The sequence below is a fragment of the Terriglobales bacterium genome, assembly GCA_035624455.1.
Taxonomy (GTDB): Bacteria; Acidobacteriota; Terriglobia; order Terriglobales; family Acidobacteriaceae; genus DASPRM01.
Genome location: DASPRM010000155.1, coordinates 1 through 42,761 on the forward strand (window position 1 = coordinate 1; position 42,761 = coordinate 42,761).

General features: G+C 58.1%; 37 protein-coding genes and 1 riboswitch. Of the genes, 26 read left to right on the forward strand and 11 right to left on the reverse strand.

Translation table 11 applies throughout. The features are described 5' to 3' along the window. Both VEG30_17555 and VEG30_17560 read left to right on the forward strand, forming a co-directional pair. A partial coding sequence (locus VEG30_17555) for an RHS repeat-associated core domain-containing protein (GenBank protein ID HXZ81738.1) occupies nucleotides 1-4,207 on the forward strand: 4,207 nt, incomplete at its 5' end. Between the two features lie 191 nt (nucleotides 4,208-4,398). Further along, nucleotides 4,399-4,602, forward strand: a complete 204-nt coding sequence (locus VEG30_17560) for a hypothetical protein (protein ID HXZ81739.1) — start codon at nucleotides 4,399-4,401, stop codon at nucleotides 4,600-4,602. Between the two features lie 715 nt (nucleotides 4,603-5,317). Here VEG30_17560 and VEG30_17565 read toward each other — a convergent pair. Then, a complete protein-coding gene (locus VEG30_17565) occupies nucleotides 5,318-7,048 on the reverse strand; it encodes a M28 family peptidase (GenBank protein HXZ81740.1) in 1,731 nt (576 codons plus the stop codon). A 115-nt stretch (nucleotides 7,049-7,163) separates the two neighbouring features. On the opposite strand from VEG30_17565, the gene VEG30_17570 reads away from it, so the two are divergent. The 3 genes from VEG30_17570 (at nucleotide 7,164) to VEG30_17580 (ending at nucleotide 12,928) form a co-directional block, all read left to right on the forward strand. Next, nucleotides 7,164-8,114 (forward strand): YihY/virulence factor BrkB family protein, encoded by a 951-nt coding sequence (locus tag VEG30_17570; protein HXZ81741.1) that lies wholly within the window; start codon nucleotides 7,164-7,166, stop codon nucleotides 8,112-8,114. A gap of 104 nt (nucleotides 8,115-8,218) precedes the next feature. Continuing rightward, nucleotides 8,219-9,271, forward strand: a complete 1,053-nt coding sequence (locus VEG30_17575; GenBank protein HXZ81742.1) for a hypothetical protein — start codon at nucleotides 8,219-8,221, stop codon at nucleotides 9,269-9,271. Nucleotides 9,272-9,853: 582 nt separating this feature from the next. After that, on the forward strand, nucleotides 9,854-12,928 hold the full coding sequence (locus VEG30_17580; GenBank protein ID HXZ81743.1) for an IPT/TIG domain-containing protein: 3,075 nt from the start codon (nucleotides 9,854-9,856) through the stop codon (nucleotides 12,926-12,928). On the opposite strand, the gene VEG30_17585 is transcribed toward VEG30_17580, so the two are convergent. Then, a complete protein-coding gene (locus VEG30_17585) occupies nucleotides 12,886-13,722 on the reverse strand; it encodes a hypothetical protein (GenBank protein HXZ81744.1) in 837 nt (278 codons plus the stop codon). The genes VEG30_17580 and VEG30_17585 overlap by 43 nt on opposite strands. 547 nt (nucleotides 13,723-14,269) lie before the next feature. On the opposite strand from VEG30_17585, the gene VEG30_17590 reads away from it, so the two are divergent. Continuing rightward, nucleotides 14,270-14,878 (forward strand): superoxide dismutase, encoded by a 609-nt coding sequence (locus tag VEG30_17590; protein ID HXZ81745.1) that lies wholly within the window; start codon nucleotides 14,270-14,272, stop codon nucleotides 14,876-14,878. A 60-nt stretch (nucleotides 14,879-14,938) separates the two neighbouring features. On the opposite strand, the gene moaA is transcribed toward VEG30_17590, so the two are convergent. Then, the gene (moaA, locus tag VEG30_17595; protein ID HXZ81746.1) at nucleotides 14,939-15,931 is read right to left on the reverse strand and encodes a GTP 3',8-cyclase MoaA; all 993 of its coding nucleotides are present in this window, start codon (nucleotides 15,929-15,931) and stop codon (nucleotides 14,939-14,941) included. 56 nt (nucleotides 15,932-15,987) lie between these two features. Continuing rightward, nucleotides 15,988-16,143, reverse strand: a riboswitch (molybdenum cofactor riboswitch). A 385-nt stretch (nucleotides 16,144-16,528) separates the two neighbouring features. Between moaA and VEG30_17600 the strand changes: the two genes are divergently transcribed. Beyond that, nucleotides 16,529-17,569 (forward strand): transglutaminase domain-containing protein, encoded by a 1,041-nt coding sequence (locus VEG30_17600; GenBank protein ID HXZ81747.1) that lies wholly within the window; start codon nucleotides 16,529-16,531, stop codon nucleotides 17,567-17,569. 95 nt (nucleotides 17,570-17,664) lie between these two features. Here VEG30_17600 and cysK read toward each other — a convergent pair whose 3' ends face one another. Then, nucleotides 17,665-18,636 (reverse strand): cysteine synthase A, encoded by a 972-nt coding sequence (gene cysK / locus VEG30_17605; GenBank protein HXZ81748.1) that lies wholly within the window; start codon nucleotides 18,634-18,636, stop codon nucleotides 17,665-17,667. A 132-nt stretch (nucleotides 18,637-18,768) separates the two neighbouring features. On the opposite strand from cysK, the gene VEG30_17610 reads away from it, so the two are divergent. From VEG30_17610 to VEG30_17640, 7 genes are all read left to right on the forward strand, one after another. Further along, nucleotides 18,769-19,242 carry a DinB family protein gene (locus tag VEG30_17610; GenBank protein ID HXZ81749.1) on the forward strand — a complete coding sequence of 158 codons (474 nt, stop codon included), beginning with the start codon at nucleotides 18,769-18,771 and terminating at the stop codon, nucleotides 19,240-19,242. 139 nt (nucleotides 19,243-19,381) lie between these two features. Further along, nucleotides 19,382-20,863 carry a GH1 family beta-glucosidase gene (locus VEG30_17615; GenBank protein HXZ81750.1) on the forward strand — a complete coding sequence of 494 codons (1,482 nt, stop codon included), beginning with the start codon at nucleotides 19,382-19,384 and terminating at the stop codon, nucleotides 20,861-20,863. 361 nt (nucleotides 20,864-21,224) lie between these two features. Next, a complete protein-coding gene (locus tag VEG30_17620; protein ID HXZ81751.1) occupies nucleotides 21,225-21,443 on the forward strand; it encodes a hypothetical protein in 219 nt (72 codons plus the stop codon). 59 nt (nucleotides 21,444-21,502) lie between these two features. After that, nucleotides 21,503-23,545 (forward strand): TonB family protein, encoded by a 2,043-nt coding sequence (locus VEG30_17625; protein HXZ81752.1) that lies wholly within the window; start codon nucleotides 21,503-21,505, stop codon nucleotides 23,543-23,545. Nucleotides 23,546-23,777: 232 nt separating this feature from the next. Then, nucleotides 23,778-24,893 carry a quinolinate synthase NadA gene (gene nadA / locus VEG30_17630; protein ID HXZ81753.1) on the forward strand — a complete coding sequence of 372 codons (1,116 nt, stop codon included), beginning with the start codon at nucleotides 23,778-23,780 and terminating at the stop codon, nucleotides 24,891-24,893. Between the two features lie 4 nt (nucleotides 24,894-24,897). Next, nucleotides 24,898-25,383 carry a DUF2203 domain-containing protein gene (locus tag VEG30_17635; GenBank protein ID HXZ81754.1) on the forward strand — a complete coding sequence of 162 codons (486 nt, stop codon included), beginning with the start codon at nucleotides 24,898-24,900 and terminating at the stop codon, nucleotides 25,381-25,383. Nucleotides 25,384-25,589: 206 nt separating this feature from the next. Next, on the forward strand, nucleotides 25,590-26,633 hold the full coding sequence (locus VEG30_17640; protein HXZ81755.1) for an SH3 domain-containing protein: 1,044 nt from the start codon (nucleotides 25,590-25,592) through the stop codon (nucleotides 26,631-26,633). 64 nt (nucleotides 26,634-26,697) lie between these two features. Here the strand turns inward: VEG30_17640 and VEG30_17645 are convergent, their stop codons facing one another. Both VEG30_17645 and VEG30_17650 read right to left on the reverse strand, forming a co-directional pair. Continuing rightward, the gene (locus tag VEG30_17645; GenBank protein HXZ81756.1) at nucleotides 26,698-27,072 is read right to left on the reverse strand and encodes a DUF309 domain-containing protein; all 375 of its coding nucleotides are present in this window, start codon (nucleotides 27,070-27,072) and stop codon (nucleotides 26,698-26,700) included. Between the two features lie 35 nt (nucleotides 27,073-27,107). Next, nucleotides 27,108-27,881, reverse strand: a complete 774-nt coding sequence (locus VEG30_17650; protein ID HXZ81757.1) for a urate hydroxylase PuuD — start codon at nucleotides 27,879-27,881, stop codon at nucleotides 27,108-27,110. Nucleotides 27,882-28,137: 256 nt separating this feature from the next. Here VEG30_17650 and hfq point away from each other — a divergent pair, with 256 nt between their 5' ends. From hfq to VEG30_17695, 9 genes are all read left to right on the forward strand, one after another. Next, nucleotides 28,138-28,473, forward strand: coding sequence for an RNA chaperone Hfq (hfq, locus tag VEG30_17655; GenBank protein HXZ81758.1), 336 nt, complete (start codon nucleotides 28,138-28,140; stop codon nucleotides 28,471-28,473). 60 nt (nucleotides 28,474-28,533) lie between these two features. Further along, the gene (hflX, locus tag VEG30_17660; protein ID HXZ81759.1) at nucleotides 28,534-29,940 is read left to right on the forward strand and encodes a GTPase HflX; all 1,407 of its coding nucleotides are present in this window, start codon (nucleotides 28,534-28,536) and stop codon (nucleotides 29,938-29,940) included. 416 nt (nucleotides 29,941-30,356) lie between these two features. Then, nucleotides 30,357-30,830, forward strand: a complete 474-nt coding sequence (locus VEG30_17665) for an ATP synthase F0 subunit B (GenBank protein HXZ81760.1) — start codon at nucleotides 30,357-30,359, stop codon at nucleotides 30,828-30,830. Beyond that, entirely contained in the window at nucleotides 30,827-31,630 is an 804-nt protein-coding gene (locus VEG30_17670; protein HXZ81761.1) for an ATP synthase F0 subunit B, read from the forward strand. The genes VEG30_17665 and VEG30_17670 overlap by 4 nt, the downstream gene beginning before the upstream one ends. After that, on the forward strand, nucleotides 31,630-32,169 hold the full coding sequence (atpH, locus tag VEG30_17675; GenBank protein HXZ81762.1) for an ATP synthase F1 subunit delta: 540 nt from the start codon (nucleotides 31,630-31,632) through the stop codon (nucleotides 32,167-32,169). Before VEG30_17670 ends, atpH begins: the two co-directional genes overlap by 1 nt. A gap of 104 nt (nucleotides 32,170-32,273) precedes the next feature. After that, a complete protein-coding gene (gene atpA / locus VEG30_17680) occupies nucleotides 32,274-33,833 on the forward strand; it encodes a F0F1 ATP synthase subunit alpha (protein HXZ81763.1) in 1,560 nt (519 codons plus the stop codon). 18 nt (nucleotides 33,834-33,851) lie between these two features. After that, complete coding sequence (atpG, locus tag VEG30_17685) at nucleotides 33,852-34,889, forward strand: ATP synthase F1 subunit gamma (GenBank protein ID HXZ81764.1); 1,038 nt, start codon at nucleotides 33,852-33,854, stop codon at nucleotides 34,887-34,889. Nucleotides 34,890-35,153: 264 nt separating this feature from the next. After that, nucleotides 35,154-36,602, forward strand: a complete 1,449-nt coding sequence (atpD, locus tag VEG30_17690; GenBank protein ID HXZ81765.1) for a F0F1 ATP synthase subunit beta — start codon at nucleotides 35,154-35,156, stop codon at nucleotides 36,600-36,602. Continuing rightward, a complete protein-coding gene (locus tag VEG30_17695) occupies nucleotides 36,602-37,009 on the forward strand; it encodes a F0F1 ATP synthase subunit epsilon (protein ID HXZ81766.1) in 408 nt (135 codons plus the stop codon). The genes atpD and VEG30_17695 overlap by 1 nt, the downstream gene beginning before the upstream one ends. 152 nt (nucleotides 37,010-37,161) lie before the next feature. Here the strand turns inward: VEG30_17695 and VEG30_17700 are convergent, their stop codons facing one another. The 3 genes from VEG30_17700 to VEG30_17710 are packed head-to-tail and all read right to left on the reverse strand — an operon-like array spanning nucleotide 37,162 to nucleotide 39,104. After that, nucleotides 37,162-37,701, reverse strand: coding sequence for a cytochrome c (locus tag VEG30_17700; GenBank protein ID HXZ81767.1), 540 nt, complete (start codon nucleotides 37,699-37,701; stop codon nucleotides 37,162-37,164). Between the two features lie 3 nt (nucleotides 37,702-37,704). Continuing rightward, on the reverse strand, nucleotides 37,705-38,100 hold the full coding sequence (locus VEG30_17705) for a cupredoxin domain-containing protein (protein HXZ81768.1): 396 nt from the start codon (nucleotides 38,098-38,100) through the stop codon (nucleotides 37,705-37,707). Between the two features lie 14 nt (nucleotides 38,101-38,114). Beyond that, nucleotides 38,115-39,104 (reverse strand): metallophosphoesterase, encoded by a 990-nt coding sequence (locus tag VEG30_17710; GenBank protein HXZ81769.1) that lies wholly within the window; start codon nucleotides 39,102-39,104, stop codon nucleotides 38,115-38,117. Between the two features lie 179 nt (nucleotides 39,105-39,283). Between VEG30_17710 and VEG30_17715 the strand changes: the two genes are divergently transcribed. Both VEG30_17715 and VEG30_17720 read left to right on the forward strand, forming a co-directional pair. After that, complete coding sequence (locus tag VEG30_17715) at nucleotides 39,284-39,805, forward strand: sigma-70 family RNA polymerase sigma factor (GenBank protein HXZ81770.1); 522 nt, start codon at nucleotides 39,284-39,286, stop codon at nucleotides 39,803-39,805. 7 nt (nucleotides 39,806-39,812) lie between these two features. After that, entirely contained in the window at nucleotides 39,813-40,571 is a 759-nt protein-coding gene (locus VEG30_17720) for a zf-HC2 domain-containing protein (GenBank protein ID HXZ81771.1), read from the forward strand. A 147-nt stretch (nucleotides 40,572-40,718) separates the two neighbouring features. On the opposite strand, the gene VEG30_17725 is transcribed toward VEG30_17720, so the two are convergent. After that, nucleotides 40,719-41,948: a beta-ketoacyl-[acyl-carrier-protein] synthase family protein gene (locus tag VEG30_17725; GenBank protein HXZ81772.1), complete on the reverse strand. Its 1,230-nt coding sequence runs from the start codon at nucleotides 41,946-41,948 to the stop codon at nucleotides 40,719-40,721. Between the two features lie 3 nt (nucleotides 41,949-41,951). Continuing rightward, nucleotides 41,952-42,254 carry a phosphopantetheine-binding protein gene (locus VEG30_17730; protein HXZ81773.1) on the reverse strand — a complete coding sequence of 101 codons (303 nt, stop codon included), beginning with the start codon at nucleotides 42,252-42,254 and terminating at the stop codon, nucleotides 41,952-41,954. Between the two features lie 218 nt (nucleotides 42,255-42,472). Between VEG30_17730 and VEG30_17735 the strand changes: the two genes are divergently transcribed. Beyond that, nucleotides 42,473-42,761: hypothetical protein (locus tag VEG30_17735; GenBank protein ID HXZ81774.1), on the forward strand; the 289-nt coding region annotated here is incomplete at its 3' end.

Consider the following 42,761-nt stretch of genomic DNA (forward strand, 5'->3'; position numbering starts at 1 on the left):
CCAAGCCACCGGCAATGCAACCATTAATGATTCAAACGGCAATGTAATCACGGTCACAACCAACAGCGGCACCACGACTTTCACGGACACGCTGGGCACTACCGCGCTGACAGCTTCAGGTACGCCGCCTGGCAATGTTACCTACTGCTATCCCTCTCCGACCAATCCCAGCCAGCAGACTTGCTTTACTGTGACCTATTCGCAGTACACAGTGCAGACACACTTTCTCTGCTCGGGTATAAATGAGTACTCAAGTCCTTCGCCAGTGTCGTTCATCACTGGGATCACTCTTCCCGGCGGAGGGTCCTACTCCATTGGCTACGAGCAGACACCTGGATTTGGCTCGGGCTATGTAACGGGCCGAATTAACTCGATTTCCATACCTACAGGTGCCGCGATTACCTACACATACACTGGCGGGAATAACGGTGTCGAATGCGCAGACGGCAGCACTGCTGGCATAACTCGCCAAATCAATAACAATGGGTCAGTCGCAACATGGACATATACACGTTCGGGATCGACTCCCAATTGGACGACGACGGTCACCGATCCTCAGACCAACCAAACCCAAATCAATTTCAAAACTGACACGAATAATCTCAACTATTACGAAACCAGCCGCACGGTTACCGACCATACTCTTGGCCTGCTCAAAACCATCGTCACGTGCTACAACTCTTGCAACAACAATGCCCTTACCTTGCCGGTTACGGACCTCTATACATACACCGAATTCCCGAATACCAGCGGACGAACAAGTCTGGTCCACACGGCACTTGACCCGACGTACGGTCGAGTGACCGAAACCGACGAGTATGATTTCGGATCGAAAGGGAGTGGCACGCAAGGTGCTCTCCTGCGCAAAACCACCATGCAGTACGCTTCCTTAGGAGCTATTGCTGATCATCCCTCCCAAGTCACCGTCTACGACGGTAATGCGCACGTCAAAGCTCAAACGACATATAGCTATGATCAGTGGGGACCCGCCACCACAACTGGAACACCACAGCACATTTCCGTGAGCGGTCCCCGCGGAATGCTCACAACTCTTCAACGATGGACTCAAGGAAGCAACTGGATTACAGATCAGTTCTATTATTTCGACACAGGCATGCTTGACTGGCGTTGGGACCCGAATGGATCTCAAGAATACTATACGTATGGAGACTGCGGTAATTCCTTCCTGACAAATGACAGCCGCTACGGAGGCTTGCACACCTCCGCACATTGGGATTGCAATGGGGGTCTACTGCTTTGGACAAAGGATGAGAACAGTCGCCAGACCACATACACATATGGTGATGCAAACTATTGGCGTGCAACGGAAATAGATTATCCCGACGGCGGCCAGACCACTTTTACATACTACACGGCAGCCCCAGTGCCTTGGGCTGTGGTCACAACACAAAAGATCGATAGCGGGGGTCGAACACTCTCAACCACGACTCAATACGACGGCCTCGGAAGATCGATGCTGCAGTTCAGTACTGATCCTGACGCAAGTGGCGGCAACGATTACGTCGGCATAGGCTATGACAGCTTAGGGCGAGTCTCAGCGGTTTCTAACCCTTATGCCACGACAAGCGATCCGACTTATGGCACGACAGTGTATTCCTACGATTCCTTGGATCGCATCACCAAAATTACTCGACCCGACAACAACACTGTACTCTACAGCTATAGTGGCGCTGCTGTCTCCACACAGGACGAGGGCAACGGCAACATTCGTGTGCAGAGAATCTCTCAAGTCGACGGACTGGGCCGAATCACATCGGTATGCGAACTGAGCTCAAACACCTTAGTTGGAAGTAATGGCTCTCCCGGAGCGTGCGGTCAGGATATTGCGGCGACTGGATTTCTTACTTTGTATACCTACGATAGTCCCGTCAACACGATGCAGATCGCACAGCCGGGTTTAAACAATCGGTCTATCACTTATGACGGCTTGTCGCGTGTGGTTAGCGAAACAAATCCCGAGTCCGGTACAACAACGTACTTCTACGACACGGGCAGCCCGGGCGACCTTTATCAACGAGTCCGCCCGAGCCCCAATCAGAACGCGGGCTATACGCTCACGACCACGTATAGTTACGATCAATTGCATCGCCTTACGCAAATTCAATACAGCGATAACAATCCCTCTCCTCCGTACACCACTCCAGGAACAACATTTCAGTACGATCAGACCAGCATTTGGGGCGTCACTCCTCAAAACCCGCTGGGCAGACTGACCCATACCTATCGTGGATCAGGCAACAGCTGTGCTGGCAATGTCCTGAGCTATGATGCGATGGGACGCGTGGTGAATGAGTGGCAACAAACACCAACACAGTGCGGCGGTAACACCACGTGGCCGGTTTCCTACTCCTACGACTACCTTGGCAACTTACTCTCCTGGTCGAACGGTATGGGGCCAACCCTCAACAACACCTACAATACCGCCGGACGGCTGCTCACAGTCTCAAGCTCGCTCAGCGATAGCTCCCATCCCAATCCACTGCTTACAGGGGCATCAGACCATCCTTCAGGGGTGAAGTACAATCCTCTCGCTCAAGTGGTGTCGGCAAAATTCGGTGATGGGATGTCGGATACTCTCAGCTATGATTCGCGTGGGCGGCTAAGTTCAGTTCTCAATGGCAATTTGGTCTACAGTCTTGGGCTAACCTACAATCCTAACAGTACCGTAAAGGTAAGCAATGAGTCCTACAACAAGAAATGGACTTACTCCTACGACGAATTCAACCGGCTGCAGACCGCTTCCAAAACTGGACAGGGCTTTTCCTATGACTATGACCGGTATGGAAACCGCTGGCACCAGAACGTAACGGCTGGCAGCGGGTACAATATCCTATACAGCTTCGATGCCAACAACCATATCACTCCTGACAACTACGTAACCTACGACGCTGCAGGCAACGTAATCAGCGATGGCTCTAACAACTACACTTACGATGCTGAGGGTATGGTGATATCGGCGAACAACGGCAATGGCAGGTACTTCTACGATGCCTTCAATCGGCGAGTTCAAAGGATTTACGGCTCAACCTATGACTACGCCTACGATCAGCAGGGCAGAGTGATCGGAGTATCGTCCGGCGGATCGATGTACCGGGGCGAGCTTTATGCAGGCGCCTGGCACATAGGGACGTATTTCGGTACCGGCACCTACTTCAACCAGTTAGACTGGCTTGGGACCGAGCGGGTACGCGCAGATTGGACAGGAGCAGTGTATGAGTCCTGCCAGAATACGCCGTTCGGGGACGGCCAGACCTGTACGGGCGGCGAGTCGAGTCTCATCCACTTTGCCGGAATGGAAAGCGATCCCGAAACGAACGATGGCGACAGCAGCGTCAGCCATACCTGGAATCGGCAATACTCGCCGACCGAAGGCCGCTGGCTGACCGCTGATCCGGCTGCTCAGGCAGTCGCCAATCCCGGTAATCCCCAGAGCTGGAACCAATATTCGTACGTGATGAATAATCCAACCACCTTTATCGATCCGCTGGGACTTGATGGTTCCCAACCGAGCATATGGATTAACGCGTTCTGCCAGGCCGATCCGATATTCTGCGCAGCAACGCCAGCCGAGGCGTATCAACTTTGCGTGTTCATCGGTCTATGCGGCGACAACTCAAGCGGCAACACGGGAAGTGGAGGAAATGGAACTGGCAGTGCGGGGCCGACGCCATCTGCAGCTAGCAACAGTAAGCCGCCGTTGAGTGGTGAGACCAATGGGATACCGAATGGATTTCGCATTCCACGCCAGAACATCTGGAACGTGCTCTTGCCGGGGAGTATGCAATGCGACTTCGGCGTGTGCGTGCCGATTGGAAACGGCGTGCTGGGCGGGACACTATCCTCGACGTTTTCTCTTGATCCTGGGTTTCTCATGAGCTTGAGGTTGCTGTCTAACTTGATTGCCCCCTTTAAGCAGGTTACGACACAGCAGTGTAGTTGTGCCGATATGCGAAGTAGTTTGACGCATTGTGGCTACACGTGTACATGCGCTGGAGGCGAGGAATGGCCGTCAGCTGTTTGGGATAAGCTTTTTATCAGAATTGGTTGCGGAAAGTGGGCGTGCCCGATTGGTCTCGATTCCACGCTGAGCACAACCCATTGGGTACTGCCGGGTGTAGTTGATATGAGAATTAGGTCAATGCAGATCAACAGAGGTACTTGTGTTTATCCGGGGGATGTCCATTAACTGTGAGAATAGCAAGTCCTCACCCTGAGCCATAATGAGCCGAGGGGTTTATGCCCTGAGCAACCGTGCGTAGAATCGTACGGATCGTACGGAGCAACGCTGGTTGTTCTCGGATCACTCCGTCCGCATGATGGCTAACATAGCGTTGCCTTTCTGCGGTTCGGCCAAAATTTGAAGAGGGGATTATTGTCATGAGGACATCAGGATATGTGCTAGGGATGATCGGAGTCGCGATCGCACTGGCAGCGTACATCTTTCGTTTTCCGTTGCAGATCGGAATGAACGGACATTACTTTGAACCGTGGTTGTTGCTGAAGATTCTCGGGATAGTTCTGTTGCTCCTTGGGATCGTACTGGTAGTCCGTGCCTCGGGCCAGCCAACGGTTTCCCAGTGAGAACCACCACGGGATAAAGGACCAAGGGTTGATCCGAGGCTCCGATGGGAGGAAGGATTTTCAGGACCCCGTAGAGCCCCAATCGCCTCCCGCTGTCGCTCGCGATATTTCTATCTCACCTCCCACTTCCCGTGTCCGATTCCGTAACCCTTACCGTTTCACCGTTTCCACTCTTCGCTCCCATTACCGTTCCCCACGGCCATATCCGCGCCTCGCTCAGAGCCGCATTTGACGCGGCTTCGACGCATGTCATGGCGCTCGGAGCCGCATGAATACTGGCTAAGATAGAGATACGAAAACGGAGGTGTGTACATATACGCAGCACATACATACTCTCCCCCCATTCGTTTGACCGCGCTCGCAACTGGTCCGTAAACTGGTCGGCCTGGGCGGAGATTGCTGGCACTGCGGAACATGATCGCCAGCCACCGTTCGCTGCGCTCAGCATGGGGCGCCCACAGTTTGGCGACTCGATCATTCCAAAATCCGGAAACAACTCCCTCGCCGCTAAGCTGCTCGGGATTTCGCTAGTGGGCTCCCGGCCGCGGCGGACTCACGCCCGCAAGACAGCTCAACTTCGAGTCGGGCGCGGATCAGTAACCCGCGCCCTCCCTCAGGATGACAGGGTGGGAGTGTGCTAGTGGAGGCAAACCCTCAGGTACAGGCACTCTCAGAGGAGAACCGGCGCGGACAGGAGTGTCCGCGCCACACGAACTTACTTGGTCGCTCCTGCGTTGGTGCGGTCCGGTTCCTCGGCGATCGCCTTCAGGCTGGCTTTGCGTGCTGTGTCAAACTCGTCGCCGGGTACCCAGGCAGTCAGTTCAGGAGCGGAAGCCGCCTTCCATCCCAGTTCAAAGCCGAAGCGCGTGATTTCAGCCAGGCCGGTGAAGTCCCAGTCGGCGTGGTATTCGTCGCTGGGCTGATGATAGTCGCGATCGGTGTAATCCTTCTCCAACTGGAAGCCATAGTCGATGGGATGGCCTTTGAACTTCATGCCTTCATTAATCGAGAAGGAGGGGACACCCACGCGGGCGAAGCTGAAATGATCGGAGCGATAGTAGTGGCCTGCGCCGGGATTGGAGTCGGGCTTGATTTCCAGGCCGAACTCTTTTGCCGTGGCTTTCACTACCGGATAAAAAGTGGTGCGCTCGGCGCCGCTGACATCCACGTCCTCGGGAATGCCGCGTGGCGCAACCCCATCGAAGTTCAGACCCAGCGCAATGTCACCTGCCGGAACAGGAGGCTTGCGTCCCAGAAATTCAGAGCCGCGCAAACCCTGCTCTTCGGCGGTGACAGCAGCAAAAAGGATGGAGCGTTTTGGAGGCTGGGAAGCGCTGGCGAAGGCGTGAGCCAGTTCCAGGAGAATTCCGCAGCCGGTACCGTTATCGATGGCGCCATTGTAGATGTTGTCTCCGGGCTGGCCGGGATGGATTCCCAGATGATCGTAATGGGCACTGTAGATCACGGCCTGCTGCTTGAACTTCGGATCGGAGCCGGGGAGCATCGCGACCACGTTGCTGGATTCAAATGGGCGAATCTTGCTGGTGATGTTGGACTCCACACGAACCGGCAGGGGGACGGGGCGGAAATCGCGCGAGCGGGCTTGCTCGATCAACGTGTCCAGGTCCTTTCCGACTGAGGACAGAAGATTCCTGGTGACATCCAGTTGCATCCAGGCCGCAAGCTTCAGCTTGGGATCGCTGTCGGAGCGCAGATAGGAGCGCTCACCTCCCCAGGAGTTTCTTACTACGTCCCAGCCATAGCTGGCCATGTCGGTTTTGTGGATGATGATCGCGCCCACCGCGCCTTTGCGCGCAGCTTCCTCGTACTTGTAGGTCCAGCGGCCGTAGTAGGTGAGTGCCTTGCCTTTGAAGAAGTTGGGATCGTCGGAAGGAGGCTCATTGACCAGCACGAGCAGCACTTTGCCGGCTACGCTCACGTCCTTGAAGTCGTTCCAGTTGTACTCCGGCGCCTCGATGCCATAGCCAACGAACACTAGGTCGGAATCAATTTTGGAAGCGGTGTTCTGGGTTTCATCCATGGCGACGATGTCATCGCCCTGGCGGAGGGCTACGGGCTTGCCGCCGCCGGGAGTCAGGGTCACGGTGCTGGTCGGTTCAGTGGCGATGCCGACCATGGGTACTTTCTGGAAGTAGGTTCCGTTATCTCCCGCTGGTTTCAGACCGAACAGGGCAAATTCCGTCGCGATGTAGTCGGCGGCGATGTCTCCGCCGCGCTGGCCGGTACCGCGTCCCTCGAGCAAATCGCTGGAAAGAAACTTCACGTGAGCACGGATGCGCTCCGGATTGATCAGCTTCATCGCTGCTTGCGCCGAGGCAGGGAGCGATTGCGCAGAATCGACTGGCTTTTTGACGCTGGGCCGGGATGCTCCAAGCGCGAGAATAGAAAGAAGCAGAGAAGCAGATATGAAGGCGGATCTACGCATCTAAGTTCTCCAGCTGCAGGAATGAAAGCCATTATTGTACGCTGTACCGAGGGGTCCCGCTTGCCCTGACCGAAGGTCATCGGACACGCCTGCCGGGCTCTGCTAGAGTTTCATCATGGCTTCAGTAGTCGAAGGTTCGGGCACCGCCAAACCTTCTCCACCAGGAAGAGGCGTTGCCCCAGTGCGCGGTGCAGTGAGCCCGGTTACGGGCAAGCCGGTGGTGATCCATCGCTCCTGGATGCATGCCGTGCTGTACGGCTTGCGGCGGCAAGCCTGGCCGCTGCTAACCTATCTTGCCCAAACCGATGTGCACACGTTCGCATTTTCCGTCGCCTGCAACGCCATACTTTCCTTTTTCCCGTTTGTCGTACTGATGCTGACCGTCAGCCGCAGGGTGTTTCACTCGCAGGCGATGGTGGACGTGATCATTAACCTGCTGCGAGATTACGTGCCTACCGGCCAGGATTTTGTGATCCGCAACGTAAAGGCACTGGCGAATGCGCGAAGCAACGTGCAGGTGTTTTCGCTGTTCATCCTGCTGTTCACCTCCACTGGAGTTTTTCTGCCATTGGAAGTGGCGCTGAACCGGGTATGGGATTTTCGCAAGAACCGATCCTACCTGGGAAATCAGGTAATGGCGCTCGGGCTCGCCTTTTGTTCCGGCTGCCTGGCGCTGCTCTCCATCGCCGCCACCGCTACCAACCAGGTCTGGCTGCGCTATCTGTTTCTTGGTGACGTCAATCTGTTCTCGCGCACCGTGGGCTACGTAGTCATGAAAGTGTGCGCGGTGATCGCCAGCATTGCGATTTTCTTCCTTATCTATTGGCTGCTGCCTAACGGAAAAGTCCCGGCTCGCGCGGTTATGCCCGCGGCCGTAATTGCCGGTTTGCTGCTGGAACTGGCGAAATACGCTTACGTCCTCTCGCTGCCCCGGCTCAACTTCCAGGAGATCTATGGCCCCTTCTCGATTTCCGTGACGCTGATTTTCTGGGCTTTTCTGGCGGGGTTGATTCTGCTGACCGGAGCCCGGCTGTCAGCAGTGGGCAGGATCGCGGAAAACCAGTAGCACGCCTTAGCAGACTCCGGATTTCGTAACAAAACTCAGATTCTCTTGCACATCGCAAATGCTTGGTGTTCCATTGTCGCACCGGGAAACAGAAGGGCACCGCCATGAAGATCTGGGAGTTGTTTCTCATTGGGTTTTGCGCTCTTCCATTCATTGGCCAGGCACAAAACGACAAGTCCAGCATGGGGCCGACTTCGCCCTCCGCAGACGGTAGCCGCGATTTCCGAATTACATCCAGCGTCAGGGTTCCCCTTAGGGGCGCGCTGTTCGGCAGGGCCAAGTGCGACGGCGAAGAAGATATTTATCTTCGTCTGATCGATGCGGAAGCTTCAGAAAAACACCAGGACTATTTAACTCTGCCAATTCGAAAACTCAGGCCAGATGGAACGATAGCAGGTTCGTTCAGTGTTACAGGTGTTTCTCCACGCCTGGGACTCATGGACTTTTTTGTTACGCACAATGGAGGAATTTTCGGTGTGGGCCACGGCGACCCGCCCGTTTACGTCGTTTCATTTTCCGAGGGTTCATCTCCACCAAAGGTGGTGAGACTTGAAACCGATCACTTCGTCCCCTACCAGATTGCAGTTTTCAAAACGGGTGAGTTTCTGGTCAGCGGCATACATGGGCCGCACAATCGGACTCCTTACACCGCTGTTTTTGACGCGAGTGGAAAGCCCATTAAGACCATCTACGAGCCCGAGGACGAGGACGCCAGGAAGAGGGCGGAAGCGGGCGAACCTGGCTTCAGGCCTGACTACATGGTCTTCGGCAACCTCTTCGTGGTTCGTGGTGATGTGGTTCTGGGTTCCGATGGGAACGCATACCTCTTGAGGGCGGGTTCTACAGCATTGATTTATGTGATTTCTTCTACAGGCCAAGTTCTGCGAAAGCTGAGTGTCGAGGCACCCAGCTCCGGGCTCACGGCGGAAAGGTTGCAATCCCTATCGGGAAGGTTGGCCATCGCTTTTCTTCAGAAGGGTATGAACCAAGGCGTGATCCAAGTCGTTGACTACCAGGGACGGTCAATTGCCACCATCCCCAATGAGGACCCGCGGACGTATCCTGGACATATGGCATGCTTCGGGTCACAAGGCTTCGCCTTCCTGCAGACGGACGACGACAAAGGCCTCCACATCAATAGAACGTTACCCCAGTAAGCGCTCGACCTGTGCACTGTCGGCTGAAGTGATTCTGCTGACCGGCGCCCCGTTTCTCAATCTTCGGCAGGATCGCGGAAAACCAGTAGCACGCTGGTGATCGGATTGCAGAACAGTTCAGTGCGGGAACACTGCTGATCGAAATTCCCTCCATTTGTGCGTTCGTTCACTGAGCCTCTTCCAACGCGTCCCTAAAATCGCGACTCATCTGCGTTGCGTGGTTTTCGGAAAAATGGCTGTATTTCGATACTGGCGCAAACTGATTCCTCCTGTGCTGTGGACCGTGCCAGATGTACCCGGCCCTTGTAGTAAATCCGGGACCGCCCTGGACAGCAAAGCAGAAGTGGGGCTGGCTGGGCGGTTCCGGTCCATGGAAATCCGGACCTGGGCGGCGGTCGAAAATGTGCAGGCGGAAACATGCTGGATGGGAAAAGGAGAGAGGTTCAATAGATCGGATTCGGCGAGTGGTTTCGATGCGGTGACGAGGTCGCTAGCGCCGGGCGACGGCCCGGCAGGCGCCAGCGGTGCGGGCTCCATAGATGCGCGCCAACTCCTGCGGAAAGCCCCAGCGGCGGCTGAAAAATGAAGCCATGTGGTGGGTGGGGGATTTCATCCGCGAGTGAGGGCTGCGCTCTAGGGAGCCGCTGGCGCCTGGGCGCAGGGTTTCTGTTACTGCTTCTCTTCTTCTTGTTCTTCCCCGACTTTCTTGAAGCCGGCGGGCCCGCAAATGTAGCGGGCGTGAGCTGGTTCCAGCCGGGCGTGGCAGGGACTCCGATCCTCTGGACAGGAGAAACCGTTACTTACTACACCGATCGCGGCGATTTGAGCGCATATCTCAAGGAGGCTGATGCCGACGCGCTGGTCGCCTATGCGTTTTCCAAGTGGACAGCGATTCCAACGGTGGCTTTAACAGCGACTCGTGGCGGCCAGTTGGATGAGGACGTTAACGGCTCGAATGTGATCAACAACAGCGGTCAGATCATCGTGCCGGCCGACGTTCAGTCGAATTCGAACAAACCGTTGGCCATCATCTATGACCGCGATGGAAGTGTCACCAATGCGCTGCTGGGCGCAGGTGCCGGCGCGCCAGAAATGTGCACGTCGAATTCGGTTTATGGCGGTGTGGATCGTTTCACCACTGACGCACATGTCGGCCATGCCCTGGTGGTGATCAACGGAAACTGCGCTGGAGGCTCATCTGCAATCGCGCCGCTGCACTACAAACTGGTGCGCGTGCTGGGGCAGATCCTGGGGCTGGGCTGGTCGCAGCTAAACGACAATGTGGGGGCAGGAAGCCCTCCACCGCGAGCCGACGACTATGCCGGCTTTCCCCTGATGCACCCCATGGGCTGGTTCTGGATTTGCGATCAGGGGTTCAGCTGCAATGCCAACGCCGATGAGCCCCACCAGGATGATCTCGCAGCGCTATCGCGTCTCTATCCCGTAACCACGGCCAACATCGCGAGCCTCCCAGCGGGAAAAACACTGTTTCATGAGAACACCGCTCGCATTCATGGCGTGGTTCGCTTTCCGCCGTGGAACGGCGCTCCCGGCCAAGGGATGGAAGGCGTGAATGTGGTGGCGCGCAGGGTCGATCCCGCGACCGGACTGCCTTCGCGTAAATATGCGGCTTCGTCGGTCTCCGGATTTCTTTATCGCGGTAACGTGGGAAATCCGGTGACCGGATTTCTGACTGCCAACGGCGACCGACTGGACCGCTTCGGTTCGAACGACCTCGCGCTCGAGGGATTTTACGATCTCTCCGGCCTGGAATTGCCCGATGGCGCGAGCACCGCGAATTTTCAGCTCACGGTGGAAGCGATCAATCCTCTATACACGGACAGTGTGGCGGTGGGGCCTTACACCACCGTTGGCGTCTCCCCATCGGGTTCCACGATTCCCATCAGCGTAACCGTCAACCGCGGCGGCGATGTGCAGCAAGACATCATCATGCAGGGCTCGGCAAACCAGCCTCAGGATGATCATCAACCGCATACCTTCGCGCAGCCATATCCAGCGCCCGCCAGTGGAGACTGGACCGGGATCATCTCTCCTTATGGAGACGTGCACTATTACTCGATCCTCGGACATCCCAATTACTCCTTCACGCTGCTGATCACGGCTCTCGATGAGCAAGGAGCGCCAACGACCGCGAAATTGCTTCCCGTGCTGGGAGTGTGGCCGCCGGGCAGCGACGAGGGTTCGGCACCCGCAGCCTGGGAGAACTACTTCAACACGACGAAGACCGGCACCTCGAAAATCGAGGCTGAATTCCTGGGTGAGGGTAACTACAAAATCGGGATTGCCGACTATCGCGGGGATGGCCGTCCGGACTTTCACTACCAGGCCCGGCTGCTATATGGCGAGAGCGTGACGCCGGCGCGGGCCAGTACTGCCGGCGGGACAGTGGTGTCGATTCACGGCATTGGATTCGCTGCCAATACAGTCCTGAAAATCGCGGGCGTGAACGCGAAAATCGTGAGCGTGGCCGCGGACCAAATCGTCGCCGAAGCGCCCTCTGCCTCTGATGGCGCGCAGACGATCGAGTTGCAGGATCCGGCTACGGGCGCGATCGCGGATATGAATGGTGCGCTGCTTTATGGTGCGGCAGGTGGCAAGCTCATCCTCGTATCGGGATCGAATCCCCAGGTTCCGGTGGGAACGCAGGCGCCGAATCCCATTCGGGTGCGCGTGACCGAGCAGGATGGGGTAACGCCGATTTCTGGGGCGCAAGTCCTGTTTGTGGGAGCGGCCGGGGCCTTGAGTTTCGTCGAGTGCGGCCTGGCTTCGTGCCTGATGACGACCGACGCGAATGGCGAAACCGCGGTGCACGTGATCGTCAAGGCGGTAGGAGCTTCGATCATTACGGCATCACTGACCGGGGGAAACTCGGTCTCCACGACGGTAAATGGCATCGCGTCGAGCCTGGATATTTCCCTTCCCGCGCCGACGGCCTGGGTAGCAAAGGATGCGGGCGCCACGCTCACCCTGTCGGCGGTCGTGGTTTCCAATGGCAACCCGGCAAGCGGAAAGACAGTGGACTTTGCCGTGATGGTGGGATCGGCCTCGCTTGCCGCCGCCAGTGCGGTGACTGGAGCTGATGGAACTGCAAGCACGCAGGTCACCGTCAGTCAATTGGCCAGTGATGTGATCATCAGTGCCTGTGTTGGACCCAACGACGCTCCCTGTCGCAATTTCACAGTTCATCCCGTTGCCGTCTCGGCGCTGCAACTCCAGAAAGTGAGTGGCGACGGGCAGACCATCCTGCTGGGAGACAACTTTCTGCCAGTCGCCGTACAGGTCACCGACACATCGTCTCCCCCCAATCCAGTCGCAGGAACGGTGGTGAAGTTCCGCGTCGATGTGCAACGAATGGATGACGGGCGCGAACCTCGTACCCTCGGCGAACTGATCGTGCGGCGTCACCCCAAGATCTCAATTTTGGCCAGCACGGACGCGGTTGCAAGCGCCGATGCCAACGGCATCGCAACCTACACGGCATCTTATCCGCAGCAGCATGGAAGGGTGAAGGCGCTGGTGCGTGCCACAGTAGGCAGCGGAGTTCAGGACTTCACGCTGTACGCGATCTGGGCGGGTGTATCGGGGGGCAGTGCTCAAGCCGTAGTGCGCGCGGATAGAAGAGCGGATCGGGAGTAGCCGAACTCCCAAGGCTGGTGCTGATCGCGGTCGGAGCGTAGCCGCTGTATTAGCTTGTTGCATTCGTCTGCGATCTCATTGAGACCGCTAGGATCGTTCAATTGGGGAAGAGATCGCCAAAAATCACGGAGCTCTGTTGCCGTTTCCAGCGCTGGCGGGTAGCGAGTCTCCTGGAGGCCCAAAATGAGCTGATACGTTTGTGAGTAGCGCTCACGCAGTGGTGCGTGAATTCTCGCATCTTCATTCCACCAACCTTGCGAGAGGGAAGGGCCTGTAGATTTCCAGAATGCCAAGTCCTGTCGAAGACGACGGTTTAATTCCTCGCCAACCGTGCGACCTCCTGCCAGGACAAGCGCTTTGACTAACTCAGAGGCTTCGTCGGCGTAAGCAGGATCGTCTAACATCTCGCGAATTGCACTTACTGCAGCAGGCCCGGATTGGCCCAGTTGCTCGAGCGCGAACTGCTGCACAGGCAATATTTGTGAATTCACATAGGGTTTCAGCCTGCCCGCGCGCTCACTGCCATCTTTAAAGGAGAGGGCTGCCTTCATGTCTTCCTGAATAGCTGCGATTTCTTCGACTCGCTTCCGTATTGTTGCCTCGGAGCCCGGCAACTCGGAAAGAACGCTGGGCCCAGGGTTTATTGGTTGAGTGAATCTATAAAGATGGTCGCCATCAATCCATACAACTGAGGCTTTGATATCGCCTATGATGTCGGGGGATTTCCACTCCGCCCTAGCCGTTCCGTCGGCATTAGCCTGTTCACCTGCGGCGGTCTTCAGAAAAAGAATCATGCGTGAGCCTGGGGGCTGCCTCGGGATCATCTCGGAGACGCCAACACCACCGGGCCACGATTTTGGATATCGGGAAATCGGAAGAGCATTACGTGCCGGCTGCAGTTCCGGAACAAGCAGCTGTTCTCCAACCCTCAAATCGCCTTTCCACGACTCAATGACCTCAAAAACATTATCAGCGGGTGTGGTAGTGACCAGAACAATGTGGGTCGCGTGCCAGGATGAGTAGTCGAGAATGAACTTCGGGCGAATTGCTGAAAAGCCAGGACGTGCTAAGGCACACACCAAAGCTAGAGACCAGCATGCTGCTCGCATGAATCGATAATGCTATCACTGCATGACTCGGGTCATTCTTTGCCTTCTGAAGGCTTGCGCATTTACACTCGTGCACCTTGGACTGCGGAGTGCACCTACACAGATGTGCCGGCGGTCTTTTTTGCATCGCGTTCCCCCGGTTTGCATCTCACAACCGTTGCATCGGCAAACGACTAATCCGTATCGGGTCATTATCAAAAACACTGGTTGACTTCACATCCTGGAGGAAGAGATGGCACTGGAAGTTCCCCCCCTGCCTTATGCCTACAACGCGCTCGAACCCTACATAGACGAACAAACCATGCACCTGCACCACGACAAGCACCACCAGGCTTACGTCGACAACGCCAACGCGGCGATCGCCAAGCATGCTGACCTCGGGAAGAAGTCGGCGGAGGACATCCTGAAGAACATCAACAGCATTCCCGAGGATGTGCGTACGGCTCTGCGTAACAATGCCGGTGGTCACCTGAACCACAGCATGTTCTGGAAGATCATGAAGCCGCAGGGCGGCGACAATCCCACCGGCAAAATCGCTGACGTGATCAAAGATCTCGGCGGCTTCGACGCTTTCAAGGAGAAGTTCAACGATGCCGGCGTAAAGCGCTTTGGCAGCGGCTGGGCGTGGCTGGTGGTGAAGGGCGGCAAGTACGACATTATCAGCACCGCGAACCAGGACAGCCCGCTGATGGATGGCGCCTATCCCATCATGGGCAATGATGTCTGGGAACACGCCTACTATCTGAAATACCAGAACCGCCGCGCAGAGTATCTGAAGGCGTGGTGGAACGTGGTGAACTGGGACGAGATCAACAAGCGACTGGAAGCAGCGCCGCGTTAGCACGAGCCTACGCAACTACCCCACCCTAGCCAAAGAACGGCTAGAGTGGGGCACCCTCAGTTACCCGCCGATGTGCACCATGGTCCGTGAGGCAGGAACGAAGTCTGGCTCGCCGATGTGATGACGCTCCTCTTTCTTCATCACCACTCTTTGCAGAAATGCTCTCAGGTCACCGTCGCTTGCTCCCCGACGAATCAACTGCACGACATCATGCTCAAAAACTGAGAACAAACAGGTGCGAATCTTGCCGTCGGAAGTCAGGCGGATGCGGCTGCAATGGCCGCAGAAGGGATGGGTCACAGGAGCGATGATTCCAATCTCGCCGGCGCCGTCGTCGAATACATAGCGCCGGGCAGTTTCGCTTCTGCCGTGCGGAATTTCGCGGATAGGACGAAAGCTCGCGAGCGTCGCCACGATCTCGTCCAGCCCAACCACGACCTCGGGAGACCAAACCCGGTCTTCCTCCAGGGGCATGAACTCAATGAAGCGCAGGATCACGCCTTCGTCGCGCGCGAACTTGGCGAAGGGAACGATCTGGTCTTCGTTGAAGCCGCGCAGGAGCACGCAATTCACCTTCACCGGATCCAGCCCCGCGCGCTGCGCTGCGCGGACTCCCGCAAGCACCGCATGGTAGCTGTGGGGCACGCGGGTGATGCGGGCGAACTTCTCGGGATCGACGGCGTCCATGCTGACGGTGACGCGGCCGAGGCCTGCATCTTTCAGCGGTGCAGCCATTTCTGCCAAAAGGTGCCCGTTGGTGGTGATGGCCAGGTCGAGCCGGTTTCCGTCCAGCGATCGCAGCTGGGACAGATCACGGATGAAGTCCACTACGCCTTTCCGCAGCAGCGGCTCGCCACCGGTAATACGGACCTTCTCGATCCCCAGGCTGACCAGGACATGAGCGATGCGGAAATAATCGGAGAACGGGAGCTCGGAAAATTGCGCGCCATTATTGCCGGTACGGCAATAAACACACTTGTAATTACAGCGATCGGTGATGGCGATTCGCAGATCGGTAATCTGGCGCCCGAATTTGTCGTAGAGGCGTTCCACGGGTCTCTCGAGCTCGGAGTTCGTTTGGAAAGGAGTGCGCCAAGGCGCGCTACGGAAGCACCGGAAGGCGGTTTCCTTTCCAAACGGGAGGCGCCGGCGTTTCCACCTGCACCCTCGGCCCAGGTCGCGAGTTTATCGCTCTAATGTCCGGGCACCGCCGCCTGAGCCATGGGTATGCCGGAAGGCCCCGGCGGTCGGAAACACAATCACCATTATAGATTCGGAGGGGGGCGGAAGGAGTCAGTTAGTTTTGGTGAAAGGCCACGACTCCCAGCCTCCGCCAAAAGACGCCGGAGGGGCGGGGCAACCGCTTTTCTTCTTTTCATTGCTTGACTGGGCCGTGTGCGTCACAACGGGCAGCTGGCTCACCCTTCCGCCCGCTTTTGGCGAAGGCTAGGATATGGGAAATTCCTCAGAATTCTTGTATTCCATTAGCCATTGGTGCATCCTTATCCCCGTGCGTTTCTCCGATCGCACTCGCGCCCGCTACTCGATGAAGCGTGGCTTCACCTGAAGCTAGCTTTTCCCAACGCCGGTCGGCCGTCCCGTTCCCTCAATCTCTAATGCAGGCTTCCTTAGGCAATTCAGGAGAAGATTATGTTCCGTCGAGCACTGTGGTTGGCCAGTCTGCTTGCCTGTGCGACCCTGGCGCAGGCACAAAATTCGCGTCACTTCACATTTCGCTACGAGTTCTCCGTAAAGTCGCCCGATCCCGGCAAGCCGCTCAGGATCTGGTTCCCTATGGCCCACTCCGATGAGTGGCAGGATGTGCGGGTGGTTTCTGCAACCGGTGATCTTCCGTTGACCAAGGCTCGTGAGCAGAAGTATGGCAACTGGGTGTACTTTGCTTCCACCAACAAAGCGGACAAGCCGGAATACAGATTCTCCGTCGTATACGACGTCGTGCGGCGCGAGCGCATAGGCCTGACGGATGCGGAGCGGGCCGCTTCGGAGGAGAAGTCAAGCCCAGGATCAACTTCCGGTGCAATGCTGCGGGAAGCATCGTTGCGCGACCCCAAGCTGGCGCCCTATTTGAATGCTGACAAGCTGGTGCCTACCACCGGGCTTCCCGCAGAGATTGCGGCTAAGCAGGTCGAAGGACGTAGCGGCGACCTTCAGAAGACGCGAGCGCTATACGACTACGTCCTGGCGACCATGCGCTACGACAAGACCGGCACCGGGTGGGGCCGCGGCGACACGCTGTGGGCTTGCGATTCCAAGCGTGGCAACTGCACCGACTTCCATTCTCTGTTCATGTCCATGGCGCGCTCGCAGGGGATTCCCGCGCGCTTCGAGATGGGCTTTAGTATCCCGGTTGGAAAAACCGAAGGCGAAATCACCGGCTATCACTGCTGGTCGGACTTCTATCTCGCGGGCAAAGGCTGGATTCCGGTCGATATATCCGAAGCTTGGAAGAACAAGGACAAAGCAGAATATTTTTTTGGCGCTCACGACGATAATCGGGTGGCGTTCAGCATGGGCCGCGACCTGGTGCTGAATCCGCCGCAGGCAGGCGATCCGCGAAATTACTTTGTTTATCCCTACGTCGAGGACGATGCCAAGCAATATGAGAACGTCTCGACCCACTTCTCGTTTGTTGAGGTAGGCCAAAGCGGAGCGAAGGCGAGCGGCAGGTGAGCCGAACGCCGTAGCTACAAGCCAAATGAGCCCGAAAGGACCTGCACGTGCAGTCGTGCCGGTCTGAACTGCGACCGGGCCCGTTTAAGAGCCAGTCAGACAGCCACCGCTGCCGTCTCCAATTGTTGCGCTTCGACGCGCAGGGCATCGAATAGGATGCTGGTCAGGTAGCGCTCGCCGAAATCCGGCAGCACCACCACGATGAGCTTGCCCGCGTTCTCCTCGCGGCGGGCGACCTCCACTGCGGCTACGGTGGCAGCGCCGCAAGAGATGCCCACCAGCAAGCCTTCTTCCTTTGGCAGCCGCCGCGCCATCTCCAGCGCATCCTCACTAGAGACGGTAATGACTTCGTCAATGAAGTCTGTGCGCAGGATTTCAGGAATGAACCCGGCGCCGATTCCTTGAATCTTGTGCGGGCTGGGCTGGCCACCAGATAACACTGGGCTATCCTTCGGCTCCACGGCCACGACTTTGAAGCTGGGCTTCTTCGGACGAATGTATTCGGTCACGCCGGTTAGCGTACCTCCGGTTCCCACACCCGAGATGAGGATGTCGACTTTGCCGTCCGTATCCCGCCAGATTTCCGGGCCAGTGGTCTCGAAATGAATCTTCGGATTCGCGGGATTGGCGAATTGCTGCGGCATAAAGCCATTTGGTGTCTGAGCCAGGATCTCCTGCGCCTTGGCGATGGCGCCCTTCATGCCTTTGGGTCCGGGTGTGAGCACGAGTTCCGCCCCAAACGCCATCAGGAGCACCCGACGCTCTTGGCTCATGCTGTCGGGCATCGTCAGGATTAGCCGATAGCCGCGCACTGCCGCCACGAAGGCCAGGCCGATTCCGGTATTGCCGCTGGTGGGCTCGATGATTACGGTCTTGCCCGGCTTGATTACACCGGCGCGTTCGGCCTCGTCGATCATGCTTACGCCGATGCGGTCTTTCACGCTGGCGCAAGGGTTGAAGCCTTCGAGCTTGGCAGCAACGGTGGCACGGCAACCGGCCGTGACCTTATTGAGATAGACCAGCGGGGTACGGCCGATCAACTCGGTGACGTCTTTGGCTATATTCATCGAGAGCTCCTGTTTTCCAGCGCACGGCTTGCGGGTGCTTTATTGTAAGTGGTGCGCGCGACCCGTTTGGCATGATACAGATCAGCAACAAGTGCCTGCGCATTATTCTTCATTCGTTCGAGAGGTAATTAGATGGACTTGCTCGCGTACATGCTTCGGCTTTTCTCCTACGATCGCTGGGCGAACCACGAAGTCTTCACCTCGCTGCGCCCGCCGGCGCAACCTACCGCCCGTTCTCTCCGCTGGATGGCGCACATTGTAGCGGTGGAGCAACTGTGGCTGTGGCGGATTCTGGATCAGGGAAAAGTCGCGGTCTGGCCGGAGATGTCTCTGGAGGAGTGCCGCAGGTATTTTGATGTCGTCGCCCGCCAATGGCAGGAATATTTGGCTGGACTCTCCGCTTCGGACCTGGAACGCAAGGTGGCCTATGTCAATTCCAAGGGCGAGGCATATAAAAGCCTGGTCGAAGACATCATGATGCACACCATCATGCACAGCGCCTATCACCGCGGGCAGATTGCGGCCGATCTCCGGGCCTCGGGAAACGAACCCGCTTATACGGATTTCATTCAAGGCATCAGAACCGGATGCGCGGAGAAGGGATAGGCGGCCGCGGCATAAGACTCTAGGGTCAGGCCTTCATCGTAGAAGGGCGCCTATCCTTTTCGCGACAACCCCGGCCCGTTTGTGCTAAATAGTCACCCCGCCGCAAGCCGTTTCCGGAACCATCACAAAGGAGCCCGCCATGCCATCCGGAATGAACCGCCGGAGTTTCCTTCAGACCACTCTCGGAGTCGCCGCATCCACACTGCTTCCCCGCTCGCTTCTAACAGCTCAGTCTCGCTCGTCATCGCCGCTGGCTTACGATGCGACTCCCGGCGCTCCACCCGAGCCGTTTCAGTTTCCAAGAGACTTTTATTGGGGCGTGGCGACTGCGTCCTACCAGATTGAAGGCGCCTGGAAGGAGGATGGCAAAGGGGAATCGATCTGGGATCGCTTCTCGCACACCGTGGGCAAGATCAAAGGTGCTGCCACAGGCGATGTCGCGTGCGATTCGTACCATCGCTATAAAGAAGACATCGCATTGATGAGGGCGCTGAACCTCAACAGCTATCGTTTCTCGATCGCCTGGCCACGCATTCAGCCTACGGGTACCGGCCCTGTGAATCAGAAAGGACTCGACTATTACAGCCGCCTGGTAGATTCGGCGCTCGAAGCCAAGCTGCGCCCGCTGCCGACGCTCTATCACTGGGATTTGCCGCAGGCGCTGGAAGACAAAGGCGGATGGCCGAACCGCGACCTGGTGGGATACTTCGCCGATTATTGCTCGATTACTGCGAAGGCGTTTGGCGACCGCATCAAGACGTGGGCGATCTTCAACGAGCCCTGGATCTTCACATTGTTGGGTTATCACGCCGGCACGCACGCGCCGGGACGAGCCAACCCGGCTGACTTTCTGCACGCTACCCACACCGTGAATCTGGCGCAAGGACAGGCGTTTCGTGCCGTTAAGGCGGCGCATTCCGATGCCAAAGTAGGAGCGGCATGCAACACCAGTCACGGCGAGCCGAAAACTTCGTCAGCAGCAGACAAAGCAGCGGCCGAGCGCTATAACGCTTTCCGCAACCAGTGGTTCGTCGATCCTCCTATGAAGGGTGAATATCCCAGGCTTTTGGTGGATCGGATTCCGCCAGAAGCACTCGGGATTAAGCCGGGAGACATGGAAATTGCCAAGGTGCCGCTGGACTTTCTGGGAATCAACTACTACGACCGGCAGCTGGTTGCTGACGCCGAGGGATGGGAGACCCTGCACATCAAGGGTGAAAATGGGGAACAAGGCCCCCACTCCGAATTCGGCTGGGAAGTCTGGCCAGACAGCTTCTACAAACTGCTGATGCGGATGTCGAACGATTACGGCAAGCCGGTAATTGAGATCACGGAGAACGGTTGCTCCTACGGCGACACACCCGATGAACACGGGCGCGTGCCGGATCAGCGGCGAACCAACTTCTACCGCGGGTATGTGGGCGCTGTGGCGCGAGCCATCAAAGACGGCGCCAACATCCGCGGATACCACGCCTGGAGTCTGTTGGACAATTTCGAGTGGGCAGAAGGATATTCGCAGCGCTTTGGCCTGACCTATGTCGATTTCCGCACACAGAAGCGCACCATCAAGGATTCCGGACGCTGGTACGGACAACTTGCCGCGACTGGCAAACTGAGTTGAGCTGGTGACAACTCGCACGCAAAAAACAACAATTTATCCTGTCACCACGAGGAAAACGTTTTCTCCTGTCATCAGGAGGAGGACGCAGTCCGCCTAGGGATGTGCAGTTCTGACCTTCCTTTCTAACCAGCGGGTCCGCATCGTCCCCACCTGCACCTCTGGTGTGCAAGCTATTACTTCCGTAAGTCTTTCGCTGATTACTGCAGTGGTCATTTTCCTGCTTCCCCCGCCCGGTTGTTTTGGTTAGAGTTGTTCCCAACCGGAGTCATACCTGGATTGCCAGCAGCGCTGGATGTGCAAGTCTTCCGAGCGCACAACCGCGAGTGTATGGCCTGGAGCGCGCCCATTGAACGAGCAGCCGATGAGTGTAGTGCAAGACGTCTACAACGTTCTTAAGCAGAAAGAGCTCCAGATGGAGCAACTGCAAAGGGAGATCGACGCATTGAGGCTGGCGGCACTTCTGTTGGAAGACTCCAACGATGGCGCTGTGGAGATTTCGGCTGGCAGTTCTGAAGACGGCAAGTCCGCGGGGGAACGGCAACCTCCTGCAGCAAAGACCGCCCCCAAACAGTTTCCTTGAATGCCCGAAGCAACGATGTTCCCTTCCCCCAAGCTGTTTCACAGGCCCGGACCGGTGGAATGATGGCTGACTTCGCCGCAGTGTCGTTACAAGAAAGCGCTCCGCTGCGCGACCGCCGCCTCACGCGGCGAAAATCCGCCATTGAGCGAAACCTGGTCGGAATCGATATGGGCGCGGCCGGATCGGGAATGATCCTGGACGCCAGCCCAGCCGGCTTGGGAATTCAGACACGCCATCAATTTCAATCTGGCGCCATCGTCGACCTGAACGTCCTCCTGCCCGAGGACGTCAGAGTAAGTGCTGCCGGCGTGGTGGCCTGGTCCGATCATGAGGGCAGGGTCGGAATCCGGCTGGCTAGGGTCAAGAATAGCAATGCTGATAGATTCAAACGCTGGCTGAACTCACTCCCCGACCTGATGGATACACCACGCGCCGCCACCGGCTCTCCCGTGGTGTACTCGGAAGCTACACGCAACGCCGTACATCAGATCGAACAGCGCATACGAACAGAACACTTAGCCCTCGACGCCAGCCTGAAGCTTATCGTTCAGCGTCTGGCAGCTCTGCCCGGCGCAAGCGGCAGCGCCATTGCTCTGGGCTCCCCCGATGAGATGGTCTGTTGCCAGAGCACCGGACTGGCGCCGGACCTCGGGGTGCGAATCAATCCCAATGCCGGACTCACCGGAGAGTGCATCCGCACGCACAAGATCGTGCAGTGCGAAGACACCGAGAGCGATCCGCGGGTCAACCGCGCCGTCTGCCGCGTAATTAACATGCGCTCGTGCGCGATTGTTCCGGTACGCACCAAGGGACAAGTACTAGGAGTGCTGGAAGTGCTCGCGCAGCGCCCAAGGGCGTTTTCTGCAGCGGATGTCGAATTGCTGACTGCTCTGGCAGACCTGGTGGAGAAGCTTGCCTTTGGCGAATACCGTGAACTCCATGAGCGCAACAAGTCCGCGGCACAAGCTGTGCCGCAGCAAACCTACGGCAAGATGGCCGCGCTGGACGGGATTCTGGATGGAATCGATAATCCCGAGCCGGTTCCTGACGCCGCGGAATTTGAGACCCACGAGACTCCGCCGGGCGGGAGCGAGTTCGATGGTCTGTTTTTATCAATGTTCGGCTCCAGCCATGAGCAACCGCCACTGGACTTCAACAATGCGGCGCTGGGACTCGATCATAGTGATGAACCGATCGGCCTGATGCCTGCTCCCTCGCCTGCCACTGAGCTACTAACGATACCGGTCGAGACGGAAGCTGCCGCTACTGACCAGCCGGTCGTTCCGAGCGCTTCCTCTGCGCAAGTTTCGCCTGCCATCCGGTTGGCAGAACCCCCGGTTCTGCCCGCGACCGTGTTGCAGCAGGAGCAGGGCGAAGATGAACCATACATTTCGCGCGCATTGCTCTTGGCGTTAGCCGCAATTCTGCTGGCGTTGCTGGCAGGAATTCTTTGGGGGCTCTTTCAGGGCGGCGGCACGCCGACGTCGTCCATTATCGATACGCCCGCTCCCGCAGTTTCACACACGCCGCAAACGCCGCGTGCGATCGCGGAAACGAGCGGGCCTGTGGCTGCTGTGCATTCGAATCCGCCAAAGAGTGGAGCGGCGGATCTGGGTCGCAAAAACAGCGCCCCCGCCGAGACGATCGAAGCCGCGCCAGAAGCAGTCCCCACGATCAGCCAGGTCGTTCAACTTCCAGAGGTGTCTCCAGGCGCGAGCACACCGAGATTTTCCGCCGAGGCGGGACCGGCGCAGACTTCCGCCATGACCTCCATCAGCCTGGATCCCGGCGGAATCAAGCCCGTGCTCACTGGCGGACAACTCGTCAAGCGTGTAAATCCCAAATATCCCGCCGAAGCCAGCGGCATGAGCTGGCAGGGCGAAGTGGTTCTATCGGCGAGGATTACCAAGTCCGGGAAAGTGGAGGGAATTGCCCGCTTGAATGGCAATCCCATCCTGGCAGAAGCTGCTATTCAGGCGCTTAAGCAGTGGCGGTACGAGCCTTACCGCTTGGATGGGCAACCGATCGAGGTCGGCACCACGATAACCGTCGCCTTCACCGCGCCGACTTCGGTTTCCCCTACACAGAAGGCAGGCCATTGACCGCAATCGCCTTCGAGAGCGACAATTCACATTACGGTCGAGGTGGAAGGATGGCGCAAAACTGCGTCTTTCTGCGCGACCGAGCATCGAAGTAACTGAAGTGACGAAACGCTAGCGGCTTCAACAACCCCGTGGGTTGACACCGCATGGTGGGCGAATCCACTGGAGCCAATAGATGCTTTCAACATCCCCGTTCAGCTGAAATTCAGGCTGAACTGAAAGCGGTGGAAAAGTGGGTACGACTTTAATCGAACCAGCAGCATGTTCCCTGGATAACTACCTGGTCTTGCCGGACCGCTCTATGGATGAGCGGATAGCGGCCGCTAAGGATGCCCTGGGCCGCGAGGCCGTGATTCTGGGACATCACTACCAGCGGGACGAGGTGATCCGCTTCGCCGACTTTACCGGCGACTCCTACAAGCTCTCCCAGGAAGCCGCGCGCGCCGAAGGTAAGTACATCGTTTTTTGCGGCGTGCATTTCATGGCGGAGAGTGCCGATGTGCTCAGCCGCCCGGGACAGGTAACGATCCTGCCCGATCTCAACGCGGGCTGTTCCATGGCAGACATGGCGGACATTACGCAAGTGGAGGACTGCTGGGAACAGCTTGTACAGATGGGATTGACCTCTGACTCCGGCGACGGCATCACCCCGATCACCTACATGAATTCCACTGCCGCAATCAAAGCTTTCTGCGGCGAACGCGGCGGTCTGGTCTGCACTTCCAGCAATGCTCCCGGAGCTTTCAAGTGGGCCTTCGCCAAGAATAAGAAACTCTTTTTCCTCCCCGATCAGCACCTGGGGCGCAACACCGGATACCGCATGGGCATTCCACTCGATGAGATGGTGGTTTGGGACCCCTACATGATCATGGGGGGAGTCACTCCTGAGCGCCTGCGCAACGCTAAAGTGATCCTGTGGAAGGGACACTGTTCAGTCCATCAGCGTTTCCTGCCGGAGCACGTGGACAAGGTTCGGGCGCGATATGAAGGAATCCGCGTCATCGTTCATCCGGAGTGCCGGCTGGAAGTCTGCCAGAAGGCCGACGATATCGGCTCGACCGAACGCCTTATCAAGCTGGTCAAAGAAGCCCCGGCTGGGGCAAAGTTCGCCATTGGGACGGAGATTCACCTGGTCAACCGGCTGGCGAAGCAGAATCCGGCCAAACTGGTGGTCACCCTGGATGACTCCGGCTGCCTGTGCACGACGATGTTTCGCATCTCACCGCAACACCTGTGCTGGGCACTGGAAAATCTGCTAGAAGGAAACGTGGTCAACCGAATTCGAGTGAAAGAAAACGTGAAGCATTGGGCGCGAGTGGCGCTCGATCGCATGTTGGAGATATCCTAGAAAAATGGAACCTGGAGATTCCCTGAAAGCTAGAAATAAGAAGGATGCGCCCAACCGCACTTTTACCCTCACCCAGGCACAACAGATGATCCCGGTGCTGTCGGGATTGCTGCGCGGCGCACTGCGCAACAAGGCCCGGGTCCAGAAGATCAATGAGGAGTTCAAGGACCTCAGCACCCGCATCATGGTGAACGGCGGCATCCAGATGGACATCGGGCAATACTCGCGGCTGAAAGCAGAGCGCGAGAAATTGTTGCAGCAGGTGAAGGATGCTCTGGCGGAGATCACTGCCACCGGCGTGCAGGTCAAGGATCTCGATATCGGCCTGCTGGATTTTCCCTGCGAGGTCAACAACGAGATCATCCTTCTGTGCTGGAAACTCGGCGAGCGGCAGATCTCCCACTGGCATGGTCTGGAGGAAGGCTACGCCGGCCGCAAGCGCATCGACGACCGCATGCTCAAGGCAGATGCGCGCCGGGCGAAGCACTAACGCTGTTGGGTGTTTCACCTGACACGGATATCACTAGCATGGTCTGAATCGAGAGACCTGCATCACAACCCAAGACAATTCTTCTTGCTATATTGATCCCTGCGCTTGTGAACTGGTGGCAGACCCCCGCATTTTCCCGCCCTGAGCGTAGCCGAGGCTCAGCCAGGCATTTCGTTGCAAAATCCTCGTTTCCGATGTGCGTTCAATTGCGCACCTCCCTTCGCGCCATCGGCATCGCATTCTGCATCTCTGCTTTTTTGTTGCTGTCCGGATGCAAGCGTGCCATCGGGCCCAAGCCGGAGGCTGCCTACGTCAACGCACCCCAGGTCAACCTTCGCGATCGTTTAGCGACGATCTACGAAAAGAAAGGCATCGTGCGCGATGGCGACAAGGTGTACGTGCTGGAGAAACGCAAACGGTTCTGGCGGGTTCGCACCGAGCGCGGCGAGGAAGGCTGGCTGGAGGAGAAATACCTGGTCGATGAGCCTACCTATGATCAGTTCAAGAAGCTCTCTGCCGAGAACCTCGACAGCCCGGCGCAAGCCCGCGGAGTGGCGCGATCGACGTTGAACCTGCATATCGCTCCGGGGCGGGAGACCGAGCACCTTTACCAGCTTAAAGAAGGAGAGCAGCTCGATGTTCTGAAGCGCGCGACTGCAGAAAAGCCGCTTCCGCCCGGGGTGCGTCCGGCGAGCACAGGAAACGCAGCGCCCACCCCGGCGCTGGAAGACTGGTCGCTGGTGCGCGACACTCAGAAGCGTACCGGCTGGGTGCTCGCGCGGATGATCGATCTCGACGTGCCACTGGAGATCGCGCAATATGCCGAGGGCCAGCGCATTGTATCGTTTTTCGTCTTGAATGAAGTGCAGGACGGCGATAAGAAGGTTGCGCAATATCTGCTGCTGATGACCGATAACCGCGACGGCCTTCCTTACGATTACAACCAAGTACGGATCTTTACCTGGAACCTGCGGCGCCATCGCTATGAAACCGCTTATCGCGAACACAACATTGTCGGGTTTTTTCCGGTGACGACTGGTACCGAGGATTTTGGAAAGGATGGAGTCCTGCCGGTGTTCACGTTGCAGGTCCGCGACGAGCAGGGAAATACAGTTGCCCGCAAATATCGCATGTTGGGACCGATTGTGCGGCGAGTGCTGTCTCCCGAGGAACAACAGCTGCAAGCTGAGAAGAAGACTACGCGTCTGGCCTCAGCGCACCCGGCTGCGCGCCATAAGCGCAAGCACTAGAGACAAGACTTAAGCGCGCCCCATCCGAGCTGTCTTTTGGCAAGGGTGCGGTAGTTTTCGAAGATCACGTCCGCCGGATCACCGGCGCCGCCGGCAATCGGCCTCCTTCCGCCAGTGCCAGTTCCCACCGCCTCACCGCAGTCAACATTCCGCCCAGTTCAATTCCTCCATACTGCTCCGGGTAGTGTTCCAAGTTTCTTCGCCCACGCGAAAGCAGCGAGCGTGCTCCCACCACATTTCCGGTGGAATAATGGTGCAGCGCCACTGCCACCTGAATCAGCCCCTGCAGAAACTTCTTTTCCACGCCGCGGCTCGCCCGCCAGACGTCCTCCAGGACTTCGTGCGCGTCGAAGTAATGCCCGGAATTGAACAGGGCGAGACCCTGCCAGTACTTCTGATCATCGGTCCAGTTTCGTTTTTCCTCTTGCCGCCGAATCACTTCTTACTTCACCCGATCCGACTTCGTACTTGTCGTCATTTTCCGAACAGCGGATAGTGGCTGGCCGCGCCCATGAAGAACAGCATGGGGAACGACAGGATGAAATTGATACGCGATGCCAGAAAACTCACACGCGCCAGCATGGCAGACTCTGGCGGAATGGGAGTGCCGTCCTTCGCGTTTTGCGCCGTCCAACGGATGATTTTCTTCTGCACCCGCCAGACAATGCCCCAGACATTGAGCATCATGAACCAGCCGATTCCGCCGCCAATCCCAATCGACAGCATGCGGCTGCTCTCCCAGCCGTGAAAGTTCATTGCCAGAAACACATAGGCGGCGACGATTACGGCCAGGGCCACCACGGTCCCCAGCACTGGCCCGGTTTTCAGACCTTCAGCCGGGCTCATAACGATTGCCATTTCGACCATGAAGGCCAGGGTCCAGATCACAAAGAAGCTCCCGACCGCCCTTCCTCCGCTGGTGCCGGCATTCCGCGCATCCGCCCCCACAATCATGCTCCAGTAGATAAAGCCGGCCAAAACCGTGATCACCGAGGCCCAGCGGAACCACCACATCGCCCGGGGCATGAGGGTGGGAACCACTTTGAGCCGGGTGGCCGGGCCGATCTCCTTCATAAACGGCATGTTAACCAGGTTAAAGAAGTAGAGCAGACCAATCCACGTGATCCCGGCCATAAAGTGGATCCAGCGTAAGATGATCTGAATATTGACGGTCGCGCCTGCTGGCAGGCTGATCTGCGGTTGGTCGAAGAGGACGAATACGAGTACCCATAAAGCCACAACCTGCATGCCTTCCTCCAAATTAGCCGGGTATAAAGCTACCAGTACGTCCCAGCCAGGGCCCAATGTGGGAGCAGCGGATTGTAGCAGTCAGGAAAAATTCGGCGCGAGGTTGAAATCTTGCGGCCAGTGGTTCTATCGTTAAACCACTCGTGAAGGGCCCATGGGGTCCGGAAACGGGCGCCGGGATCAGCAGACCGCATCGTGGCGGGTAGACCGATCCTGGGTGCGGTGATCCGCTGTTCTGAACCAAGGAGATCGGCAGATGGACAACAAGCCGGCGCAGAACATCCAAGATTCCTTTCTAAATACCGCCCGCAAAGAAAAGACGAACATCACGATTTATCTGATGAGCGGCGTAAAGTTGACTGGGCGTATCCGCTCCTTTGACAAATATTCCGTGGTGTTGGAAACCAACAATCAGGAGCAGCTCATCTTTAAACACGCGATTTCGACGGTAGTCATGCCCAAGGCATTCCATTCCGGCGAATCGCGAATGCCGATTGAGGCCAAGCCGGTGGCAAGCGAGAAGCCTGGCGAATCGCGCACGGCGGGCACGTCGGCCAATCACACTGTCAGTCCTTCCGGTACCGAGGGGTAGGCCCGCGGGTTGCGTAGTAAGCATCTACATCGCAGGAGCAACACTCTGAGCGCTGCCCGGGTGTCCCGGGACACGCTGCGAGCGGCGCCAGAACGCGTGTTCCTTGTGGGGGTGGACTACCGCACCCGAGCCTCGGGCGAACGCCAACCTCCGCACCCGCAAAAGAAAAAGACTGGCGGCAACGCGCCACCGTCGATCAGCCTGCCTGCCGAGGCACGCGCAGCCCGGGAGGCGGTCCAACCTCGCTCCAGCAATGGCGACCGGGCGAGAGGGTTCACGGCAGAAGATTCGCTGGCCGAGTTGCAGGAACTGACACTCTCTGCCGGTGCCGAGGTTGTCGGTCAATTTCTGCAGCGCCGCGAGAAGCCAGATCCTGCCACCCTGATCGGGCGCGGCAAACTGGAGGAAGTGGCCGCCGCCGCCGCTTCCGCGCACGCCGACCTGATCATCTTCGATCACGAACTCTCGCCCTCGCAGCAACGCAATATCGAGCATGCAGCGCACCGCCGCATACTCGACCGCACACAACTGATCCTGGACATCTTTGCCCGCCACGCGCGCACCCGCGAGGGCCAGATGCAGGTGGAATTGGCTCAGCTGCAATATCTGCTGCCCCGGCTTACAGGACGCGGCATCGAAATGTCGCAACTCGGTGGCGGCATCGGTACCCGCGGTCCGGGTGAAACCCAGTTGGAAACTGACCGTCGCCGAATCAACCGGCGTATCCAGCACATCAAGGGACAATTAGAGAACGTGCGGCGCATTCGCGGTCAGCAGCGGCAGCGCCGGGAATCGGTGCCGGTGGCGACGGTGGCTCTGGTCGGCTACACCAACGCCGGAAAATCCACCCTGTTCAATGCGCTGACGCGCGCTAACGTCCTGGCGTCATCCCGCATGTTCGCTACCCTCGATCCAACTCTGCGTTCCGTAACCTTGCCTTCCCGTCGCAAGATCTTGCTGTCAGATACGGTAGGTTTCATCCGAAATTTGCCGCACACGCTGGTGTCCGCGTTTCGCGCCACCCTGGAAGAGGTGCAGCGAGCGGCGCTGATTCTTCACGTTTCCGATGCCACCAGTCCCAATCGCGAAGTGCAGGATGCCCAAGTAGAGGCAGTGTTGCGGGAATTGAGCGTTTACGAGAAGCCCCGCCTGATGGTGTTAAACAAAATCGATTTGCTCGGCGCCGCCCAGCGGCAGTCGCTGCTCGACACTGAGCGCGAAGTTCATGTTTCTGCCAAACAGGGGATCGGACTCAGCACTCTGCTGGATCGCATCGACGAGATGCTTCGGGAGGACGCGGTGAGCCGGGTGCGGCTGCGGGTGCCTCAGCAGGAAGGCAAAGTGCTTTCCTTGCTCGAGGCCCGAGCGCGAATTTTCTCCCGCAGCTATCACGATGGGCTGGTGGAAATGGAGGCGCAGGCCCCGGAGTCGCTGCTCAGGAAACTGCGGCCGTTTGTAATGGAGTAAACACGCCGGATCCAGAGTGATCGCGGGATCCTGGATTTGCCTCGAAGAACTGCTCCAAAAATTCAACGAGCCGGCGGCCAAGAAGCGGGTTTTCCTTGACCACCGGCCCATACGATCCTGAATCGGATCGGAGGTGATACTTTTATATTATCGCTGTTATTTGATAAGTCAAGACCACGTCCCATCTTCTTGCACCCTGGTCCCAAAGTAGGCCGGTCGGGCATTGGCCCCAAGCCAGTAACCCTGGCCTGGAGCCCAGCAATGAGTAAGCGATGAACGTGCTCCATCGCCCTCCCGCAAAATTAAGCAAAGTCAATCAGAATCAAGGGGAAATGCGAATTGACACCCTTCAAAATGGGGTGCTAAAGTCAGGGGTTTCATAGCCCACATTCCCGGCTCCCTTAGTTACCAGCCGCATGGAACAAACGCTCCGGCAATTAGGTGAACTCGTGCTGCGCTCGGTGCCCACCATCGTGCTTCTGCTCACGGTGTACTTCGCCTATTCCTGGATAGTTGAACGCCCTTTGCGAGGGGTGCTGGCGGAGCGGCGCGCGCGGACGGAAGGCGCGACCGAGAAGGCTCGCGCCGATATCGCCGCCGCGGAGGCCAAGACCACCGAATATGAGCAGCGTCTGCGGGAGGCTCGGGGGGCCGTCTTCAATGCGCAAGAGGCGCGCCGGCACAAAGCTCAGGAGGCACGGGCCGCGGCCCTCAATCAGGCCCGCGCGGAAGCGAACTCCCGTATAGCTCGGGCCAGGACGGAGCTCGAGCAGGATGCGGAACAAGCCAAAAAGAGCCTGCAGGCGGAAAGCCAGCGGCTCGCTGGCGAGATTATCCGCACCGTTCTCAAGCAGGTGCCCGTGACGCAATCCGCGGGAGGTGCAGAGTGAAGGCGAGCATCGTGCTACGCGGTTGCGCTCTGTTCCTTGTGCTCGCGGTTGTAATGGCCGGCCTCGGGCATGCCAGGCAGAGTCCAGACGCGGCTACTCGCAAAGCAGATCAGGGCAAGAAAGCCCAATCGCAATCATCGGCCCAATCATCGCCGGCCGGAGGCCATTCCAATCAGCAGGAGGGCGGGCTGGAGAGTGGTTCCCACACTATCCAGGGAGAGCTGAGCGAGGCATCGCGGGAAGCTGCCGGGGAAGAGGAAGGTAACGCCCAATTCAAGCACTCGGCTACCGTCCGGCTCGTCGGCAAACTTCTCGGACTCAGCCCAGAGGGAGCCTATTGGGTCGCTGTTCTGAGCAATTTTGCTGTCATCATCGCAGTCGTCGTTTACTTCTGGCGAAAAAAGCTGGCGGCCGCGTTCCGGGCCCGCAACGAAGCCATACGCAAAGGGATCGAAGAGGCTCGACGCGCCAGCGAAGATGCGAATCGGCGGTTAAGTGAGGTTGAAAGCCGCTTGGCAAGCCTCGGCGGCGAGATTGACCAGATGAAGGCTGCTGCCGAAAAGGACGCAGCCGCCGAAGAAGAGCGTCTGCGTGAGGCGGCACAAGAAGACAAGCGCAAAATTGTAACGGCCGCGGAGCAGGAAATTGAAGCTGCATCCAAGGCAGCTCGCCGGCAGCTCAAGGCCTATGCCGCAGAATTGGCAGTAGCCCTGGCGGAGAAAAAGATCCAGGTGGATCCTGCCACCGACCGGACTCTGGTCAGCAACTTTGTGCGCGAACTGGGAGGCAATAACCGCTGATGTCTGCCATTACCAGCCGCTACGCCCGGGCCTTCGCCGACGTCGTCTTTGAAAAGCATCTCGACGTCGAGAAGATGCGCCGTGAGCTGCATTCCATGATGGACGTGGCCCAGGGCAGCGCCGAGTTGCGGCGCATCTGGGAGAATCCCGCGATCCCGAGCGACCAGAAGCAAAGACTGCTGGGGGCTTTGGCGGCTCGATTGGAGATTTCCCGGCCGGTGCGGAATTTCATTGCTGTACTGATCGACCATCGGCGCATCGGGCAGCTGCGGGAGATTACGTCCGAGTTCGAGCACGAGATTAACCAGCGCCTGGGATTTGCCGAAGCGCAGATCGTAAGCGCCCGCCAAATCAGCGACAGCGAAAAGGGAGAAGTGGAAGCGCAGATCGAGCGCCTCACCGGGAAGAAGGTGCGCGCGCAATATGTTACCGACCCAAGCCTGCTCGGAGGCGCCATCGTCAAAGTGGGAAGCACCATTTACGACGGCTCGGTTCGCGGCCAATTGCAGAAGATCAAGGAAGAGCTGGCGTCGGCGTAGTTGAAAGCGGAAGCTTTGCTGGGAATTTACGGCTTCGCTTTTGGGCGTAACCTAGCTCAACCAGATCGGAATCCTGACCACAAACAACGCTCTACTGGATTTTTATGGCTCAAATCAAAGCAGACGAGATCACCAAAGTTATCCGCGAGCAGATCGAAAACTATGAGACTCACATCGCGGTGGATGAAGTTGGAACCGTTATTTCCATAGGCGACGGCATCGCCCGTCTTTATGGCTTGGAAAAAGTCATGGCGGGAGAGCTGCTCGAGTTCCCGCACGGCGTTTCAGGAATCGCCATGAACCTGGAAGAGGACCAGGTCGGTGCCGTTCTGCTCGGCGACTATACGGAAATCGAAGAAGGCGACACCGTCAAGCGTACCGGGCGCATTATCAGTGTGCCGGTGGGTGACGCGATGATCGGCCGGGTCGTGAACGCGTTGGGTCAGCCCATCGACGATCGCGGGCCGGTCGCCACAGATCAATTTCTCCCGCTCGAACGCCTTGCTCCCGGCGTGGTGGCGCGTCAACCGGTGCGCGAACCCATGGCCACTGGTCTGAAGGCCATCGACAGCATGATCCCTATCGGACGCGGCCAGCGCGAGTTGATCATCGGCGACCGCCAGACAGGCAAAACTGCTATCGCGCTGGATACCATCATCAACAACAAGGGGGGCGACCTGATCTGCATCTATTGCGCCATCGGACAGAAGCGTTCCTCGGTGGCCCAGGTGGTAAAGATCCTGGAGGACTACGGCGCCATGGACTACACCGTGGTGGTGGTGGCGTCGGCTTCCGATCCCGCACCCATGCAATACATCGCGCCGTATGCGGCCTGCGCTATGGGCGAGTACTTCCGCGATTCGAAGCGCCACGCGCTCTGCATCTACGACGATCTGTCCAAGCACGCCGTGGCCTACCGCGAAATTTCGCTGCTGTTGCGCCGTCCCCCGGGACGCGAGGCCTATCCCGGAGACGTCTTTTATCTCCACTCTCGCCTCCTGGAGCGTGCCGCCAAGTTGAACAACGAGAACGGTGGCGGCTCCCTCACGGCGCTCCCCATTATCGAAACTCAGGCCAATGACGTTTCCGCCTACATTCCAACCAATGTCATCTCCATCACGGATGGCCAGATTTTCCTCGAGACCGATCTCTTCAACTCCGGCGTGCGTCCGGCAGTGAACGTAGGTATCTCCGTGAGTCGCGTGGGCGGCAGCGCGCAGATCAAGGCCATGCGCCAGGTAGCCGGCAGCCTCAAGCTGGAGCTGGCTCAATTCCGTGAATTGCAGGCTTTCTCGATGTTCGCCAGCGATCTCGACAAAGCCACGCAGGCCCAGTTGGCACGCGGCCAACGGCTGGTGGAGGTGCTGAAGCAGAACCAGTTCTCGCCTCTCCCCTTTTCCAAGCAGATTCTCATTATCTACGCCGGTACCAAGGGTTATCTTGATGACCTGGCGGTAGAAGATATCCGCCCATTTGAAAAGCAGCTCTATGAATACGTGGAGACCATGAATCCCGGGTTGCTGAAGACCATCATGGACAAGAAGGTTCTGGATGACACCCTCAAGGCGGAGATGGACAAGCTGATCAAGGAGGCCAAGGAACGCTTTACCAGCGACAGGCAGCCCGCCAAGGCAAGGCAGCCCGTCGCTGCGGCCGCCAGATAGCAAGCACGAAACTCAGTTATGGCAACCATTCTCGATATCCGGCGGCGTATTCGCAGCGTAATCAGCACGCGCCAGATCACCCGCGCCATGAAGATGATCTCCGCTGCACGCCTGCGCAAGGCACAGGACCGGGCGCTCTCGGCGCGCCCCTATGCCCAGATGCTGACCAACGTGCTGCTCTCGCTGGTGGAGCGGGCGGAAATCTACGATCCGGATACCGGAGAGCCACGCCACCTGCTTCTCGCGCAGCGTCCGGAGAAAAACATTCAGCTGGTTATTGTTACCGGAGACAAGGGTCTGGCGGGCGCATTCAACGCCAATATATTGCGCGCGGCCACACAATTCATCCAAGAAAGAGCCCGCAAGAATATCGATCTGGAGACCATTGGTCGCAAGGGACGGGATTTCTTCCGCCGCCGCTATCCTTCGGCCAAAGCTGACGCCCAGGAGCGCGCTGCGCCCACGCAGATCGTGACCGAACTGGTCGGGACGCTTAACAAATTTGAATTTGCGCAGGCGGCTGAACTGGCGCAGGACCTCATCCGCCGCTACTCCAACTGCGAGATCGATTCCGTTTACCTGATTTATAACGAATTCAAATCGGTGATCGCGCAGCGCCTGCTTATCGAGAAGGTGCTTCCCATCCGGCGGGTAGGCTTGCAGGAAATTGAAGCGGCGGAGGAAGTGAGCGAGGAGGAACGCGAGCGCCGCTTGGAAGCTGCCAGATCTGCAGGTGTGCGGGCTGGTCCCGCCGATACTGCGGAGATCGACCGGGAGGCGGCGGAATTTGTACAGACCAAAGTGGATTACATCTACGAGCAGCCGCCGCAGGAGCTGTTTAATGCATTGTTGCCAAGGTATGTCGCCATTCAGATGTTTCGGGCGATGCTGGAGTCGTCGGCAGCCGAGCATGCTGCGCGTATGACAGCCATGGACGCGGCCACCAACAATGCCAGTAAGATGATCGATGCGCTGACACTGCAGATGAACCGCGTGCGCCAGGCGAAAATTACCAAAGAGATCATCGAGATCGTCAGCGGCGCGGCCGCCCTGTAGCGGCGACTGCACTAAAACGGGTGGAGCAGGCCTTTAGGCCTGCATAGAAAAACCGCAGAAGTTTCTAGCTTTTACCGCAGCGGCTATAGCCGGCATTCTTGGCCGCTGTAAAGGCAGGGGCTGAAGCCCTGCTCCACCAAAACGATGTCTGCTAACTTATCGGCAGGCGTTAGGGCGGCACAGCATAACCCGGCACGTAAGTGCCGTGTCACACGACGAATCAATCACGAGTCTCCCCAGGGGCGACACATTTAAAGGTTTCTTATGTCAGAAAATATCGGAAGAGTAATTCAAATTGCCGGACCGGCGGTGGACGTTCAGTTCTCCGAGTCGGCAATGCCGCCCATCTATAACGCCATCCGCGTGGTCAGCGACGGCTTCGAAGTTCCCGTACCCATCAATGTCATCCTGGAAGTGCAGCAGCACCTCGGCGAAGGACGCTTGCGCAGCGTCGCCATGGAGCCCACCGACGGCATGGTGCGCGGCATGAAGGCGATCGACCTGAAGGGCCCGATTTCCGTCCCCGTGGGCAAAGGCACGCTGGGGCGCGTGATGAACGTGATTGGCGATCCCGTGGACGGCCTCGGCCCGATAAAGGCAACCGAGAGACTGCCTATTCATCGCCCGGCGCCGAGCTTCGAGGAGCAATCGACTACCGCGGAGATGTTCGAAACCGGCGTGAAGGTCGTTGATCTCATCCAGCCCTTCCTCAAAGGCGGCAAGATCGGTTTGTTCGGTGGCGCCGGCGTGGGCAAGACCGTTGTCATCATGGAGCTGATCAACAACGTTGCCAAACAACATGGCGGCTACTCGGTTTTTGCCGGCGTGGGCGAGCGAACCCGCGAAGGCAACGATCTCTGGCTGGAGATGACCGAGTCAGGCGTAATCAAGCCGGGAGAACCCGAGCACTCCAAGGCTTCTCTGATCTACGGCCAGATGACCGAGCCGCCGGGAGCGCGCCTGCGGGTGGCCCTTACCGGTCTGACCGTCGCCGAATATTTCCGCGATGCCGAGGGCGCAGATACCCTGCTCTTTATCGACAATATCTTTCGTTTCACGCAGGCGGGATCAGAAGTTTCCGCGCTGCTGGGACGCATGCCATCCGCCGTCGGCTACCAGCCCAACCTAGCCACGGAAATGGGGGAATTGCAGGAGCGCATTACTTCCACCAAGAAGGGGTCGGTCACATCGGTACAGGCCATCTATGTGCCGGCTGACGATCTTACCGATCCAGCGCCGGCAACCACCTTTGCTCACCTCGACGCCACCACCGTGCTCTCCCGCGGTTTGACCGAGATTGGCATCTATCCCGCGGTTGATCCGCTGGCTTCTACTTCTCGCATTCTGGATCCGCGCATCGTGGGGCAGGAGCACTATGACGTGGCGCAAGGGGTGAAGCGAATCCTGCAGCGCTATAAAGACCTGCAGGACATCATCGCCATCCTGGGCATTGACGAATTGAGCGAAGAGGACAAGCTGCTGGTGGCGCGGGCGCGCAAGATCCAGAAGTTCCTGTCGCAGCCTTTCCATGTTGCCGAACAGTTCACAGGATTCAAAGGAAAGTACGTGAAGGTCGGTGAAACCGTTCGCAGCTTCAAGGAGATCATCGACGGCAAGCATGACGAGGTCCCTGAGCAGGCCTTCTACATGGTGGGCACGATCGACGAGGTGCTGGAGAAGGCCGAGAAGCTGAAGGAGACCACAGCTGCATAATGGCTGACACTTTCCAACTCGAAATCGTCACGCCCGATCGCATGGTAGTGCGCGACGTCGCCGAAGAGGCACAGATCCCTGGGAAGAATGGCTATTTGGGAATTCTGCCGGGACACGCGCCGCTGATCACAGAATTGGCTGTAGGGCAGATCTCCTACAAGTCCAGCGGCCAGACCCATTACCTTGCGGTCGCGTGGGGCTTTGCCGAGGTTCTGCCCAATAAAGTCACGATTCTCGCCGAAACTGCGGAGCGAGCCCGGGAGATCGATGTCAAGCGCGCGGAGGAAGCCAAACAGCGCGCTGAACAGCATCTCTGCAGCGCCGATCCGGAGACCGACTACGAGCGCGCCATGAATGCCCTCCGCCGCGCCGAGGCGCGCCTGGATGCAGCGCAAAAGAGCTCCTGAGCTCATTGAACAAAGATTTTCCTGACTGTCTCAACCCTTGTTTTCTCATCACCAGCCGCCGCAGGCGCGCGAGCGATCAGCATTCTCCTCCCACAGCAACTGAGAACTCTTCCGATCCGCTCAAGCAAAACGCAAGGTCGTGCAATCCCATGTCACCGCTGACCCGTCTCTCTCCCTGGCGCCTCCACATCTTCCGTGTACACTCGCGGCTCTCCCAGGCTGCCCTTGGGCGGCAGATGGCGGATGTACGCCACCAGCGACCAGATCTCGTCGTCGTTCAGAATGCCATTTGAGGCCGGCATCCCCGAGGGCGAAATCCCATTCTTGATGATCCAATGCAGCTGGCCGTCAGTGTACTTCTGCACGCTGGGCGAGTTCAGCGGCGGCACCGGAGGCGACATATTCTCAGCAAACGGAACACCCGTGTTCTGTCCATCGAGCCCATGGCATGCCAGGCAATAGTGGGAGAAGTTCTTGCGTCCCGTCTCGATCGTCTCCGCCGATGCCGGCAGCGGATTGTGATCCGATTTCCCGCCGACAGTTACGCGCCGCTTGAGCTGGGTCATGAGCGAGGTCTCCAGCGAGCCCAGTGGGGCGGCCTTGCAACCGGCCGCTGACATCAGGAGAGTGAATGCCAGCGGCAGACCCAGCAGTTGCATGGCCGCCCCGCGTTGGTAAAGATTGCGAGCCACCGGCTACTCCACCACGATCGTCATGTTCATGTTGCCGTGACCCGACCCGCAGAAGTGGTCGCAAATGGTGGTGAATGAGCCCGCGACCTGCGGCGTCAATGTGATCTCCGTCGTCTGTCCCGCCGGGATGAGCTCGTCAATCTTCAGCGGCTTGGAAAAGAAGCCGTGGGTCACGTCTTCACTCCTGAGCCGCAACTTGACCGTTTCGCCCTTCTTCAAGGTGATCTGGTTAGGAGTGAAAGAAAAGCGCTTGGCAGTGATGTCGATTACGCGCGGCGAATCCTCCGCCCGCACTGCCGGCACCACGGTCAGCATCAATACCGCGCCGGCGAGAAGCAGATGAACTGCAACAATCACCAGCATCGTTCTTTTTTGGTTTCGAACTTTAATCGTGTACATAATTTCGTTCCTTCCTACAGAGAGGGATTTTTCAGAATTTGTGAGACCCCATTAAGCCCGGAGTATTCGCGGATAGTGAGCTCCACGTCTTTCACCACCAGCTCCGCGCTTGGGGGACGAGCCTCCACCTGGCGAATGCCCAGATTCTTGAAGGGATGGTCCTTGTCGAACGGGATGGGTTTCTTCTGCGCCACTTTCTCCGGATCGGGAAACGCAAAGATCAGAGATCGGGCTGCGTAGTGCGTGGCGTGGGCTTCGTGATGCTCGTGATCGCGATGGATGTGACCATAGAGCACGGTAACGTTTTCATAAGGCGCGAGCACGTTCATGACGTCATCGCCATCGCTGGTGAACCACTCCCACTCGGGTTTCAGATCGAATAGAGGACGATGGGTAAAAACCACGATTGGGGCGGTCTTCGGGAAGCGAGCCAGGTCCTGCTTCAACCACGCCAGTTGCTCGGGCCCGACCTCAGGCTTGGCGCGCGAAACGTTGTCCAGAGCGATGAAGTGCATGCCGCGGTGATCAAACGAGTAGTGGGTTTCGCCAAAGACGCTGCGAAACAATTGGGCGCCATCTAAGCCGGCATCGTGCTCCCCCGGAACGCATTTGAGTTTTCCGGTCTTGACTGTGGAGGCAATCTGCTGGAATTTTTGCATGCGTTTGGCGTGCTCGCCGGGATCTTCTGAGTCATGGGTAAGATCGCCCGTAAACAACACCAGGTCTGGAGGTGTGGGCAGGCTGTTTACCAGGGCTACGGCTTCCTCAAAGGCTTTGGTGCCCAGCGGGTCAGGTGGCCCGCTGAAGCCTACGTGAGCATCGCTGAGCTGAACGAAGGAGAATGGCGTCACCCGCTCGCCATTCTTTCGCCCCAGCTCGTCAAAGACTTCGGCTGCTTCACTGTTGGTCCCGAACAGGGGCAGACATCTATAGAGCGTGCCGATGCCAATCGACATCCCCGTGAGCTTCAGAAACGACCTGCGATCTACTTCTTTCATACTCATCTGGTCTCTCCTATCGCGTCGCGCTGCACGGTTGAGAACCAGCCGCAGGCAGCTTTATTCCCCGCCTCAGCTCAAAAAACTTCTACAAATTTTGGGAACAAAAATGCCGATGTCCGGTTTAGTCTTGGTGAGTCTTGTCGGCAGCGGACCGCAACACCGGATTGTTCGAGGAGCTGGCTATGCCACTCTTCGACTCGCTCTACAATTTTGCGCAGTGGCTGACACAGGACCGCGCCGAAGCGGAAGAGTTGGTCCAGGAGACGTTTGCCAAGGCGCTTAAGGGCTTCTCTTCTTTCCAGATGGGAACCAACTTTCGCGCTTGGATATTCCGCATCCTGCGCAACACGTTTCTAACTTCCCGCACCGGATTGAAAGCGAAGATGACGGTGCCGCTGGAGGATGAAGAGGGAGGGCCGGAGCTGGCCATCAGCCGCGAAACCCCGGAGTCGCTGCTGCTGGGCGCAATCGACCATGAGCGTTTGCAGGAGGCGATCGCGCTGCTGCCCGTGGCCTTCCGCGAGGTGCTGCTGCTGAGCGATGTGGAGGAGATGTCGTATCGTGAGATTGCCGACACACTTGCTATCCCCATTGGCACCGTAATGTCGCGGCTTTCGCGGGCACGAACCGCGGTCAGAAATGCACTAAGTGGCAGCGGTCCAAAAGCTGTTCCCGAGACCAAGCCGCGGACAGGAACGGGGTAGGAACCCTATGCAGACGGAATGTGAGACCTGGCAATCCAAGATCGATCCGTATATCGATGCGGAGCTTTCCGAGAAGGAAGAGGCGGCGCTCAGCGAACACCTGAAGAGTTGCCCTGCGTGTTCGGGAGAAGCCCTGGGCCGGATGCGCCTGAAGCAGGCCAACCAGATCGTCGGCCGGCGCTACCGGCCGGAGCCGGACCTGCGGGCCCGCATCCAGCGTGAAGTTTTGGGAACCAAAAAGCGCCCACTTCTCGCCAGGCTTCTGCCAGCCTTTGCCGCAGCGGCCGCTTTCCTCGTGATCGCATATCTGGGCACGGTCTTTTCACTGCGCAGGATCGAGCGTCAGCAGGTTCTTGCGCAGGTCGCCGACATTCACGTGACCGACCTGGCCAGCGCCTCTCCGGTGGATGTGGTTTCCAGCGATCGGCACACCGTGAAGCCGTGGTTCCAGGGCCGGTTGCCGTTCACCTTTGATCTGCCAGAGCTGGGCGGATCGGAGTTCACGCTGGTGGGAGGACGCGTAGCTTATCTTGGCGGCGAACCGGGAGCCGAGTTGCTTTACAAGATTCGCAGTCACTATCTGACGGTGCTGATCCTTCGCGATAGTCCGAGCGTGCGGCTTGAGGGCGAGCGGGAAGCGAGCCAGTCGAATTTTCATGTTCGCAGCTGGGAGCAGAATGGGCTGCGCTACTTTCTGATCACGGATGCGGCTTCAGGCGACGGCGCGAAGCTCAGCGAGATGTTTAAGAGTGCGGAGCGCGGCTAGACACGTGGCGTGGACACTCTTGTCCGCCGCGCCTGCTTCCTGGACCGTCCGATTCGCCTCGAGCAACTTTCGTGATTGTCATCACGAGGAGGACGCCAGTGCGACGAGGGATCTGCAGTTCCTGCCCTTTCATTATCCGTAGGCCTGTTACGCCTTCCGAAACGCCAGCACCGCATTCAACCCGCCAAACGCAAACGAATTTGACAGCGCGTACTCGACTTCCGCGCGTCGCGCACAGTTGGGTATCACGTCCAGATCGCACTCGGGATCGGGCTCGTTGTAATTGGCGGTAGGTGGCAACACATTGTGGCCCAGGGCAAGTAGCGTGGCCACAGCTTCCAGTGCTCCGGCAGCTCCCAGACCATGCCCGTGCATTGACTTGGTGGAGCTCACCGCCACTTTGTTGGCGTGCGCGCCGAGCGCAAGGCGAATCGCCTGCGTTTCGGTGGGATCATTTACCGGCGTCCCAGTGCCGTGCGCGTTAACGTATCCCACGGCTTCGGGGACGATACCGGCGTCGCGCATGGCGTTGCGCATGGCCAGCGCCGCTCCTTCCGCGGAGGGCTTCGTGATGTGCTCGGCGTCGGAGCTCATTCCGAACCCCACCAGCTCCCCATAGATCGTCGCTCCCCGCGCTCGTGCCGCCTCCATGGGCTCCAGCACCAGCATGCCGGCGCCTTCCCCAAGCACCATGCCCTTGCGATCGCGGGAAAACGGCCGGCAAGTTTCGGGCGAGACCACCCGCATGGCTTCCCAGGCCTTCAGGATGCCGAAGCTGAATGGCGCTTCGCTTCCTCCGGTGATCGCCACATCGACCATTCCCTGCCGCACCATCCACAAGGCCTGGCCGATCGCATGGTTCGCGGAAGAACACGCCGTTGAAATCGTATATGCCGGTCCCCGGATCCCGAATTCCATCGCAATACAGCTCGCGCCTGCATTAGCCATGGTCTTGGGAATCGTCAGGGGATGTACACGGTTCCCACCTTTTTTGTATACATCCACGAACCCGATGTCTTCCGTGGATTGACCACCCACACAGGACCCGGTGATCACCGCCACCCGCTCGCTCAATCCTGGGCTGAGTTTTTGCCTTCCCTCGGACAGCCCCGTCCGGCACACGGCTTCGCGAGCAGCGACTAGCGCAAATTGTGCGAAGCGGTCCCAGAAGTCAGCCTGATTCGACTGGAAGTGGTCGTCCTGCTTGTAGTCGCGCACCTCCGCGCCGTTCTGGAACTTCAAGCTGGAGACGTCGGCCAGAGAAATCGGTCCTATGCCGGGGCGGCCGGCTTCAAGCGACGCCCAGTTCTCCTCCAGGTTGAGGCCCAGAGCGGAGATGATCCCCATGCCGGTCACGGCTACACGGCGATCGGCCATGGATTACTGCGAGCCCGCCTTTTGCGCTATCAGCTGCTTTACCCCGGCAACCATCTCCTGCACGCTGCGAATGGCACGCGCCCGCTCGTCGGAGATGGAGATGTCAAATGCGCTTTCCAGTTCGAACAGGATATTCACGCTGTCCAGTGAATCCAGCCCCAGTTGCTCGAAGGAGCTGTCCAGGTGCACCTGCTCCGGGGGAATGCGCTTTTGCGTGGCGATAATGCGGAGAATCTTCTCCGTGACGGCATCGGTAGCTTCGTCGGCGGAGACGGTCAGCGGTTGGGATTGCGGCTCGGTTGCCATGAGAGCCTCTATTCTAGCCCACGAACGGCTGCCGCGAAGCAAAACCAAAGCCTGAATTGCCAGACTTCACTGCACCCAAAATAGTGCATCAATGGCAAATTCGTTTGCCTCCGTCCTGTATCCTTAATCTTTGTTCCTATCCTTGCCTGAAGGAAGTGCCACTCCCGGTAATGCTCTTGGGGCTAAAGTAAGGTAGGATTTCTGGTCTGGAAAAACACATGGGGTACAGTGTCGCCGTCGCCGGTAAGAGCGATGTAGGCTGCGTGCGCTCGAACAATGAAGACAACTTCGGGTTCGACTCGCGCTATGGCATCTACGTCGTTTGTGACGGAATGGGCGGACAGGCGGCCGGCGAGGTCGCCAGCAAGCTGAGTGTGGATGCCGTCCTGGAATATTTCCGCCAGGCCGGTTCGGGACACCACTACAAGCAGGTCGGCGACCGTTACGACGGCCTCTCGGTTCGCGCCAACGCTCTCGCCAGCGCCATCCAGATGGCCAACCAGGCCG

Excerpts from the sequence above, each read along its gene's own strand:
- VEG30_17620 (HXZ81751.1), top strand. The coding sequence starts at position 21,225 with ATGAGTGTAGTGCAAGACGTCTACAACGTTCTTAAGCAGAAAGAGCTC.
- VEG30_17560 (HXZ81739.1), top strand. The coding sequence starts at position 4,399 with ATGAGGACATCAGGATATGTGCTAGGGATGATCGGAGTCGCGATCGCA.
- VEG30_17625 (HXZ81752.1), top strand. The coding sequence starts at position 21,503 with ATGATGGCTGACTTCGCCGCAGTGTCGTTACAAGAAAGCGCTCCGCTG.
- VEG30_17695 (HXZ81766.1), top strand. The coding sequence starts at position 36,602 with ATGGCTGACACTTTCCAACTCGAAATCGTCACGCCCGATCGCATGGTA.
- atpD (HXZ81765.1), top strand. The coding sequence starts at position 35,154 with ATGTCAGAAAATATCGGAAGAGTAATTCAAATTGCCGGACCGGCGGTG.
- VEG30_17585 (HXZ81744.1), bottom strand. The coding sequence starts at position 13,722 with ATGATTCTTTTTCTGAAGACCGCCGCAGGTGAACAGGCTAATGCCGAC.
- VEG30_17590 (HXZ81745.1), top strand. The coding sequence starts at position 14,270 with ATGGCACTGGAAGTTCCCCCCCTGCCTTATGCCTACAACGCGCTCGAA.
- VEG30_17635 (HXZ81754.1), top strand. The coding sequence starts at position 24,898 with ATGGAACCTGGAGATTCCCTGAAAGCTAGAAATAAGAAGGATGCGCCC.
- VEG30_17725 (HXZ81772.1), bottom strand. The coding sequence starts at position 41,948 with ATGGCCGATCGCCGTGTAGCCGTGACCGGCATGGGGATCATCTCCGCT.
- VEG30_17575 (HXZ81742.1), top strand. The coding sequence starts at position 8,219 with ATGAAGATCTGGGAGTTGTTTCTCATTGGGTTTTGCGCTCTTCCATTC.
- VEG30_17710 (HXZ81769.1), bottom strand. The coding sequence starts at position 39,104 with ATGAGTATGAAAGAAGTAGATCGCAGGTCGTTTCTGAAGCTCACGGGG.
- VEG30_17580 (HXZ81743.1), top strand. The coding sequence starts at position 9,854 with ATGAAGCCATGTGGTGGGTGGGGGATTTCATCCGCGAGTGAGGGCTGC.
- VEG30_17615 (HXZ81750.1), top strand. The coding sequence starts at position 19,382 with ATGCCATCCGGAATGAACCGCCGGAGTTTCCTTCAGACCACTCTCGGA.
- atpG (HXZ81764.1), top strand. The coding sequence starts at position 33,852 with ATGGCAACCATTCTCGATATCCGGCGGCGTATTCGCAGCGTAATCAGC.
- VEG30_17650 (HXZ81757.1), bottom strand. The coding sequence starts at position 27,881 with ATGCAGGTTGTGGCTTTATGGGTACTCGTATTCGTCCTCTTCGACCAA.
- VEG30_17720 (HXZ81771.1), top strand. The coding sequence starts at position 39,813 with ATGCAGACGGAATGTGAGACCTGGCAATCCAAGATCGATCCGTATATC.
- VEG30_17565 (HXZ81740.1), bottom strand. The coding sequence starts at position 7,048 with ATGCGTAGATCCGCCTTCATATCTGCTTCTCTGCTTCTTTCTATTCTC.
- VEG30_17730 (HXZ81773.1), bottom strand. The coding sequence starts at position 42,254 with ATGGCAACCGAGCCGCAATCCCAACCGCTGACCGTCTCCGCCGACGAA.
- VEG30_17705 (HXZ81768.1), bottom strand. The coding sequence starts at position 38,100 with ATGTACACGATTAAAGTTCGAAACCAAAAAAGAACGATGCTGGTGATT.
- VEG30_17570 (HXZ81741.1), top strand. The coding sequence starts at position 7,164 with ATGGCTTCAGTAGTCGAAGGTTCGGGCACCGCCAAACCTTCTCCACCA.
- VEG30_17715 (HXZ81770.1), top strand. The coding sequence starts at position 39,284 with ATGCCACTCTTCGACTCGCTCTACAATTTTGCGCAGTGGCTGACACAG.
- VEG30_17600 (HXZ81747.1), top strand. The coding sequence starts at position 16,529 with ATGTTCCGTCGAGCACTGTGGTTGGCCAGTCTGCTTGCCTGTGCGACC.
- VEG30_17665 (HXZ81760.1), top strand. The coding sequence starts at position 30,357 with ATGGAACAAACGCTCCGGCAATTAGGTGAACTCGTGCTGCGCTCGGTG.
- cysK (HXZ81748.1), bottom strand. The coding sequence starts at position 18,636 with ATGAATATAGCCAAAGACGTCACCGAGTTGATCGGCCGTACCCCGCTG.
- atpH (HXZ81762.1), top strand. The coding sequence starts at position 31,630 with ATGTCTGCCATTACCAGCCGCTACGCCCGGGCCTTCGCCGACGTCGTC.
- hfq (HXZ81758.1), top strand. The coding sequence starts at position 28,138 with ATGGACAACAAGCCGGCGCAGAACATCCAAGATTCCTTTCTAAATACC.
- VEG30_17610 (HXZ81749.1), top strand. The coding sequence starts at position 18,769 with ATGGACTTGCTCGCGTACATGCTTCGGCTTTTCTCCTACGATCGCTGG.
- atpA (HXZ81763.1), top strand. The coding sequence starts at position 32,274 with ATGGCTCAAATCAAAGCAGACGAGATCACCAAAGTTATCCGCGAGCAG.